The 55553-nt window shown below is 52.5% G+C and carries 56 protein-coding genes, 4 tRNA genes and 3 rRNA genes (1 of these 63 running past the window's edge); 50 read left to right on the top strand and 13 right to left on the bottom strand.

All coding sequences use genetic code 11. The features are described 5' to 3' along the window. A protein-coding gene (locus AMUC_RS01625; protein WP_012419342.1) for an energy transducer TonB crosses the window boundary here: on the top strand, positions 1-734 show its 3' portion. The gene continues 31 nt to the left of window position 1, outside the view; the window shows 734 of its 765 coding nt (coding positions 32-765); the start codon falls outside the window, past its left edge; it ends in the stop codon at positions 732-734. 263 nt (positions 735-997) lie between these two features. Here the strand turns inward: AMUC_RS01625 and AMUC_RS01615 are convergent, their stop codons facing one another. The 4 genes from AMUC_RS01615 to AMUC_RS01600 all read right to left on the bottom strand — a co-directional run bounded on the left by AMUC_RS01615 (position 998) and on the right by AMUC_RS01600 (position 2869). After that, the gene (locus AMUC_RS01615; RefSeq protein ID WP_012419341.1) at positions 998-1441 is read right to left on the bottom strand and encodes a hypothetical protein; all 444 of its coding nucleotides are present in this window, start codon (positions 1439-1441) and stop codon (positions 998-1000) included. Positions 1442-1454: 13 nt separating this feature from the next. Continuing rightward, the gene (locus tag AMUC_RS01610; protein ID WP_012419340.1) at positions 1455-1718 is read right to left on the bottom strand and encodes a hypothetical protein; all 264 of its coding nucleotides are present in this window, start codon (positions 1716-1718) and stop codon (positions 1455-1457) included. A gap of 79 nt (positions 1719-1797) precedes the next feature. Then, entirely contained in the window at positions 1798-2430 is a 633-nt protein-coding gene (locus AMUC_RS01605; RefSeq protein WP_042447543.1) for a hypothetical protein, read from the bottom strand. Between the two features lie 106 nt (positions 2431-2536). Continuing rightward, positions 2537-2869, bottom strand: a complete 333-nt coding sequence (locus AMUC_RS01600; protein WP_256150996.1) for an HU family DNA-binding protein — start codon at positions 2867-2869, stop codon at positions 2537-2539. A 188-nt stretch (positions 2870-3057) separates the two neighbouring features. Between AMUC_RS01600 and rnhC the strand changes: the two genes are divergently transcribed. Beyond that, on the top strand, positions 3058-3942 hold the full coding sequence (gene rnhC / locus AMUC_RS01595; RefSeq protein WP_012419337.1) for a ribonuclease HIII: 885 nt from the start codon (positions 3058-3060) through the stop codon (positions 3940-3942). A 4-nt stretch (positions 3943-3946) separates the two neighbouring features. Here rnhC and AMUC_RS12290 read toward each other — a convergent pair whose 3' ends face one another. After that, positions 3947-4465 carry a septal ring lytic transglycosylase RlpA family protein gene (locus AMUC_RS12290; RefSeq protein WP_012419336.1) on the bottom strand — a complete coding sequence of 173 codons (519 nt, stop codon included), beginning with the start codon at positions 4463-4465 and terminating at the stop codon, positions 3947-3949. A 216-nt stretch (positions 4466-4681) separates the two neighbouring features. Between AMUC_RS12290 and AMUC_RS01585 the strand changes: the two genes are divergently transcribed. From AMUC_RS01585 to rpsP, 9 genes are all read left to right on the top strand, one after another. Next, positions 4682-5404, top strand: a complete 723-nt coding sequence (locus AMUC_RS01585; RefSeq protein WP_012419335.1) for an NUDIX hydrolase — start codon at positions 4682-4684, stop codon at positions 5402-5404. Between the two features lie 128 nt (positions 5405-5532). Then, positions 5533-6129 carry a tRNA (guanosine(46)-N7)-methyltransferase TrmB gene (trmB, locus tag AMUC_RS01580; protein ID WP_012419334.1) on the top strand — a complete coding sequence of 199 codons (597 nt, stop codon included), beginning with the start codon at positions 5533-5535 and terminating at the stop codon, positions 6127-6129. A gap of 5 nt (positions 6130-6134) precedes the next feature. Further along, entirely contained in the window at positions 6135-7268 is a 1134-nt protein-coding gene (gene tgt / locus AMUC_RS01575) for a tRNA guanosine(34) transglycosylase Tgt (RefSeq protein WP_012419333.1), read from the top strand. An 8-nt stretch (positions 7269-7276) separates the two neighbouring features. Further along, the gene (gene yajC, locus AMUC_RS01570; RefSeq protein ID WP_157738216.1) at positions 7277-7597 is read left to right on the top strand and encodes a preprotein translocase subunit YajC; all 321 of its coding nucleotides are present in this window, start codon (positions 7277-7279) and stop codon (positions 7595-7597) included. A gap of 124 nt (positions 7598-7721) precedes the next feature. Then, complete coding sequence (locus AMUC_RS01565) at positions 7722-8573, top strand: EF-hand domain-containing protein (protein WP_012419331.1); 852 nt, start codon at positions 7722-7724, stop codon at positions 8571-8573. A 10-nt stretch (positions 8574-8583) separates the two neighbouring features. Then, entirely contained in the window at positions 8584-9486 is a 903-nt protein-coding gene (locus AMUC_RS01560) for a tyrosine recombinase XerC (protein WP_012419330.1), read from the top strand. Between the two features lie 15 nt (positions 9487-9501). After that, positions 9502-9753 carry a hypothetical protein gene (locus AMUC_RS01555; RefSeq protein ID WP_042447541.1) on the top strand — a complete coding sequence of 84 codons (252 nt, stop codon included), beginning with the start codon at positions 9502-9504 and terminating at the stop codon, positions 9751-9753. Between the two features lie 3 nt (positions 9754-9756). Next, positions 9757-10128 (top strand): LysE family transporter, encoded by a 372-nt coding sequence (locus AMUC_RS01550; protein WP_306426681.1) that lies wholly within the window; start codon positions 9757-9759, stop codon positions 10126-10128. A 165-nt stretch (positions 10129-10293) separates the two neighbouring features. Beyond that, a complete protein-coding gene (gene rpsP / locus AMUC_RS01545; RefSeq protein WP_012419329.1) occupies positions 10294-10536 on the top strand; it encodes a 30S ribosomal protein S16 in 243 nt (80 codons plus the stop codon). A gap of 164 nt (positions 10537-10700) precedes the next feature. Here rpsP and AMUC_RS01540 read toward each other — a convergent pair whose 3' ends face one another. Then, positions 10701-11255 (bottom strand): shikimate kinase, encoded by a 555-nt coding sequence (locus tag AMUC_RS01540; RefSeq protein ID WP_012419328.1) that lies wholly within the window; start codon positions 11253-11255, stop codon positions 10701-10703. 237 nt (positions 11256-11492) lie between these two features. Here AMUC_RS01540 and AMUC_RS01535 point away from each other — a divergent pair, with 237 nt between their 5' ends. The 8 genes from AMUC_RS01535 to AMUC_RS01500 all read left to right on the top strand — a co-directional run bounded on the left by AMUC_RS01535 (position 11493) and on the right by AMUC_RS01500 (position 17346). After that, complete coding sequence (locus AMUC_RS01535; protein WP_012419327.1) at positions 11493-12539, top strand: L-threonylcarbamoyladenylate synthase; 1047 nt, start codon at positions 11493-11495, stop codon at positions 12537-12539. Between the two features lie 55 nt (positions 12540-12594). After that, positions 12595-12939 (top strand): histidine triad nucleotide-binding protein, encoded by a 345-nt coding sequence (locus AMUC_RS01530; protein ID WP_012419326.1) that lies wholly within the window; start codon positions 12595-12597, stop codon positions 12937-12939. 111 nt (positions 12940-13050) lie between these two features. Next, positions 13051-13542: a YceD family protein gene (locus tag AMUC_RS01525; RefSeq protein ID WP_012419325.1), complete on the top strand. Its 492-nt coding sequence runs from the start codon at positions 13051-13053 to the stop codon at positions 13540-13542. 23 nt (positions 13543-13565) lie between these two features. Then, positions 13566-13757, top strand: a complete 192-nt coding sequence (gene rpmF / locus AMUC_RS01520; protein WP_012419324.1) for a 50S ribosomal protein L32 — start codon at positions 13566-13568, stop codon at positions 13755-13757. 148 nt (positions 13758-13905) lie between these two features. Next, a complete protein-coding gene (plsX, locus tag AMUC_RS01515) occupies positions 13906-14955 on the top strand; it encodes a phosphate acyltransferase PlsX (protein WP_012419323.1) in 1050 nt (349 codons plus the stop codon). A gap of 5 nt (positions 14956-14960) precedes the next feature. After that, positions 14961-16721 (top strand): HD family phosphohydrolase, encoded by a 1761-nt coding sequence (locus tag AMUC_RS01510; protein ID WP_012419322.1) that lies wholly within the window; start codon positions 14961-14963, stop codon positions 16719-16721. Beyond that, the gene (gene ybeY / locus AMUC_RS01505; protein ID WP_012419321.1) at positions 16705-17202 is read left to right on the top strand and encodes an rRNA maturation RNase YbeY; all 498 of its coding nucleotides are present in this window, start codon (positions 16705-16707) and stop codon (positions 17200-17202) included. The genes AMUC_RS01510 and ybeY overlap by 17 nt, the downstream gene beginning before the upstream one ends. A gap of 67 nt (positions 17203-17269) precedes the next feature. Further along, positions 17270-17346, top strand: a tRNA-Arg gene (locus tag AMUC_RS01500). Positions 17347-17783: 437 nt separating this feature from the next. Here the strand turns inward: AMUC_RS01500 and AMUC_RS01495 are convergent. Both AMUC_RS01495 and AMUC_RS01490 read right to left on the bottom strand, forming a co-directional pair. After that, complete coding sequence (locus AMUC_RS01495) at positions 17784-18410, bottom strand: helix-turn-helix domain-containing protein (RefSeq protein WP_012419320.1); 627 nt, start codon at positions 18408-18410, stop codon at positions 17784-17786. A gap of 101 nt (positions 18411-18511) precedes the next feature. Continuing rightward, the gene (locus tag AMUC_RS01490) at positions 18512-18958 is read right to left on the bottom strand and encodes a helix-turn-helix domain-containing protein (RefSeq protein ID WP_012419319.1); all 447 of its coding nucleotides are present in this window, start codon (positions 18956-18958) and stop codon (positions 18512-18514) included. Between the two features lie 211 nt (positions 18959-19169). Between AMUC_RS01490 and AMUC_RS01480 the strand changes: the two genes are divergently transcribed. From AMUC_RS01480 to AMUC_RS11725, 14 genes are all read left to right on the top strand, one after another. Then, the gene (locus AMUC_RS01480) at positions 19170-21362 is read left to right on the top strand and encodes a thioredoxin-like domain-containing protein (protein WP_012419318.1); all 2193 of its coding nucleotides are present in this window, start codon (positions 19170-19172) and stop codon (positions 21360-21362) included. 168 nt (positions 21363-21530) lie between these two features. Then, entirely contained in the window at positions 21531-21884 is a 354-nt protein-coding gene (locus AMUC_RS01475) for a hypothetical protein (protein WP_042447530.1), read from the top strand. 42 nt (positions 21885-21926) lie between these two features. Beyond that, positions 21927-23438: ribosomal RNA gene (locus AMUC_RS01470) — 16S ribosomal RNA — on the top strand. A gap of 168 nt (positions 23439-23606) precedes the next feature. Continuing rightward, positions 23607-23682: transfer RNA gene (locus AMUC_RS01465), tRNA-Ala, on the top strand. 24 nt (positions 23683-23706) lie between these two features. Continuing rightward, positions 23707-23783, top strand: a tRNA-Ile gene (locus AMUC_RS01460). 208 nt (positions 23784-23991) lie between these two features. Next, a 23S ribosomal RNA gene (locus AMUC_RS01455) occupies positions 23992-26827 on the top strand. A 238-nt stretch (positions 26828-27065) separates the two neighbouring features. Beyond that, positions 27066-27181: ribosomal RNA gene (gene rrf, locus AMUC_RS01450) — 5S ribosomal RNA — on the top strand. The 16S, 23S and 5S rRNA genes sit together here with 2 tRNA genes alongside, the layout of an rRNA operon. 217 nt (positions 27182-27398) lie before the next feature. Continuing rightward, positions 27399-28106, top strand: a complete 708-nt coding sequence (locus AMUC_RS01445) for a hypothetical protein (protein ID WP_031930123.1) — start codon at positions 27399-27401, stop codon at positions 28104-28106. A 73-nt stretch (positions 28107-28179) separates the two neighbouring features. Beyond that, the gene (gene dapA, locus AMUC_RS01440; RefSeq protein WP_012419316.1) at positions 28180-29061 is read left to right on the top strand and encodes a 4-hydroxy-tetrahydrodipicolinate synthase; all 882 of its coding nucleotides are present in this window, start codon (positions 28180-28182) and stop codon (positions 29059-29061) included. Positions 29062-29073: 12 nt separating this feature from the next. Then, the gene (gene dapB, locus AMUC_RS01435; protein WP_012419315.1) at positions 29074-29814 is read left to right on the top strand and encodes a 4-hydroxy-tetrahydrodipicolinate reductase; all 741 of its coding nucleotides are present in this window, start codon (positions 29074-29076) and stop codon (positions 29812-29814) included. A gap of 57 nt (positions 29815-29871) precedes the next feature. Beyond that, positions 29872-30381 (top strand): 2-amino-4-hydroxy-6-hydroxymethyldihydropteridine diphosphokinase, encoded by a 510-nt coding sequence (gene folK, locus AMUC_RS01430; RefSeq protein ID WP_012419314.1) that lies wholly within the window; start codon positions 29872-29874, stop codon positions 30379-30381. 21 nt (positions 30382-30402) lie between these two features. Continuing rightward, positions 30403-31191 (top strand): 3-methyl-2-oxobutanoate hydroxymethyltransferase, encoded by a 789-nt coding sequence (gene panB / locus AMUC_RS01425; protein ID WP_012419313.1) that lies wholly within the window; start codon positions 30403-30405, stop codon positions 31189-31191. Positions 31192-31259: 68 nt separating this feature from the next. After that, entirely contained in the window at positions 31260-32141 is an 882-nt protein-coding gene (locus AMUC_RS01420; RefSeq protein WP_157738212.1) for a sugar phosphate isomerase/epimerase family protein, read from the top strand. Positions 32142-32188: 47 nt separating this feature from the next. Next, on the top strand, positions 32189-33058 hold the full coding sequence (locus tag AMUC_RS11725) for a M23 family metallopeptidase (RefSeq protein ID WP_012419311.1): 870 nt from the start codon (positions 32189-32191) through the stop codon (positions 33056-33058). Between the two features lie 15 nt (positions 33059-33073). Here the strand turns inward: AMUC_RS11725 and AMUC_RS01410 are convergent, their stop codons facing one another. After that, positions 33074-33919 carry a GYF domain-containing protein gene (locus AMUC_RS01410; RefSeq protein WP_012419310.1) on the bottom strand — a complete coding sequence of 282 codons (846 nt, stop codon included), beginning with the start codon at positions 33917-33919 and terminating at the stop codon, positions 33074-33076. Positions 33920-34463: 544 nt separating this feature from the next. Here AMUC_RS01410 and AMUC_RS01405 point away from each other — a divergent pair. Continuing rightward, entirely contained in the window at positions 34464-35279 is an 816-nt protein-coding gene (locus AMUC_RS01405; RefSeq protein ID WP_012419309.1) for a PA14 domain-containing protein, read from the top strand. Positions 35280-35378: 99 nt separating this feature from the next. Beyond that, on the top strand, positions 35379-35957 hold the full coding sequence (locus tag AMUC_RS01400; protein WP_012419308.1) for a hypothetical protein: 579 nt from the start codon (positions 35379-35381) through the stop codon (positions 35955-35957). Between the two features lie 393 nt (positions 35958-36350). Here the strand turns inward: AMUC_RS01400 and AMUC_RS01395 are convergent. After that, a tRNA-Pro gene (locus AMUC_RS01395) sits at positions 36351-36427 on the bottom strand. 95 nt (positions 36428-36522) lie between these two features. On the opposite strand from AMUC_RS01395, the gene AMUC_RS01390 reads away from it, so the two are divergent. Then, positions 36523-36999 (top strand): GNAT family N-acetyltransferase, encoded by a 477-nt coding sequence (locus AMUC_RS01390; protein ID WP_012419307.1) that lies wholly within the window; start codon positions 36523-36525, stop codon positions 36997-36999. 77 nt (positions 37000-37076) lie between these two features. Here AMUC_RS01390 and AMUC_RS01385 read toward each other — a convergent pair whose 3' ends face one another. Next, the gene (locus AMUC_RS01385) at positions 37077-37658 is read right to left on the bottom strand and encodes a SagB/ThcOx family dehydrogenase (RefSeq protein ID WP_012419306.1); all 582 of its coding nucleotides are present in this window, start codon (positions 37656-37658) and stop codon (positions 37077-37079) included. Between the two features lie 304 nt (positions 37659-37962). Between AMUC_RS01385 and AMUC_RS01375 the strand changes: the two genes are divergently transcribed. From AMUC_RS01375 to AMUC_RS01325, 11 genes are all read left to right on the top strand, one after another. Next, the gene (locus tag AMUC_RS01375) at positions 37963-39651 is read left to right on the top strand and encodes a 30S ribosomal protein S1 (RefSeq protein WP_012419305.1); all 1689 of its coding nucleotides are present in this window, start codon (positions 37963-37965) and stop codon (positions 39649-39651) included. 136 nt (positions 39652-39787) lie between these two features. Beyond that, the gene (locus AMUC_RS01370; protein WP_012419304.1) at positions 39788-40189 is read left to right on the top strand and encodes a metal-dependent transcriptional regulator; all 402 of its coding nucleotides are present in this window, start codon (positions 39788-39790) and stop codon (positions 40187-40189) included. Positions 40190-40534: 345 nt separating this feature from the next. Beyond that, positions 40535-41654 (top strand): peptide chain release factor 2 gene (prfB, locus tag AMUC_RS01365; protein ID WP_197736719.1). Its coding sequence is split into 2 segments (ribosomal slippage): positions 40535-40618 and positions 40620-41654, totalling 1119 coding nucleotides; the frame shifts between segments, so codons are not numbered across the junction. A gap of 12 nt (positions 41655-41666) precedes the next feature. Next, positions 41667-42386: a tRNA (guanosine(37)-N1)-methyltransferase TrmD gene (gene trmD / locus AMUC_RS01360; RefSeq protein ID WP_012419302.1), complete on the top strand. Its 720-nt coding sequence runs from the start codon at positions 41667-41669 to the stop codon at positions 42384-42386. Positions 42387-42507: 121 nt separating this feature from the next. Continuing rightward, positions 42508-42663 carry a small basic protein gene (locus tag AMUC_RS12285; RefSeq protein ID WP_012419301.1) on the top strand — a complete coding sequence of 52 codons (156 nt, stop codon included), beginning with the start codon at positions 42508-42510 and terminating at the stop codon, positions 42661-42663. 203 nt (positions 42664-42866) lie between these two features. After that, on the top strand, positions 42867-44270 hold the full coding sequence (locus AMUC_RS12280; protein WP_012419300.1) for a pseudouridine synthase: 1404 nt from the start codon (positions 42867-42869) through the stop codon (positions 44268-44270). A gap of 18 nt (positions 44271-44288) precedes the next feature. After that, positions 44289-45716 carry a tetratricopeptide repeat protein gene (locus AMUC_RS01350; RefSeq protein WP_042447523.1) on the top strand — a complete coding sequence of 476 codons (1428 nt, stop codon included), beginning with the start codon at positions 44289-44291 and terminating at the stop codon, positions 45714-45716. Positions 45717-45773: 57 nt separating this feature from the next. Then, positions 45774-46073, top strand: coding sequence for a twin-arginine translocase TatA/TatE family subunit (tatA, locus tag AMUC_RS13000; RefSeq protein WP_012419298.1), 300 nt, complete (start codon positions 45774-45776; stop codon positions 46071-46073). A 504-nt stretch (positions 46074-46577) separates the two neighbouring features. Next, positions 46578-47984, top strand: coding sequence for an MBL fold metallo-hydrolase RNA specificity domain-containing protein (locus AMUC_RS01335; RefSeq protein WP_012419296.1), 1407 nt, complete (start codon positions 46578-46580; stop codon positions 47982-47984). Between the two features lie 167 nt (positions 47985-48151). Next, positions 48152-48511 (top strand): arsenate reductase family protein, encoded by a 360-nt coding sequence (locus tag AMUC_RS01330; protein WP_012419295.1) that lies wholly within the window; start codon positions 48152-48154, stop codon positions 48509-48511. An 8-nt stretch (positions 48512-48519) separates the two neighbouring features. Next, on the top strand, positions 48520-49290 hold the full coding sequence (locus AMUC_RS01325) for an ion transporter (RefSeq protein ID WP_012419294.1): 771 nt from the start codon (positions 48520-48522) through the stop codon (positions 49288-49290). Positions 49291-49391: 101 nt separating this feature from the next. Here the strand turns inward: AMUC_RS01325 and glgP are convergent, their stop codons facing one another. Beyond that, positions 49392-51056 carry an alpha-glucan family phosphorylase gene (gene glgP, locus AMUC_RS01320; protein WP_012419293.1) on the bottom strand — a complete coding sequence of 555 codons (1665 nt, stop codon included), beginning with the start codon at positions 51054-51056 and terminating at the stop codon, positions 49392-49394. A gap of 261 nt (positions 51057-51317) precedes the next feature. On the opposite strand from glgP, the gene tdh reads away from it, so the two are divergent. After that, on the top strand, positions 51318-52355 hold the full coding sequence (tdh, locus tag AMUC_RS01310; protein ID WP_012419291.1) for an L-threonine 3-dehydrogenase: 1038 nt from the start codon (positions 51318-51320) through the stop codon (positions 52353-52355). Between the two features lie 111 nt (positions 52356-52466). Here tdh and def read toward each other — a convergent pair whose 3' ends face one another. Further along, positions 52467-53147: a peptide deformylase gene (def, locus tag AMUC_RS01305; RefSeq protein ID WP_012419290.1), complete on the bottom strand. Its 681-nt coding sequence runs from the start codon at positions 53145-53147 to the stop codon at positions 52467-52469. A gap of 176 nt (positions 53148-53323) precedes the next feature. On the opposite strand from def, the gene AMUC_RS01300 reads away from it, so the two are divergent. Together AMUC_RS01300 and AMUC_RS01295 are read left to right on the top strand one after the other, a co-directional pair. Then, the gene (locus tag AMUC_RS01300; protein ID WP_012419289.1) at positions 53324-54580 is read left to right on the top strand and encodes a hypothetical protein; all 1257 of its coding nucleotides are present in this window, start codon (positions 53324-53326) and stop codon (positions 54578-54580) included. Positions 54581-54638: 58 nt separating this feature from the next. Beyond that, positions 54639-55424 carry an SDR family oxidoreductase gene (locus AMUC_RS01295; protein WP_012419288.1) on the top strand — a complete coding sequence of 262 codons (786 nt, stop codon included), beginning with the start codon at positions 54639-54641 and terminating at the stop codon, positions 55422-55424. Positions 55425-55553: the final 129 nt, after the last annotated feature.

Genomic DNA, 55553 nt, shown 5'->3' with positions numbered 1-55553 from the left:
TTTTCGACCTTCATTTGGGATTGACGTTTGACTGGAGGGAAACCGGCCTGTTGCGCTGGCGTATTTTTCTGTGGATGCTTTTTTTTGGCGTTTGCGCTTTTGCCGCCGGCCTTTTTGTCCATGTGGAGGTGCCGGAAATCCGCAGCAGGGGAGATCAGCCGGGTGCCGTGGTGCTGCTGCCTGCAGATAATCCGCGCCTGCATCAGTATGTGCTGCGCAATACTCCTCTGCCTGTGAGAGGCCCCGTTTGGGCTGATCCGGTGACGGCCGGCCCGACCGGGGAAATGGGTGTGACTTTGCCTTCTCCGCGTTCCGCAGATACGCCTCTGGCCCCTCTCCCCCCCGTGTCCGTGCCCACTGTGGCGGATCAGGTCTGGCGTATGTGGCAGCATCCGGATTTTCATATACGCGCCATGATGAATCCTTCCTTGGAGATTTCCGGAACATGCATTCCCTATTTGTCTTTTTGTTCCCCGGGGCTGGATGGACGGATTGTTACAGCCGGCTCCCTGTCCGGTTTTTCCAGAAGTGAAGATCACACGGGGCTGAGGAGTGATTTTTTTGTGGTGGTGGATGTATGGGGCGTTCCTTCTCAAGTTTTGTTACTGGAGTCTTCCGGAAGTAATGGAGCGGATGAGTCCGCAATGAGGTTCGCCCGGTCTTTGCGCTGGGTTCCGTCCCGGGAGCCGCGGAGCGGCACCATGTCCATCGAATGGAAGGAGGAAGAGCCGTGAATATGACCCTCCAAGATTTTTTGATGCGCCTGTTTTTACTGGGCGCCGGCGGTTTTTGCGCTGTGGTGTCTGTTTGCCTGGCTGTGGGATGGATACGATCTTTCCTGGATCGGAGGCGCAAGTTCCAGTGCCGGATATGCGGATTCCGGTTTTATATGGAGAAGGGGAATTCCCGTGCGGAGTGCCCACATTGCGGTGCGGCCAATAAAAAGAGCTGAAAAAACTCCGGGCAGGAAATGGCACCTGGGACGTTTCCGGCGGCTCTAATAAATCCGCAGAGATTCTTCATCAATGGGGAGCGAGTCCATGCCCAGGTCTTCCGCACCGTGTGTTCCCATTTCTTCCCGAACATAGATGACGTCCACCCGGCTGCTCTTGCCTTCGCCGGAACGGTAGCGGATGCGCGGTTCCCTGATGACGACGGTATTGCCCCCCATGGCCGCAGCTTCCTTGGTGAAGTAGTCGATTAGTTCCTTGTCTTCCATAGAGACATGGACAATGCGCCCTTCCGGCCCGTTAAAATGCCCCACGTTGGTGTATTCCCCCATGGGGTATTCGTCAATGACCAGAACTTCGTTCTGGGGGATGGGCGCACGCGGAGGACCGGAAGTGACCGGCGTCCACGCATTGGGGCCGGAGGGAGAAGAGCAGGCTGTAATCAGGCTTGTAATGAGGCAGAAGGCCGGACTGAAAAAAGGAGCTTTCATGGTTGTCCTGCCGTCAATAATCGGCAGGCGGCACAAAAATGCAACGGTAAACTTCGTTGCCGTCATGAAAGATTTGGACCATGACACGCTCCGGAGTTCTTTTAACGCAATAGGAGTCGTGTTCTTCAGGGATGGGGGGCGCATAACGGCGCGTGCTGCGGCGCGCAAAGACATGCTGGCGGAATACTCCCACGACGGCATGATTGCTCATTTTGACAATGGTATAGTAGTCGCTGGTAGGCAGGGTGATGGAAGGAGGAACGTCTTTGGCACTCACGGGCAGAATTATAGATGGCGGCTGAAAACAATGTCGAATCTGAAATGTGGCATGGGATCACGTCCGAAACATCGGCGCATCAGTCCGTGCGTCCCATCATTTCCCGCGTTTCCTGAATAGTATGCGCCTGGGCCTGCCGCGCACTCATGATAGTTGGCTGTCCAAAGCTTTGTCTCTTGGCTTCAATGTCCCGGTTGACAGTGTGGCCGAGGCGCTTGTCCGCATCTTTCCAGGAGCGTCCATGAAAGTCGGATTGCTGCGTGGCGTATTGTTTGGAGGCATCCTGCCAGGAGTGGGTATTTACTCCCCTGGCGCGGGCGATGAAGTCCGGTGTTTCCAGTTTATCATCCGTGAAGGATTTGATGCCGTCCCATTTCTTCGTTTCAAACCGGGTGGAGGCACCGTCAAATTTCTTTTTTTCAAAGGATGCGGTTTCAAAAGCCTTTTTTTCGATTTGAGACGTGTTGCCGCTGTACCGGAGCCCTTCAAAGGAACTCCGTTTTTGGGACACCATCCTGGTGTTTCCTTCCTTGTCCGTCTGCTGGCCGAAGCCGCCGGCGAATTTCGCTTCCAGGGCATCCATCAGCTCTGCGTCCGTTTTTTCCGAATCAGGGCGTTGCCGGGGCTGAAAGTTTGTAGCTACCGTGCGTTCTGTAGCACAGGAGCAAAGTGCTGCTACGGTGATCAGAAGAAGGTGCTGTATCCGGAACATGCTCACGTTCCCTTATATTCCCGAATGCCGCGCAAATTGCAAACAAAAAGGCGCCTCCATTGTTTGATGGAGGCGCCCGGAGTAATCTGTCTGATCCCTGTGGGGATTACTTGGAGGCGGTCAGCTTGGCGACCTGATCCTTCAATTCCTTGCCAACCTTGAATTTGACAACGGAGCGGGCCGGAATCGGCACATCCTGGTCGGGATTTTTGGGGTTGCGGCCTACTTTGGGCTTCACTTCCTTCACCTGGAAGGTTCCGAAATTGCGAATCACCACACGGTCGCCTTCAGCAAGGGTGCTGGAGATAATGTCCACGGCACGCTGTACGATGTCGAACACTTCAATCTGAGTGAAGTTGGTTTCGGCGCTGATTTTGTTAACGAGGTCTCGTTTTGTTAATGTTTTAGCCATATGGAGTGCAGAATGATATGAATGTATGAGTTTTATAGTTCAGCGTGCATGATTTGTCTCCTAAAAAATCACATAATCCGTGGCATGCTTGATTTTTACGTCCTCAACCGCGTGATGCGGGAATTTTGCTTGACCGGAATGGTTGGGATGCTTCCATTGCTTGCCCCGGAGTGTTCCGGCTCCGGGAAGGATATATGCGAACCACGTTTACAACCATGCTGACTGACGCCCAGGCCGGAAGGCTTGAGTCCATTCTTGAGGAAAAGGGGTTTGAAAGAAGAGAGATTCCCTATGCGCGTTTTTCATTTGCCGGGCCTTCCCTGCTGGCGACGGTTTACGAGAAGAAGAACAAGCTTCTTCTGCAGGGAAAGGGAACGGATGATTTTATAGAGTTTACGCTGGAACCGCAGGTGACCGGAGTTTTGGCCCAGCCGGAAGAGATGGAAAAAGGATGCGGTTTTGTTCCCCACTTCGGGATTGACGAGAGCGGAAAGGGAGATTACTTCGGCCCGCTGGTGGTGGCCGGCGTTTATGTGGACGGGGGCATCGGCGCCGCATTGCGCAAGCTGGGCGTTTGTGACAGCAAGCTGGTAGGGTCTTCATCCAGAATCCGTTGCCTGGCGGAGGGGATCCGCAGGGTGCCGGGCATCCGGTTTCATCTGGTAAGCATTGGCCCGGAACGGTATAACCAGCTTTATCCGGAGTTCGGGAATTTGAACCGTTTTCTCGCCTGGGGGCATGCTACGGTGATTGAGGGGCTGGCGGCCAAGGTGCCGGATTGTCCCATGGCATTGAGCGACCAGTTCGCCAATCCGTTTGTTCTGAAGAGGGCGCTTGCCGCCAAAAAGGTGTGTGTCCGGCTGGAACAGCGTGTCCGGGCGGAGAGTGATATTGCTGTGGCTGCGGCATCTATTCTGGCGCGCGAACGTTTTGTGAACTGGATGGATGCGGCGGGAGAGGGCGCCGGCATGAAGTTGCCGCTGGGAGCTTCCGGCCAAGTGGTGAAAGCTGCGCGCCAGCTGGTGGCCCTGCATGGGGAAGAAATGCTGCCCAAGGTGGCCAAGATGCATTTTAAGACCACACGGAATGTGTTGAAGTAGGGAATCAGGCCGGAGTGGCGCAAGGGGGCGCTTCTTTTTTCCATTTCCCGTCTCCTACGGAAAGGACGGTGATTCTGACTTTGTCCAGCCCATGGTGCTTCATGTCCAGCCGTTCTGCGGCTTCTTCACTAAGATCTATGATTCTGTTTTTGATGAAGGGGCCCCGGTCGTTTACGCGGACTTTTACGGTTTTGCCTGTTCGAAGGGATTGAACGAGCACTTCGCACGGGAGGGGAAGGGTGGGATGCGCTGCGTGCAGGTGCCAGGGGCGCACGTTTTCTCCGATCGCCGTTTTTCCGCTGACGAGCCCCCAAAGGGCGCATTCATTGTAATGGGAGGCAATTCCCGTTTGTTCATACGCCAGCGCCTGTTCCACGTTCATGGGATGGTAGCGGTGCCCCCGGATGGTATAGGGGCGGGTCATGTAGCCCGGATAATCCCGGCTTTTGGGAGAGGACGAGCAGGATGCCAGCCATAGCAGCCCGGCCAGCACGGACATTCCCCTGAGGATACCTGTCTGCATGATTTTATTATATGGACGGGGAGATGATGAAATGCAAGACGCGGGCGCGTTTTTCCGCCCGTGAAAAGCAGTCTTCCGGAAGTGGCGTGATGTTTCCCGGGGCCAAGCGGGCCGGCTTTTCATTGCCGTTTCTATTTTGATTTTGGTTGACTTGGCTGGTTCGCTTGCGTAGCGTTGGTGCGATTCTGGGAACTTACTACAATAATAGATAACATAATGAGCAGGCAGGCATTTTATCCGCATCTCTCAGTGGATTGTGTGTTGATCGGGTTCGATGAAGAAGGTTTGAAAGTTCTTCTGGTTGAGAAGACGCAATTTGAACCCGGCCATACCGGCACCATTTCCAAATTGCCCGGCGATTTGATTTATGAGGAGGAAGAACTGGATGCTGCTGCCCGCCGCGTTTTGTTTGACATGACCGGCATGTCTTCCCCCCATTTGGAACAGTTCCATACCTTCGGTGCGCCATCGCGCATCAAGAATCCGGAGGACAGGGCATGGGTGGAGGCTGTTTCCGGCCAGAAGATAGGACGCCTGGTGACGGTGGCCTACATGGCCATGCTCAGGATTTCCACCAAGCTGCGCAAACTGATGGAAAGCCACAAGACCCGCTGGGTTCCTGTAGATGATTTGCCGGAACTGGCGTTTGATCACCGGGATATTATTGACCTGGCGCTGGAGAGAGTGCGTTCTTCCGTGAAGAAGGAGCCTGCGCTGATTTATGACATGCTGCCTGCCAAGTTTACGGCTCTTCAGCTCCGGCGGCTGAATGAGGAGATTCACGGCAAGCCCATGGATGTGCGTAATTTCCACAAAAAGATCGCTTCCCGCCCCTACATTGTGCCGCTGGATGAGAAGGAGGAGGGGGTTCCCCACCGCGCCGCGCGCTATTACCGTTTTGACCGTAAAATTTATAATCGCCTTTATTGCCGGAGCTGACGGTTCCGGGCCGTTCTGGCTTATTTTTTCCGTTTTTCCGGGCCTCTTCCCGCCATGCTTGCGGGGAGAGGGTCTTCTCGTTTGACAGAGTCCGTTTTGTAACGCATCTTATCCGCACGTTGATTCCCATGATAAATCCGGCCTTTATTCCAGACGATTTTTTCAAGGTGCTGGCGCCTTCTGATATTTTTGGCGCGGATGGTCCGTTTGAGGTTGATTTGGGGTGTGGGGATGGAGGATTCCTGCTTCAGATGGCGGCCCATTATCCGGAGCGCCGTTTTCTGGGAATAGAACGGCTTTTGGGCCGCGTACGGGGGGTTTGTTCCCGGGCGGCCGTCCGCGGGTTGGATAACGTGAAGGTGTTTCGCGTGGAAAGCCGTTACTTTCTGGAATGGATGATGCAGCCCGGCTGCATTTCCCGGCTGCATTATTTATGTCCGGATCCTTGGCCCAAGGAGAGGCATCATAAGAACCGGCTGGTGCAGGAGGATTTTCTTCCCGTGCTTCACCGTTCCCTGTCCGATGGCGGGGAGTTCCTGTTCAAGACGGATCATGAAGGATATTTTCTGTGGGTGCTGGACCATGTGGCGCGCAGCGGTCTGTTTAGCCGTGCCAGTTGGGATGAGGACGAATTTTTTTATCCCCGTACGGATTTCCAGCTTCAATGGGAGGCCATGAGAAAGCCGATTTACCGCGCCCGCTTTATCAAATTGCAGAAAGTCTGATTCCGATGCCTTTTATACTTCATCAGAAAGATTCCTCCACGGCTGCGCGCCTGGGGTCGCTTGAGTTGCCGCATGGACGGGTTCCCACCCCCATTTTCATGCCGGTGGGAACGCAGGGTTCCGTGAAAACCATGCATCCGCAGGATTTGGAGATGCTGGGAGCTGAGATTATTCTGGGAAATACCTATCATTTGTCCCTGCGCCCCGGTTCCGCTTTAATTAGGCAAATGGGCGGATTACACAAATTTTCCTCCTGGAACCGCCCTATTTTGACGGATTCCGGCGGGTTCCAGGTCTGGTCTCTTGCCAAGCTCCGTAAAATTACGGAAGAAGGGGTGCGTTTCCAGAACCATTTGGACGGGGCGTACATGATGCTGAGCCCGGAGCGGTCCATGGAGATCCAGGCGGACCTGGGCAGTGATATCGCCATGCTATTTGACGAGTGCCCCCCTTATCCCTGCGACAGGAAGTACGCGGAAGCCTCCCTGGGGTACACGCTTCGTTGGGCCCGCCGCTGCAAGGCGTGGGTGCAGGAACATCGCCCCCGTTCCGGGGAAGGGCGTCAGCACCATTTCGGTATTGTGCAGGGTTCCGTGTATGCGGATTTAAGAAAGAAGTGCGCGGAAGAACTGGCCGCCATGGATTTTGACGGGTACGCCATCGGCGGCGTTTCCGTGGGAGAGCCGGAGGATGAAATGCTCCGCGCCATTGATCATTCCGCTCCCTGGCTGCCGGAGGAGAAGCCCCGGTACGCCATGGGGCTGGGCACCCCCCCCCAATTGCTGGAAATGGTTGCCCGCGGCGTGGATATGTTTGACTGCGTAATGCCTACCCGCCTGGCTCGCCACGGCGTGGCGCTGACTCCGGACGGCCCCATGCATATCAAGAATCAGCGCTGGGCGACGGATTCCCGCCCAATTGACCCGGAGGGACATCCGCATGTCACGCAATTTTCCCGCGCTTACGTGCGGCATTTGTTTAAAGCCGGTGAAATACTCGCTTTAAGATTGCTTTCTTTTCAGAATCTGGAATTCTATCTCCGGCTGATGGCCCAGGCGCGCGAGGCCATAGCCGCCGGCACGTTCGGTCCCTTCAAGGATTCGTTTATCGCGCGGTATAAAGCAAACGACATTTTATGAATATCTTTATGTTAGCACAGGCTCAGGATGCGGCGGGCGCCGCCGGGCAGGAACCCGCAAATATGTTTCAGCAGATTCTCGCCAGCCCCATGTTCATGTTTGTGATTATCATCGTCCTGTTCTGGGTGATGCTGATCCGTCCCCAGAGGAAGGCGCAGAAGGAGCAGCAGGCGCGCATCGCAGCCCTGCAGCGCGGGGACAAGGTGATTACAAACGCAGGGCTGCACGGTTTTGTGGAGAAGGTGAATGAGCGCACCGTTTCTCTCAAGATTGCGGAAGGCGTGGTGATTGAATTGGAAAAGAACGCGATCGTTCAAGTGGAGAAGTAAGTTTTTCCGCTTTCCGTACGTTTCCTGCATCCGCCCGTGTCGCCCGCCGGCAGGGGCGGATGTTTATTTTTGAAACCGTCTTTTTCCGGCGGGGTTAGTAAAAGTGGTTATGAGATTGCTCCACATGTTTATCTTGTCATGTTCCGCAGCGCTGGCGTTCGGTCTGTTCCCGTTTGCGGCAGGGCAATCCGTGGCTTCCGGTGACCGCGGGAAAATGGAAACTGTCCCCAGGCCCGGACTGGAATGCCTTCAGGTGACTTTGCTCATCCGCCAAATGGTTTTGGACCGCTATGACAGCACGAGTACGGGAATTTTGTCCGAACAGGACAAGGCCCGGTTGGTGGAGGATGCCCGCTCTGCGCGGAGGGAGGCCAGAAAAGCCTTCCTGAGGAAGTTTGATAAGGATGGGGACGGAAGGCTTTCCCCGGAAGAGTGCAGGGCTTTCCGGGAACATGTAGAGAAGCGGCGCGGGGTGCGCAGGCCGGATGCCGGGCCGGACAAGAGAGACGGAATTCCGTTTTACCCTCCCGCCGAGAGGAAGGAAATTCCTCCGCTCCCCCCTCCGGCAGAGGGGGTGGAAATGCCCATGGTGGAAATTCGCACGGTGGGACGGAAGCGCTTCATGGTTGCTCCCGGATTGTTTCTGCTGACTCGTAACATGTTGCTGCAGAATTATGATGCCAACGGGAACGGCCGCATTGATCCGGAGGAACATGCCGTTGTCATGAAAGATGCCGCGGCTCTGTACCAGGCCAAAATGAAGGAAATGATGGAGCTTTACGATTTGGACCAGGACGGTGTGCTCAGCCCGGTGGAGAGAGAGCAGGCTCTGGCGGACAGCCATAAAGACAGCCCTTTGTATGCCATGGAAGAACCGGACGATATTGATTTGTTCATCCGGGCCAATATTAGTGAAGTGCTGCTGAAGGAGTCGCCGGTGGATGCCGGGGATGACAAGGATAAAGGTACGGAGTAATTTATTCTTCATGATGAGGATTCCTCTGGAACCGGAACAGGACTTTCTTCAATATCTGGAGGTGGAAAAGCAGGCTTCTCCTCATACGGTGGAGGTGTACGCCCGCGCCTTGCGCCAGTTCAGGGCCTGGGCGGCTGATTCATTCCCAGGGTGGGAGAATTGTACGCCGGACCAGATGAGGGACTGGCTTTTCCAGGAGCTGAAGGATGAAGCCGCCACGTCTTCCATCCGGCTGAGGTTTGCCGCCTTGCGCAGTTTTTACCGTTTCATGATGCGGAGGCACGGGCTGGAGACGAATCCGATGACGGGCGTTTCCCTTCCCAGAAGGAAAAAAACGCTTCCCGTTTTCCTGACACTCAACCAGATGTTGGAATTGTTGGAGCTTCCCTACAAGACGGCCGTTCCCGCCAATGCTCCCGCATGGCTTCCCTACCGTGATGCCGCCATATTGGAACTTTTTTATTCCTGCGGGATGCGCCTGAGTGAATTAGTAGGGCTGGATGTCGGCAGTGTGGACCACCGTTTCCGGGGCGTGAAGGTAATGGGGAAGGGGCGCAAGGAGCGCATCCTGCCTGTGGGAACTCCTGCTCTGGCTGCTCTGGAAACTTATGTTTCCATGGCCTGTCTGCCGAAGAATTCCCCCTTGTTTGTCTCCCGTATAGGAACCCGGTTAAGCGCTCGCTCCGTGCAGATGATGCTGAACAAATATGTGAAGCTGTCTTCCATTCCTTTTACCATTTCTCCCCATAAGATCAGGCATACATTCGCCACGCACATTCTGGAGGCAGGGGCGGATCTCCGTTCCGTCCAGGAACTGCTGGGCCATGCTTCCTTATCCACTACCCAGATTTACACGCATGTGACGCGTGCCAGAATGGCGGAAGTTTACAGACAGGCGCATCCCAGGGCATAAGGGTTTTTTTGTTTCATGAAGGAAGAACTTATGTTCGCAGGTATTCTGCTTCTTTCCCAGGCATCTCCGGGGCCCGACCAGGCTTTTGTTACCCGGAGCACGCTGGCTTACGGCTTTGGCGCGGGAGTGATGGCTGCTTTGGGCATTGGTACCGGAATAGTTGCCCATGCTGCACTGGCTTGTACAGTAGGAGCATCCGTTTTTCACAGTTTCCTGGGGGTGGGGCTGTTTTGCGTCGCTTCCTGCTGGATGCTGTATTTGGCATAGAAAATATGGCCGAGGGGGAGGAATGCTTTCCTTGCCGGGTGCGGGGATATTTCCCCGGCTTCCTGTATTTACCGTGATGCTCTGGTGACTAACCTGATGAATCCCAAGGCCACGTTTTTCTTTGTGGCTCTTTCCGCTCCGCTGTTGGAAAAAAATCATGATCCTTCCGATGCTCTTTTTATCTGTTTTTTAATCGTGGCGACGGGAACGGCGGGCTGGATTTTGTGGGCTCTTGTTTTCCGGTGGCAGCCCATTCGTTCCTTTTACGGACGGTATGCCGGAATACTGGATGGAATATTGTCCCTTGTGCTGGCGGGGTTCGGATTCAGCATGCTGTATTCTTTTGGCCGCATGGCGGTGGAAAATTTTTCCTGATGCAGAAATGGAGGAGAGGCTTTTTTCCTGTAAAAATAACTCTGGTATTGACAATGACTCCATTATATCGCATACATCTGCACCCGCTGTGGAAAGCCGAACGCGCACGCATGTGAGTGGCAAGGCGCGCAAGTTTTCCATTAACACCTTTTATTTATAATTGATATGGCAGTAGCAATCAGACTCAACCGTCAGGGTTCCAAGGACCGTCCTTACTACAAAATCGTCGTTGTCGACAGCCGCGCGCGTCGTGACGGCCGTTACATTGAGCAAGTGGGCTCCTATGACCCCATGAAGGAAGGCGTCAACTATACCATCAATCTGGAAAAGGTTGACAAATGGCTTGCCAACGGAGCACAGCCCTCTGAAACGGTGAATTCAATGATCCGTAAGGCCCGTAAGGCTTAAGCCTTTTCCGGTGCATTATTATTTTCCTGAAGGCGTTCCTTTAATGGGGATCGCCTTTTGTTGTTTCTTGTGCGTGGAGCGGGAAAAAGGGCTTCCCCGGAAGCGCTTGCGTTAGGATGAATCAGAAAGAGAAAATTTCCCGCTCACGGAAAAACGGGTCGGCATTATTGCCGTCGGGACCGGAATACTCTGGCGGATTCCAGAATGCCGAATGCGATTTCATGGATGTGGAGATTGGCCGTATCAATGGTCAAGTGCGCCGTTTCCTGGTAAAAATCATGCCGTTCATTCATGAGATGTTCCAGCACGGCCTTGGGATTGGGTTGTTGGAGCAGGGGGCGGTTGGTGCATCTGGAAATACGCTGGTACAGGATGTTTACGTCTGTATGGAGCCAGACGACGAAGCCCAGTTTTTTCAGTAGCAGCCGGTTTTCCGGTCTGATAATGATGCCTCCTCCTGTGGAAATAATGCGGCTTTGTGCGGCGGCCGTCTGAAGCTGTTGCAGGATTCCGGTTTCCAGGTCTCGAAAATGTGATTCCCCATGAATTTTGAAAATCTGCGGAATGTGCATTCCCGTCTGGCGTTCGATTAACTGGTCCGTATCCGTAAAACCAAGGTTCGTTTCCCGGTGCAGTTCCTTTCCGATGGTAGTTTTGCCGCATCCCATCAGCCCGATCAGGATGATGTTTGGCAAGGATGTTGATGCGGCCCTATTCATGGCTTGATTGTACTCAATCCGGTAGCGTGAGAAAACAACTTTTTAGCGGAATGGCCTTTTCCTGCGCCAGCTTTCACTCGGGGAAGTCCGTAAGGGTGGAGTGAAGTAAAGGCAGTTGGAAAAAGAGAGGGGAAGTATGAGGCCGCAGGACGTGCTCTTATTCATTTGTCTGTTTTCTCCTTTCAGGGGAAGGAGGTCTTGCTTGACGCAGGAGCTTCTTCAGGCAAGGATAAAGCCATGCAAACCGAATTGTTCGAGGTAGATCCCCTGTCAGACAACCGCAAACTGTATGCCCGTGCGGCGGAAGCTCTGGGTGCGGGCGCGCTGGTAGGGATTCCCACGGAGACTGTATACGGCCTGGGGGCGGATGCCTTGAACCCGGAAGCGGTAGCAAGGATTTTTGAAGCCAAGGGAAGGCCTTCTTTTGATCCGCTGATTATTCATGTGCATCATGGGAGTGAGGTGGAAAAATATACCGCCGTTCCGGAGGGGCTGAAAGATCTGGTGCATACGCTTGCCTCCAGATTCTGGCCGGGGCCGCTGACCTTGGTGTTGCCAAAGGCGGATATCATTCCGGATATTGTAACCAGCGGCCTTCCTACGGTGGCCGTTCGCGTAAGCGCTCATCCTGCCATGCGGGGGGTGGCGAAAGCGCTGGGGCGTCCTATAGCTGCGCCCAGCGCCAACCGCTTCGGCCATATCAGCCCTACTTCCGCCTCTGCCGTACAGAAGGAATTGGGGGGCAGTATTGAAATGATTCTGGATGCCGGAGCCTGTTCCGAGGGGCTGGAAAGCACGATTGTGCGCCCTGTGCTTGACGAGAAGGGCAAGCCCTCTCTGGAATTGCTGCGTGAGGGGCCGGTGACCCGGGAACAATTTCGCAACCTGGTCAAGGTGGTGCGCCGCAAGCCTTCCTGCCGTCCTGTTTCGGAAGAATCTCCGGCGGATGCGCCGGGGCAGCTCACCAGCCATTACGCCCCGCGCAAACCTATGCTGTTGCTGGAACCGGGGGAAAATTTTGCCCCGGTGGAGGGGGTGAAGTACGGCCTGCTTTCCTATGAAGGAACGTCCGCTCTTGCCCGGGAAGGGGACTGGGCGGAAGTGGTAGCCATGAGTCCCGGCAGCGGGCGGCTGGCAGAAGCTGCCGTGCGCCTGTTTGCCCTGATGAGACAGATGGATGAAAATGAAGCTATTGACGTCATTGTGGCGGAATCCGTTCCGGAATCCGGCCTGGGCCGCGCTATTATGGATCGCCTGCGACGCGCTTCAGCCGTCAGGGAATAACTTGCCCACGGTTTGCAAAACATGTTAAAGTCATTGCAGATTCCTTTTTGATTTTATGGCCGCTACGTTATTTGAAAAAATCTGTTCAGGGGAAATCCCCGCGGACATCGTATATCAGGATGACCTGTGTGTTTGCTTCCGGGACATTAGTCCACAAGCACCGGAACATTTGCTGCTTGTTCCGCGCAAGCCCATTCCCCGCCTTTCCGAGGCCGGGAAGGAAGATGCCGCCCTTCTGGGACACATGATGCTGGCAGTCGGGCGGATTGCCCGGACTCTTCATCTGGATGAAGGTGGCTTTCGCCTGGTCATCAACAATGGGCATGACGCCGGGGAAGCTGTCCCCCATTTGCACATGCATCTGTTGGCAGGCCGCAAGCTGGAATGGCCTCCCGGTTAGGCCGGAGCGAATTCGGGCATTTGCCTGAAAGAGGGACGGATGTGTCATTTTCCATGAATGGTGCCGCCCTGCCTGCTTGTCAGGCATTAAGTATGCCTGTAAGATATACTCATGAAAAGATTGCTGGTAGAACTGGAGAACTTGCCGGAGGCAGGGAAAAAATACAGCGGCGAACTGGATTCTGAAATTTTCGGCATTGATGATGAAGAGGTTACTTCCATTGGTCCTCTTGCTTTTGATCTGCATGTGCAGAGATTTGAAAATGAATTGTTTGTAAGAGGCAATATTTCCGCCCCCTTTAAATTCCGCTGTGTGCGTTGCCTGGGCTACTTTGACTACGTGGTGGAAGTTTGTGATTTCGCGGCTTCTTTCCAGATTGATTCACAGAATGTTGTGGATGTTTCAGATTCCTTGAGGGAAGAAATAGTTCTGGATTTTCCGGCATACCCGAAGTGTGCTGACGGAGGCATGGAAAACGACTGTATGGCGAAAACTCCGTATTTTGGAGTGGACAAAGAGGGGGGAACGGGTGTAAACAGTTCTGCCCCGATCAGGAATAGCGGCGTGTGGGACGCCCTCAATGAACTGGGAGATCATCATTAATCACCTTTTTACCAACTAAAATTATGGCAGCACCTAAGCGCAGAACGTCCAAGATGAAGCAGCGTACCCGCCTTGCCGCTCAGGCATGGCGCGCGCCGAAGCTCCGCAAGTGCCAGAATTGCGGCAGCAGCACCCCCGGCCATACCGCTTGCCCCAATTGCGGTACGTACACGACCCGTTCCGGCAAGGAAATTGTGGTGAAAGCGGAAGCGTAAGTTCCGCGGGCGCCGCATTTGCCTTGAAAATTATCGCCGTATTGCGGCGCTATCATATAGACTTTCCAGCCGCTTTTGCTTCGCAAAGCGGCTGAACTTGCTTGAAGCGGACTGTTTTTTCTGCTAACACATTTCTTCAACAGATAATATGAAGATTGCACTGGATGTGATGGGCGGCGACAACGCGCCCGATATTAACGTGGACGGGGCGAAGCGGGCCCTGCAGGATTTTCCTCTCATTGAAAAAATTTATCTTGTGGGAAGGGAAGAAACGGTGCGCAGCTCTTGTGACCGCTGGGGGCTTTCCGGCCCGCGCGTGGAGATCGTTCCGGCTGCGGAAGTTGTGGAAATGAATGAATCCGGATTGTTGGCGGTGAGAAAGAAAAAAAATTCATCCATGTCCATTTCCGTGGATCTGGTCAAGTCCGGAGATGCGGATGCCGTGGTCAGCGCGGGCAATACGGGGGCGGCTGTAGCGGCTGCCACCGTCAAACTGAGGTTGCTGGATGGTGTGGAACGTGCGGGCATTGTGACCCAGCTTCCGAATGAATTCGGAGTCTGCAATGTGACTGATACCGGAGCCAACCCGGATGCCAAGCCCCGGCATTTGGTAGGGTATGCCGTTATGGCCAGCATTCTGGCGCGTTCTGTTTACGGCAAACAGATGCCTAAGGTGGGAGTTATGAGCAATGGCTCTGAAGATGAAAAGGGAACAGATTTTACCAAGGGAACTTTTTGTCTGTTGAAGCATTTGGAGGAGCGCGGTGCGCTCCCTTTTAAATTCGTAGGAAATGTGGAAGGCCACGATCTTTTTGAACATGAAATAGATGTGGCTCTGACAGACGGTTTTACCGGAAACGTCCTGTTGAAAACATGCGAGGCTACCGCCAAGGCTTTCAGCAAATGGCTGAAAGAGGAACTTAAGGCAAATCCGTTCCGTATGGTTGGAGCTGCCTGCGCCTCCGGAGCATTCCGTGCCATGAAAGCGCGCCTTTCTGCGGACTCCGTAGGGGGAAGCCCTCTTCTGGGCGTCAGGGGCGTGACCATCATTGCGCATGGCAGTTCTACCCCTGTAGCCATTCGCAATGCCCTGAGAGTTTCCATGGAAATGGTGCAGCAGGGCGTCAACCCCCTCATAGAAGAGGAGATGGCCCGGCTGGGCACTATTCCGGAGGTTGCCGAAGTGTACCCCAAATAATTATCATGTTTCATTTTCTGAAAAAGCATGCCGCCGCAGCGGCAAAAGAAAGTGCCTCCCCGGAAGGGGCTGCCTCCGTGTCCCGTTCAGCCGGTGACCGTTTGGATTCCAGCCTGGCGGTATCCGTCGGGTTGTGCGTGCTGGTTTTCATCGTGCTTCAATGGATGGGCAGTTACAGTCCCCACTGGGGAAAATCCATATGGCATCATGTGTCGGAAGCTTTTCTGCTTTTTTCCGTGACGCTGGCGCTGATGCCTATGTACTGGTTATGCGCCGGTTCCCTGCGCAGGAAAAACAAAACCTTTGTCGTCACGTGGGGGGCGGTTCTGGTCCAGCTCCTGTTTTTTGGTCTCATCCGGCATGTAACGGCTGACATTACTTCCGATATAGGCAATGAACTTTTGTACCTTCCCTATATGATGGCTCCGTTGGTTGTCACGGTGCTGCTGGGACCTCTTTTGGGCATGTTTGCCACTATTTCCATCTGCATGCTTGGCGGATTTTTCATTCTGCCGGAGCAATATGCTCCGGAAAAGCAGGTCCAATTCTGGATTCTGAGCTCTCTCTCCGGCATGCTTACCGTGTTGCTTACCCATAACCTGCGGAATCGTGCTCAGTTGCTGCGAGCGGGCTTCTTTGTGGGGCTGCTTGTCATGGTGCTGTGTTGCATCATGGGTGTCATCAATCTCCAGGCATGGGACTACAACCTTACTGGAGTTCTGGTTTGCCTGGCCGTGGCTTTTGGCGTAAGCATGCTGACCAGCGTGCTGATCAGCGGTGTCCTGCCTATCATAGAAGGAGCTTTTAAAATCATTACGCCCATTTCCTGGCTGGAAATGGCGGATATGAACCGCCCTCTCATGAAAAGGCTGCAAATGGAAGCTCCGGGAACCTTTCACCATTGCCTGATGGTTGCCCAGCTGGCGGAAGCTGCGGCGGAAGCCATTGGGGCCAATCCCATTGAATGCCGGGTGGAGGCCTACTACCATGACATTGGCAAGATGCAAAACCCCCTTTATTTCATTGAAAATATCATGGACGGCCCCAATCCCCATGATGAGCTGACGCCCAGCATGAGCGCCCGTATCATCATCGACCACGTTCAGGACGGGGTGGCATTGGCCAGGGAGAACAACCTTCCGCGTCCTTTGGTGGACGTTATAGAGCAGCATCACGGCACGTCACTGGCTTACTTCTTTTACCGGAAAGCCCTCCAATACCGTGATGAGATTCTGAGCCGCGTGGAAAGCGGCCTGGCGTCTCCGGATGACGTCCCGGAGGTGGTGGAATCCAACTTCCGTTACAAGGGGCCCAACCCGCAGAGCAAGGAAACGGGAATCGTCAGCCTGGCGGACATCGTGGAAAGCGCCACGCGCTCCATGGGTAAAATTTCCTGTGAGGAAATGCAGAAAAGGGTGGATGAACTTTTGAAGCAACGGGTGGTGGACGGCCATTTGGACGATTGCGGCCTTACCTTCGGAGATCTCAAAAAGATTCGCAACAGTTTCATTAAGACGCTGAAAAGCATCCACCACAACCGCATTGCCTATCCTTCTCACAATCCGGAGGCAAAAATTGAGAAAAATGCTTTCTCTGATGTGTCCGTCAGGGAAAAAGAAGAGAAAGCGGTGAAAAAGGAAGGTGAAGGAAAAGCCGTTCCTGAAATCATGGAGTTGCCCGATGCCGGAACCCTTCAAGAGGGAAAATCCACGGAAACGGAGATGAAGAACGGAGCGGATGCGGAGGAAAATGAAACCGAATCTTGAACTCTACAATCATTTGGGGGAGGGGAGGCTCAGTTCATCCGTTACGGATGCCCTGATTGGAGCCTTGGAGAGTTGTCTTCCGTCCGTGTTGGCGTTGCCTGAAGGTCCTGTCCCCGTACTTTCCGGATTGGATGAAGTAGAAATCAGCGTGGTTTCCGATGACGTCATCCGGGATGTGCATGCCCGTTTTTTGAATGATCCGACGGCGACGGATGTCATTACTTTTCCGCATGGAGACGGAATAGGAGAGATCATCGTCAGCTTTGATACCGCTATCCGGCAGGCTTCGGAATTCAGAGAACCTGTTTTCAGAGAACTTTTCCGGTACATGGTGCATGGTCTTCTGCATCTGCACGGATATATAGATACGGAACCGGAGGAACGGGAACGCATGTTTTCTTGTCAGGAGCCTCTGGTGCGGAAGTTTGGAGCGACCCTGGTGGACATACCTTTTACGCATGACCGCTGCTCCGGCGCTTAAAGCGCGCTTTTCAAAGATCCGGGCTTGCCAAGTTGAGATGAACTCTGTTACTCTTTTGCCGCATCATGCGTCCATAGCTCAGTTGGATAGAGCAACTGCCTTCTAAGCAGTGGGTCACTGGTTCGAATCCAGTTGGACGTGCCATTTTTTAACCCCGTATTCTTTTTAAGAATACGGGGTTTTTCATGCGATAAGAGCTTTTTCACCAAAAGCCGGCTTTCTTAAAAATGGAGAGGCAAGGTAAGTATGGTTAACTCTGGTGAACAGGCTGCATAGAAGCACTATTACGCATGGTTCGGACTGTTTTTCCAATCAATAGTGATTGATTTTTGAAACTGGAGGGATGATGTAATGTGGCTGAAGATTTTTTCTCTGTGTTGAGAGATAGGATAGTCTGTGGCCGTCGTGGTAAAAGGAACAAAAAAATGAAAGGGTTCCGTGAAAGATTAAGAAGAATGGCCCGGAAGGCCAGGCTGGCGGAGAACCTGCGATGTTTTAGAAAAATACCGGCATGGGTATGCAAACAGTGCATTTTCAGAAATGCTCCCGTGGAAAAGAAAATTTGAACTTTTGAATAATTCTTATTTTATCCGGCGGTGGCGAATCTCTCCGGTATTGGTAATACGGGAGTATGGAGACGTCTTTGAATATTCATCCTGAGTGAGTACATTAACGCATAACTCCAGGATTTTATGCATGCCGTACATAGGAAGATCTATGTCCGGATGTAGTTTCTGGAATTTGTGAACAATTTCCATTTCCGTTTCCGGAAAATTCACGGGAATGGTATTGGGAAGCTGAACTTTCCACGACTCGCCTTCACTCATCAGCTTATCGATAAAGAGATATTGGGTGACAGGAATGTTACCGCGTGCAGTAAACCAGGTATGTACGGTGCGGACGGAAACGCGGCATTGTTCCGCAAGCCATCGGCGTGTTTTGCCGTGAGCCCGGAGCCATTCCTTGATTCTGAGTTTTTTCGGGTCACATTCTTCCGTATTGGAAGGTGGATTCAGATCTGAATCGGAAACCAGGCCTGGAATGATGCGGGAAAGCGCTTTTTTGGTATTGGCCGATATTTTACGAACGCTCATCTGTGCGTAAAAAGTTTGCGGCCGGATGCCTATCTCCTCCGCCAATTGATAGGACTTGCGGTTTTGGCTTTGTAGCCACTCCTTCACCAAAATGCGTATATCGTCGTCAGACATGAATTTGTGCAGATTTGTAATGAAAGAAAAGATAGGGAAGAGGCGATAACAACACTATTTTCTCTTTCTCTGGAATCGATCCGGAATATCGGATCCTCTTTTCAGCTTCTGCTTTTGATGCTGGAAAGAGCATCCAGTGCTTCACTCGCCCATTCCGGAACGGTCAGGCCATGGCGTTCAGCTTCATTCCTGAACTTTTCATACTTTTGAGGAGTAACGGGAACGTGGATGCTGTTCGGATTTTTTGTTTGAGCCAGGCGTGCCTGTTTGGCGTACTCTTCCTTCATGATTCTGATGATAAGGCGTTGTCTGGCACGGGGAATTGGAACAGTGGAAAGCCATTTATCGACCTGACTTTTGCTGACGCCGCAAAGGTCGGCAAATTCGTCCCGGGTCATTTTCGTAAGAGCGAGAAACTTTCTGATACTGGACTTCATTTCATCCATGAGCGCATTTTTCGCATTCAGAAAAATCTGGCAAGCCATTTCTGGCATATTTTCTATTTTAGAAAATAATATTGTCTTTGTGTATCCAAAAAGGTAAATCATTTTTCCTAAATCCAATGAAACTCAAAAAAGTGTGGATGCTGAGCGTGTTTGTTTTCTTATTCCATATGAAAAACTCCATGATTAATATCTTTTCTTTTTGGGATTATTTTGCATTTTATTCTGGTGGAAAGAACACGATAACGGCTCTTCTATCTTTCCTTTTCTTTTTCTATTGGCTTGACGCAGAAGGTTACGATAGTACCGTGTTACCATGTTAAATTCCTCTCTGTTGGTTTTAGGGTGTTCCATGATCTTTGCGGTGTCTGCCGGAATGCCATTGCACGCAGCTTCTTCTGAGAAAAAGGAAAACAAAACGGTTGCTTCGGAGGATGCCCTTCCATCACTTGCTCTGGATGGTTTGCCGGATGTATGGATACAGGGAACTCCGGTAAAGGAATGGGAAAAGGACAAAGTGTACATTTTTGAATTTTGGGCTACCTGGTGTGGCCCGTGCCTGGCTGCTATGCCCCATATGGAACAATTGCATCAGGCATTTAAGAATAATCCTCATATGCAGGTTATCGGAGTTAACGTCATGGACAGGAAATCTCCGGAATCTCTGAAAGAATTTTTAAAAAACCGTCCATCGCCCCTTACTTATGCCATGGCCGTGGATGTGGATGGGAAAAAAACCAGGGATAAATGGCTGTCTCCAATGGGGGTTAACGGCATCCCCCATGCTTTTGCCGTTAAAAACGGCAAGCTTATTTGGAGAGGGCATCCTGGAAAACTTTCTGAAGAAATGATGCGGGCCATGTTGAAGCCTGATTTTTCTGCAGCATCTCTTCCGGGGGATAATCCCGGCGCAAACGCCCGTGCATGGAAGCTCTACCGCCAGGTTTCTGAGAGAACGGGAGAGCTTGCCCGGAAGGGAGGAAAGGGGGAAGCGCAGGCCTTTTTAAGGCAAATTCAGGATTCGGGACAGTTTCAGCAGGATCAGATCATTCAACTGAAAATGGTTCCATTCAGAGTCTTGGCGGAATTGGAAAAATTCCAGGAAGCACAGGCCGTACTGGATGACCTGTGCAAAGAGTATCCGGACAATTACCGTGTACAGATTGATGTGGCGGGAACGCTTCTAAATGGAAAATCCGTGCCTGCCGGAAAAATGGATGCCGCCCTGGTGGAAAGATGTCTGAACCGTTGTATTGAAATCTCCAGAAGGAATAACAAGGAAGCTTCCTTGCCATGGAAACTGATGGCGGAACTTAGGGAACGGCAGGGAAATATGGAAGAAGCGTTGCAGGATATGGAAAAGGCGCTTTCCTTAACGTCCATCAGCAAAGCCTGGACGAAGTTGCAGCAGCTTTCAGGCAATAAGGAATCCTTTCAGAATCTTGTAAATCAGGCGGTTGCTGAAATAAAACCGGAACCTCCGAGGAAGATGCAGGAAATGGGAGTAGTGCAGGAAGACAAACAGTACACTCCCCTGTTCAGCAAATTAAAATGGTTCAATCATCCCGGTCTAACAGGACTTCCTGTCGGCAAAACCGTATTCATCAGCTTCTGGAGAGGCCACAATAATATACTTGGAGAAACAGCTCCTGGAAGAGCTCTTGATGCCGTTCTTAAAAAACACGGGCTCTTAGACCATCCGGGAGTAAAAGCCGTGGTATTGGGGCTCAATCCGTCGGCGGAAAAACAGATGCGGGACTATTTATCCGGGCCGGAAGGATGGACTCCTTATCCTGTCGGTATTCCATCGGATCGTTCGGTCATTGAATTTTGTGATTTGCTCAAACTTGACTCATTTCCCGCCGCGGTCGTCGTTCGTGACGGAACATTGCTGTGGGCTGGAGAAATTAAGAAGATGCCCGAATGGGTGGCGGAAACTGCCAGATTGGACTCTTTTGACAAAAACAGGTTTGCGGAAGAAGATGCGAAACGGAAGGCCCGCCAGCAGGCCATGTATGCTGTCATAAAAAAATCCTTTGAATTGAGGCGGGAAAAGAAATTTGATGAATACCAGAAGTTGATTGAGGAAAATGCAGGGCAGTTTTCCGATAACGGATGGTTTGCGTCTACTGTGGCGGAAGTGCGGGCGGAAAAGGCTTGGAAGGAGAAAAATTATCGGAAAATGGTTGATATCTTTGACCACGTCTTGGAGCGTTTCCCCCGGGAAGATTCGCTTGCTTCCTATATCCTGAAAATCCTTAACGGCTCGGAGGAAATGCGTAAATACAGCTATAAGGCGGCTCGGCGCGCTCTCCAGATTATGAGGGATTCTAATACGAAGGATGATGGCGGATACAATGCCGCCTGCTATGAAGTGATGATGAATATGGCAATGGAGAAAAAAGATTATGACCAGGCAAGGAAGGATGCTGCAAACGCCCTCCGGGAACTGCCTCTGGTTCATCAATACGCAGTCATGAAGAAAAAGAGTGGAGGAGGCAAAAAGTAGAGAGAAACTTAGGACTTCTGAAACGTTTAGGCCTCTTTCGTGGTGAAAGAGGCTTTTTTATTAGAAAAAAATAAAAATGTAATACGTTGATAATCAGATATTTTTTTTGTTTTTGATCTCAACAAATCGCAAAAAAGAGCACGAAAAAAATTGACAAAAAGGTGTGGTATGATAGATTTCTCGGCACGCCAACACGGCGACGGGATGAAAAGCCCGGCGGCTGAAGGGCTCGGAAGAGCGCTGGAAGCGGCTGGAGCCGGCCACCCGGAGAAAACCCCGGAAGGGGTTGCGATAAGAAGATTTCAAGGGAATGACTACCGAAACCGCCGAGGGTTTTCCGAGGGTGCCGAGAGGTGTCTGAGGGGTAAAAGCCCGAAGGAGCGACCTAGCTCTGAGAGGGGTGGTTTGGTAGAAGCAAGGGGAAAGAAAAAAGGTCGTGACGCGCGCCGTGCGAGGCAGAGCGAAGAGGCCTTCAAGAGACACAACTTGGAGGAAGAGCTGGCTGAAGCATGGCGCAAATGAAATCGCAAGATTCCATTTGGTCCAGCAATTTCAAAAATTAATTTGATGGAGAGTTTGATTCTGGCTCAGAACGAACGCTGGCGGCGTGGATAAGACATGCAAGTCGAACGAGAGAATTGCTAGCTTGCTAATAATTCTCTAGTGGCGCACGGGTGAGTAACACGTGAGTAACCTGCCCCCGAGAGCGGGATAGCCCTGGGAAACTGGGATTAATACCGCATAGTATCGAAAGATTAAAGCAGCAATGCGCTTGGGGATGGGCTCGCGGCCTATTAGTTAGTTGGTGAGGTAACGGCTCACCAAGGCGATGACGGGTAGCCGGTCTGAGAGGATGTCCGGCCACACTGGAACTGAGACACGGTCCAGACACCTACGGGTGGCAGCAGTCGAGAATCATTCACAATGGGGGAAACCCTGATGGTGCGACGCCGCGTGGGGGAATGAAGGTCTTCGGATTGTAAACCCCTGTCATGTGGGAGCAAATTAAAAAGATAGTACCACAAGAGGAAGAGACGGCTAACTCTGTGCCAGCAGCCGCGGTAATACAGAGGTCTCAAGCGTTGTTCGGAATCACTGGGCGTAAAGCGTGCGTAGGCTGTTTCGTAAGTCGTGTGTGAAAGGCGCGGGCTCAACCCGCGGACGGCACATGATACTGCGAGACTAGAGTAATGGAGGGGGAACCGGAATTCTCGGTGTAGCAGTGAAATGCGTAGATATCGAGAGGAACACTCGTGGCGAAGGCGGGTTCCTGGACATTAACTGACGCTGAGGCACGAAGGCCAGGGGAGCGAAAGGGATTAGATACCCCTGTAGTCCTGGCAGTAAACGGTGCACGCTTGGTGTGCGGGGAATCGACCCCCTGCGTGCCGGAGCTAACGCGTTAAGCGTGCCGCCTGGGGAGTACGGTCGCAAGATTAAAACTCAAAGAAATTGACGGGGACCCGCACAAGCGGTGGAGTATGTGGCTTAATTCGATGCAACGCGAAGAACCTTACCTGGGCTTGACATGTAATGAACAACATGTGAAAGCATGCGACTCTTCGGAGGCGTTACACAGGTGCTGCATGGCCGTCGTCAGCTCGTGTCGTGAGATGTTTGGTTAAGTCCAGCAACGAGCGCAACCCCTGTTGCCAGTTACCAGCACGTGAAGGTGGGGACTCTGGCGAGACTGCCCAGATCAACTGGGAGGAAGGTGGGGACGACGTCAGGTCAGTATGGCCCTTATGCCCAGGGCTGCACACGTACTACAATGCCCAGTACAGAGGGGGCCGAAGCCGCGAGGCGGAGGAAATCCTAAAAACTGGGCCCAGTTCGGACTGTAGGCTGCAACCCGCCTACACGAAGCCGGAATCGCTAGTAATGGCGCATCAGCTACGGCGCCGTGAATACGTTCCCGGGTCTTGTACACACCGCCCGTCACATCATGGAAGCCGGTCGCACCCGAAGTATCTGAAGCCAACCGCAAGGAGGCAGGGTCCTAAGGTGAGACTGGTAACTGGGATGAAGTCGTAACAAGGTAGCCGTAGGGGAACCTGCGGCTGGATCACCTCCTTTCTATGGAGCAAGTGCACGGAAGTGCACAGGTCGGATCTCTTCCCGAGGGGAGAGAAAGCGGAACCCGCGAGGGCCCGCAACGAACCAAAGATGTGTAAACAGCCAGACGCCTGGAGCGAAACCTGGCACGACGTGCGTGACGACCTTTTTTCACCGAGAACCGCAACTGGGGGTATAGCTCAGTTGGTAGAGCGCCAGCTTTGCAAGCTGGATGTCCGGGGTTCGAGTCCCCGTGCCTCCACCAGTTTCGGGAAAGAGACCCAAAGCCGGGCCTGTAGCTCAGTTGGTTAGAGCACGCGCTTGATAAGCGCGGGGTCACAGGTTCAAGTCCTGTCAGGCCCACCAGCAAAATCGATTATTGAGGGAAAGCGAAAATTGACATCTGCGTGGCAAAGAAAACGATTGCTGAGAAGCAATCGCTTTCCAACAAAGTGGGTAGTTGAACAACAACTACAAAACACAAGATAAACATGCATACCAAGCAATGAGACAATACAGTAAGTCACGAAAGGGCTTTGTGGTATTGTGGAAGTGGTAACAGCTTTTGCAATATGATGAAGTAAGTAAGGGCGTACGGTGAATGCCTTGGTGCCAACAGGCGAAGAAGGACGCGGCAAGCTGCGAAAAGCCTCGGGAAGCTGCAAGCAAGCGATGATCCGGGGATATCCGAATGGGGTAACCTGATCGAGGCAATACTCGATCGTTCATACCTGAATACATAGGGTATGAAACGCGAAACCCGCTGAAGTGAAACATCTCAGTAAGCGGAGGAAAAGAAAGAGAAATCGATTCCGTAAGTAGTGGCGAGCGAAAGCGGATGGAGCCCAAACCGAAGGTATTCCTTCGGGGTTGTAGGACCACGTCATATTCGACCATACTGGATAGTAGAACAGCCTGGAAAGGCTGGCCGGAGAAGGTGAAAGCCCTGTAGACGAAATCCAGAGTGGGAATTAGTGGTATCCTGAGTAATACATCACACGTGGAACGATGTATGAACCCGCGCGGACCACCGCGCAAGGCTAAATACTAGTTGGCGACCGATAGTGAACAAGTACCGCGAGGGAAAGGTGAAAAGAACCGCTGTGAGCGGAGTGAAATAGAACCTGAAACCGTATGTCTACAAAGTGTCAGAGCAGAGCAATCTGCGATGGCGTGCCTTTTGTTTAATGAGTCTGCGAGTCAGTGTTTGTGGCAAGACTAAGGGCTTCCGGCCCGGAGTCGCAGCGAAAGCAAGTCCGAACAGGGCGCAATAAGTCGCAGGTACTGGACCCGAAGCGGAGGTGACCTACCCTTGGCCAGGTTGAAGCATGGGTAAAACCATGTGGAGGACCGAACAGGTGAACGTTGAAAAGTTCTCTGATGAGCTGAGGGTAGGAGTGAAAGGCTAATCAAACCCCGTGATAGCTGGTTCTCTTCGAAATGCATTTAGGTGCAGCGTCACGTGCTGATGCGCGGGGGTAGAGCACTGACAAGGCTAGGGGGCACACCCGCTTACCAAACCTTATCAAACTCCGAATACCGTGCAATGGAACGTGGCAGTGAGACAGTGGGGGATAAGCTTCATTGTCGAGAGGGAAACAACCCAGATCAGCAGCTAAGGTGCCTAAATAACGCTCAGTGGAAAGGATGTGGGATTACACAGACAGTGAGGATGTTGGCTTAGAAGCAGCCACCATTTAAAAAATGCGTAATAGCTTACTCATCGAGTGATCCTGCGCCGAAAATGATTGGCGATCAAGCGTTATACCGAAGCTCTGGACTTTGCCGCAAGGCAGAGTGGTAGAAGAGCGTTGCATGCGCGTCGAAGGGCGATGGCGACTGACCCTGGAGCACATGCAAGTGAGTATGCAGACATGAGTAACGTTAAGCCGGGTGAAATCCCCGGCCGCCGTAAACCCGAGGTTTCCAGGGCAACGTGTTTCGTCCCTGGGTTAGCCGGGACCTAAGCCGAGGCCGAGAGGCGTAGGCGATGGACATCAGGTTAATAATCCTGAGCTCGCAACCCTTAAACTGGGGGGACGCATGAGAAAAGATGACTAGGTTATTGAATTCCGAGTTGAGTCCACGGACTCAGCGCATCATTGGATCGAGTGCCAAGAAAAGCCCCAGCGTATGCTAAGCGACCCGTACCGCAAACCGACACAGGTGGGTGGGTAGAATATACCAAGGCGTAAGAGTGAAACCTGGTTAAGGAACTCGGCAAATTAGCCCCGTAACTTCGGAAGAAGGGGTGCCTGCAGCGATGCAGGCCGCAGAGAAATGGCCCAACCGACTGTTTATCAAAAACACAGCACTCTGCAAAGACGCAAGTCGAAGTATAGGGTGTGACACGTGACCAATGCCGAAAGATTAAGGCAAGGGGTTAGCCGCAAGGCGAAGCTCTAAACCCAAGTCCCGGTGAATGTCGGCCGTAACTATAACGGTCCTAAGGTAGCGAAATTCCTTGTCGGGTAAGTTCCGACCTGCACGAATCGTGAAACGAGTTGGGCACTGTCTCAACCAGGCGCTCAGTGAAATTGTAGTGGCGGTGAAGATGCCGCCTACCCGCAGAAGGACGGAAAGACCCTATAGACCTTAACTGTAAGCTGTCATTGTTTCTTCGGTTTTAATGCTCAGAGTAAGTGGGAGACGCTGAAGACGCCCTTTAGGGGGCGTCCGAGTCATCAATGAGACACCACCCTTTGAAACTGGAGGATCTAACCCTGAGCCGTGAATCCGGCCAGAGGACCGTGTCAGCCGGTCAGTTTTACTGGGGCGGTATCCTCCCAAAGAGTAACGGAGGAGCGCGAAGGTGGGCTCAGCCCGGTTGGCAACCGGGTGTCGAGTGCATGGGCATAAGCCCGCCTAACTGTGAGACCAACAAGTCGAGCAGATGCGAAAGCAGGCCCAAGTGATCCGGCGGTAGAAAGTGGAATTGCCGTCGCTCAACGGATAAAAGGTACCTTAGGGATAACAGGCTGATCACGCCCAAGAGTTCATATCGACGGCGTGGTTTGGCACCTCGATGTCGGCTCGTCGCATCCTGGGGCTGGAGAAGGTCCCAAGGGTCCGGCTGTTCGCCGGTTAAAGCGGCACGCGAGCTGGGTTCAGAACGTCGCGAGACAGTTCGGTCCTCTATCCTCTGTGGGCGTTGGAAAATTGAGGGGTTCAGACCTTAGTACGAGAGGACCGGGTCTGACGCACCACTGGTGCATCGGTTGTACTGTCAAGTGCATGGCCGAGTAGCTAAGTGCGGACGGGATAAGCGCTGAAAGCATCTAAGCGCCAAGCCCTTCCCAAGATGAGTTTTCCCTACAGGTTCGTGGAAGACCACCACGTTGATAGGTCGCAGGTGTAAGTGCAGCAATGTATTGAGCCGAGCGATACTAATTACCAATTGACTTCATCATATTACATCACTCCCCGTCGTGAATGACAACTTGCTCTTGTCTCATTTACCTGTGCATGTTCATCAACCACCAGCCACGCAGATGTCAGTTTACGCTGAATCCCTTCCCACACAAAGGACGGAAATCTTCTTAGCCGCCACACACATACCCTGAAAAAAATCCCTCACTCAGAAGCCCCCAAAAAAGCAGGGCTCCCGGGCAGGCAGGATGAAGAAAAAATCACCTCTTCCCCCTGAAGCCCGGTGGCCAGAGCGCAGTGGTCCCACCCGGTCCCGTTCCGAACCCGGAAGTGAAACGCTGCCGCGCCAATGGTAGTCGGACGACAGGTCCCGCAAGAGTAGGTCGCCGCCGGGATTTTTTTCCATCAGGCCCCGCCAGTCACTTGACTCGCGGGGCCTGTTCTTTTCTTGCTCGGTCCCGTTCTTCTCCCCCTACATTCTCTTAGTTAGTTTCCTTCTTGTAAGATGTCGTGGCCATATAATTTTTTCTTAACTATTCCTTTTTCTTTCTTAATGACTTAAGTATGTGTGGGGTATTGACGGATTACACTCTTTCGTCAGAATGGCGGCATATGAAATCCCAAGTCATTCAGAAACCTGTGGTCGTCATTCTGGGCAACGCCGGCAATATAGGATATTTGGCAGCCAAGGCATTTGCCTGTCAGGGAACTGTGGTTGCCATGCTTCATGAGGCCGGTGAAGAATCTTGCCATATCGTTGATTGTCTTCCGGGCAGCAGCCACCTGGTCATGTCAGGCCGCCTGAACCATTCTTCCGATTTGGCTTCTTTTGCTGGTCTGGTACATACTCTTTATGGACGTGTTGATTATTTGATTATTTGTGAAGATGCCTCAGTCGAGGTGCAGGGACTGAGTTGTTCTTCCCGTGTCCGTCTGTCCGTTTTGCTGGAACATGCCTTTGTTTCTGGGGCCATGATTGTGAATATGGTTTCCCGTTCTGGAAAAAAGGGAGTATGGGTGGAAGATATCGCGGGCTTGGAAAATTGCCTGAACCGGAGAGATGTCAGAATGAGCCAGATCGTAATTCACCGTCCGGTATTTCGGTATGTTTCCCAGTCTCGATTGGCTTCTTCCGCCTGTGCGGCTGCGTTGTTTTTATGTGGGAACGAAGGTCGCCATATTCACCGGGAATATATCGTGGTCAATGGAAGGAAAGCTGCCTGGCGGCCCGGCAGGCGGCCGGAATCATTCCTGTCCCTGTTTAATTCCTGCCTGGAGTTTTGCTCCATTTGTTCACGAATGGTATTTCAGGATGCCTGACAGGCGTGCCATATTTCTGTATTCTGTCGTGACAAAAAGTGTCTGTTAAGATAGTATATTTCCAAGTAAGGTTATGAAGTTTCAAGGTCTTTATACAGCAATTGTGACTCCGTTTGCCGGCAACCGGGTCGATGAAGAGGCTTTTAGAATGCTTGTGGAAGCGCAGATAGCTGCCGGCGTGGCCGGCATTGTGGCTGTCGGTACCACGGGAGAATCCCCCACCTTGACTGTAAAAGAACACTTGAGGGTAATAGAATTGGCCGTGGAGATCGCGGCTGGCCGTATTCAGGTTATTGCGGGAACGGGCGCTAATTCCACCGCAGAAGCTATCCATATGACCCAGGAAGCGGAAAAGATGGGAGTAGACGGAACGCTCCAGGTGTGCCCCTATTACAATAAACCTTCTCAGGATGGAGTTTATGCCCATTTCAAGGCTATTGCGGACGCTACCCGTCTGCCGATTATGCTGTACAGCATTCCGGGGCGTTGCGGTATTGAAATCAGTGTGGAAACAATCAGCCGTCTGGCGAAGGATTGCCCGCATATTGTTTGTGTGAAAGAGGCCGGCGGCAATGTGGACCGCGTGAACCAGCTGATGCAGGTGGTTCCGGAAAATTTCACTGTTCTGTGTGGCGATGACGGTCTGACGGTGCCTTTTATGGCCTGTGGCGCCAGCGGATTGGTTTCCGTAACATCCAATCTGGTTCCGGGCATCATGAATTCCATTGTCAAAGCTGGCCTGAATCAGGATATGGGGGAAATGCTTTCCCTCCAGAAGAAATTTTATCCGTTGATGAAAGGGCTAATGACTCTGGATTCCAATCCTGTTCCGATCAAGGCGGCTTTGGCGATGAGGGGAGATATACAGCCCGGCATACGTCTTCCGCTGGTTCCATTGGCGGAAGAGAAGGAAGCTCAGCTTTCCGCTCTTCTTCAGCGTTTCAATATTCTTTAACATTTTAGTGATATGATTTCCATTCTTGTTACAGGCATTTCGGGCCGCATGGGCCAAGCTATTCAAGAGGCGGTGACGCAGAATCCGGATACTTGCGTGGGTTCTACTCATGATCAGGGACAGGAGCTTTATCCCGCCCTCGCCAAATGCGACGTAGCCATTGATTTTTCCCATCACGCTTTCACCAGCACTCTGCTGGCGGAAGCTGTTGCCAATAACAAACCTCTGGTGATTGGCACTACGGGGCATACGGAGCTGGAACGCCAGGAGATCGTGGACGCTGCGGCATCCATTCCGATTGTGTTCGCTTCCAATTATTCCGTAGGGGTGAACGCCCTGTTCTGGCTGACGCGCAAGGCTGCACAGATTCTGGGAGGCAGCTGCGATATAGAGGTAATGGAGATGCATCACCGTCACAAAATTGATGCTCCTTCCGGTACTGCCCGGACACTGGCGGAAATCCTGTCCGGCGCCATTGACAGGAATTATGAAGATAGTGTGGTTTTTGGCCGTGAAGGGTTGGTAGGGCCTCGACCCGCCAAAGAAATAGGCATGCATTCCCTGCGGGGAGGGGATGTGGTGGGGGACCATACTGTAATATTTGCTTCCGATGGTGAACGGCTGGAACTTACCCATAAGGCGTCCAGCCGTATGACATTTGCCTCCGGAGCAGTTCGTGCGGCTCTCTGGCTCCAAGGCAGGGAACCGGGTCTGTATACCATGGAAGACGTTCTGGGGTTGTCCCAATTATAACTTTTTCGGCATCGTGGCCGTTCTTCTTTTCCGGAACGGCCACGATGTTTTTTGCTGATGAAGAGAGCAGGCATTGCACTGGGGTCCAATCTTGGGGATAAAAACAGCCTGATGGTTCAGGCCAGGGATCATTTGTTGCAGATGAGCCTGTCTGATGACCCTTTTTTGCAATCCTCCCTGTATGCCACCAGTCCTCAGGGATGTCCGTACGGTGCGGATGATTATTTGAATGCCGTGGTGGAATTTACCTGGCCAGGTACGGTGGAGGAATTGCTTGTGCATTGCCAGGGTATAGAACGGGTTCTGGGGCGCATTCGTTCCGGGATTCGCTGTGAACCCCGCACGGCGGATGTGGATATTATCTATGTGGGGGACATGGTGGTCAATGATCCTCCTCGTCTGATTCTCCCCCATCCCAGAGCCCATTTGAGGAAATTTGTTTTAAAACCTCTTTCCGATATCAGGCCGGAGCTTATCCTGCCGCGCCAGCATAAAACGGTTGCCTGCCTGTTGGCGGAATTGGATACGGATGAGGCTGATCCGCTCCTGGTATCGGAACGCTGGTAAATTGTATGTTTATTGAACGCCATGAATCAATCTTTTGAGAAAGCGGAACGAATCCGCGCCTGCAAGAACAGGCGGCATGTGACTCTGGTTACTGCTTATGACTATCCTACAGGCCGTCTTTTGGATGAGGCCGGCGTAGATATTGTGCTGGTAGGGGATTCCTTGGGGATGGTGGTTTTGGGCTTTCCGGATACCACTCATGTGACGCTGGATCATATGCTTCATCATGTGGAAGCTACTGCGCGCGGAGTGAAGAACGCCATGCTGGTGGGAGATATGCCCATACATTCTTATGATACGGTGGAACAGGCCGTGCAATCCGCAAAGAAATTGTTTTTGGCTGGAGCGGATGCTGTCAAGCTGGAAGGGGGGGCAGCCCAGGCAGGAAATATCCGTGCTATTGTGGAGGCCGGTATTCCCGTAGTGGGTCATATCGGCCTCCTGCCGCAGAAAGTGCTGGAGGAGGGAGGATATAAGATCAAAGGGAAATCCTCCGCGGAGGAGGAAGCCTTGGTAAGGGATGTGGAGGCTGTGGCAGAGGCGGGGGCTTGTGCTGTGGTTGTGGAAGGCGTAACGCCTCATGCGGCCCGACAAGTTACCGTACATTCTTCCATTCCCACGTTGGGTATTGGGTCCGGCTCCCATACATGTGATGGCGATGTTGTGGTGATTCATGATCTGGTGGGCGCATTTCCGTGGTTTATTCCGGCTTTCGTCAAACCTCGTGCGGATGTCGCTGGAAGCATGACTGCCGCTGTCAAGGAGTGGATGGAAGATTGCTACACGGAACCCGGCTCCATCAGCTCATAACAATTGATTTTTTTATGCTGGTATTTTCTACGTGCTGGAATTCCCACCGTCATCAGGACGGGGAAGAAATGATTGATGAGATTCTTTCTTTGGGTTTTGACCATGTGGAACTTTCCCACGGCATCAAGTTATCCCTTCTCCCCGGTATCATGAGGGCGGTAAAAGCCGGAAAGGTGCAGGTGGCCGGGGTGCATAATTTTTTTCCCGCTCCGATTGACGAAGTGGGGGATTCTCCAGACAGCAGGCCTTTTACGGCGGATTTGCTGCAGGTGCGTTCCAAGGCTATTGAATTGACGAAAAAGTCTATTGAACAGGGCGCAGCACTGGGGGCCGGATATATCGTGTTGCATATGGGAACGGTGGAACCCTTGGCGAAACGCACGGATACGGCTCGTTTGCAAAACCTGGCGCGTCAGGGAATGGTGGGAACGGAATCGTTTGCCGGCACCAAGGGCGAATTTGTACGCCGCCGCAACCGCCTGGCTCCCGTTTATCTGGAACGGGCGCGTGAAGCTCTCCGGCAGCTCCTTCCGCAAGCCGGACAATTTGGCGTCAAGCTGGGCATTGAAGGGCGCAGCCATTATGAGCAGGTGCCGAGTGAGGATGAAATGAATTTGTTGATGAAGGAGTTTGGAGACAATCCCTTTATTGGTTACTGGCATGATTTCGGGCATATTCAAAGAAAGCATAATTTGCTTATATTAAATCATGAGCAGTTTCTTCGCCGAATGTCCTCCCATTTGATTGGAGGACATGTGAACGACGTCAAATGGCCCGCGCGGGATCATCAGGTTCCCCTGCTGGGAGGAGTAGTTCCCTTTGAACGCCTTCTTCCTTTTTTCCCGCATGGAGTTCCGCTCGTATGGGAGCTCTCCAGCCGTGTTTCCTCAGAAGATATCCGTGCGGCGCGCAAATTGTGGATGGAAAAATTTCCGCAGACGCTGGCCTGACTATCTTGTGATTGTAAATCCGGTTCCGTGGGTATAGAGTCGGCACGATGATAGATAAGACGACATCCCGCGTCATTATGGGGCTTTTGGGAACAGCCTGTGTCTTGATTACGGCATTTGCCTGGTACAAGACGAAATATGCCGCCGTTCCGGAGGCCGGGATGCACCATAATATTTATGACGAAGACATTCCGCGGTCTGCTCCGGTTCCTGTAGATTACCGGATGGTTTTGTTGACGCCCCAGGAGCTGGCAAAGGCGCCTCTGGCCGATGTGTTTACATCGCCCCTCGGAGATGAGAATGGAGCGTTTACCTATGTTGCCCAGGGTGTGGGGGATATGAATGCCGCCCGTAAGGGAAGGCATGCAGGACAGGATTTAAATGGAATAGGAGGAGAAAACACGGATGAGGGACTGCCCGTGCGGGCCGCCGGCCGCGGATTGCTGATTTATGCAGGAGAACCTTCTCCAGATTGGGGCAATGTTGTCGTGCTGCTGCACCGCTTGCCGGACGGGCGTTTTGTGCAGAGTCTGTATGCCCATTTGAAAACCGTCAGCGATATTCCGCTGGGGACTCTGGTGGGACGCGGAGAGCAAATCGGCTCAGTCGGAACTGCGCACGGCAATTATTTGGCGCATTTGCATTTTGAGATGATTGAATCCATCGCTCATGAGGCGGGAATGCCGGGCTATGGGAAGACAACGTTTAACAGAATCAATCCGGATGAGGTGCTAAAGCAATATGCTCCCGACCCGGAAATGATGATGCCTGATCCTATTATTGCCTTGAAACAGGTTCAGATGGCGGCGGGGTGGGAAAAACTGCTGGAGAATCTGTATAAGGATAACAGCATGGAAGCTTTGGATAAAATCCTCCCAGACAGTCAGCCGCCCACGGAAGAAAAGGAAAAACGCTGATTACGGTTTTTTCGATCAGGAACGGGAGTTTTGATTTTTGGAGACCAGTTCCTCCTGTTTTCTGGTGATTTGCAGGACACAGACCAGCCACAGGATGCTGGCTGCCGTCATCAGTACGCCGGTGAGCAGAAAGGCCGTCACGTAATGTTCCGCCCCGAAAGGGAAAAGGGTGCACAGAGTTAGAGCCGTAGTCACCAGAAGATATAAGCGCAGGGAACGGGAGGGTGTTTGCAACATCCATTCTGCCGGGTTTTTGGATGCCTTATATATTTCCTGAAGAACCAGGGCATTGAGCACCATGCCGACTACCGGCATACAGCTTAGAAGAACGCTAAGGAATGGAGTGAACCGAATTCCCTGAACTTGAAATTCCTGAATATTGGCAGATGCCCGGTACAGCCAGATCAGCTGAATAAGCAGGGATGGAATGAACAGGATGCTGAGGAAGAAGACCAATGGTACTGCAAAAGATGGCATGTGAACCATATTCTGCTGGATGAGTGTCTGAATTTCTTCATAATTGACGACATTGTTGGAAAAAACAATCCAGCTGCTCCAGAGCATGAAGGGCAGCAATACGAAACATGCCAAAATGGATAATTTGGCTAGCCCGTTTAGAGGATAACGCAAGCGGTACTGCTGCTCTTCTGGCTGATCTTTGCCCTCCTGATCCTGTGTTTCCTCCCATACAGGTGACATCGGAGGAAGAACTTGGGCTACGGGCTGCCATCCTTCCATGCCCTGTTTCCAGGTAAGCGTTTTTGAGTCGATCACGCCCTGTCCCAGAAATTCACGGACTTCGTATTCGGAATAGGCTCTCGGCTGGGAATCGCCGGGAAGTTTCAGGAAGTATTCACTCATTACCTGTATTTTAGAGAAAGAAACATGCGCGGGGCAATGGGAATTTGACGGATGACTGATAAAGTATCCCAGCAGGGGCTTTTTTCAGATAGAAGAATCAGCTGCTAGTGGGTTTCTGACTGGCTTTTGCAGGGGAAGTGATTTTACCGGAAAATAAAATAACCGTCCGGAAGAGGTTGTTAGAAAATAATCGAAAGGACAGGATTCGAACCAGCGGTCTCTTCGTCCCGAATGAAGAAAATTTGAAATGTAACTATTGATAATCAATGATTGTGTTTCTTGTGCCCTTTTCAAATCCTTTGTTTTCCACTTGATTGTCGTGCCGTTTTAACCTTTTCCTTCACGTTCCGAATGAGGGTTGGATTACACGTTAAACGTGTTGATAAGGAGCGAGAAATCTTTCAAGGTTTCCATGAACTGAATATTCAGTAGTAAACGATACGAAACATAATATTATGGCTATATCTACAAAACCGTTCCACCCGTTGGATGTGGAAAACAACCGCCGCTACAAGGTAACGAATAAAGAGTCCCCCAAGATTGGATGGCACAAGACGGAAGAAACCGGGGACATGACTGGGAAGGATATATCCGCGTTCCGGAAGATGGAACCTATAATTTCACGATTCAGATTGACGACAACGGCTATCTGGAAATCAATGGTGAAAAGGTAGCGGAATTGACTGGCTCACATTCGTCCACATCCGTTTCTGGAAGCAAGGAACTTAAAAAGGGCTTCCACTATGCGAAACTGCATCATGAGAACCTTGCCGTCCCGGAAGAAATTGCTCCTTACCCCAATGCGGAGGAGTTTGTTCCCAAGATGGGAGATTCCGAACTGGAATTTTGGGAAATCGATGCTCCAAAAAATCTTTGGAATATTGCCAATGCACAACGTCTACTGGGATGCTATAATGTAGTGGATTATCCCACCATGACTACAGATGATGTGTGGAACTATATTGGAGGATGGCTGAACGATAGCCACGTTTCGGGAGATGCCAATTACATTAACAGTTGCGCCTTGCGTCTGAGCATTGCTCTTAGTAGTTATGGTATTGACCTTAATGGAGCTCCGGGAGCCAATAATATTGGAGCAAAGGGTAATTCCCAGGCGTTGGGGGGTAAAAAGCACGTTATCATCAGCGCAGCTCAAATGGCGGTTTATCTCCGTATCCTGCTGGGGGCTCCTGATTATCCGGATGATGGAGAAAATGGGTACAACACTCCCCAGGCTGGAGACATTATCGTATTTGGCGATAGTCTGCATGTGGGAATGTGTTCGGGAAATAACATTGGCGTGGGCAGTTTTATTTCCGGCCCCGTGTGGCTGCTCCAAAGATCGACACTGGATGACTAATAACTGATATTAAATAATATATTCATAGGGTGGACATTTTTTGTGTTTGCCCTATTTTTATTGAATATAAACCAAAAAATCAGTATCTAATATATACATATGAAGTATGTTTCTTTTCTTTGCATTCTGTTTTCAGAATTACTTTCAACCGTAGCCCTTGGAGAGCCAGACCGTTATTCCCATGTTGCTACGCAGGCCGAAGTAGAACAGGATAGTTTTCTCAGGGGTACAGCCCGAAATTTAGAAAAAAGCGATGTGGTCCTGTCTGTTATCATTTACAAAATAGTCTCCACTGACCAGGGAACGACGCACTATGCCCGCGTCGTTCAGTCGCTGCGGGGAGATATTCCTGTAGAAGCTCTGGTCAAGTGGAACGGGCACGCCAATAAGCTTCCCAAGGGAAGCGCTCCTAAAACGGAATTGTATTCCAGTTGTAATCTGAGTTATGTCCTTGCGTCTTCAAAGGAGGTAAAAAAACTGCTGAACACACCGGAAGATTTTACTCCGGCTGACAACATTTATGGACTGGATTCCTACAGCCTAGGCGACCACGTCAGATATTTTCCGATGACGGAGAGCGACCCGGGCCGTGCCATGAAAAAGCTCCTGCATATCGAGCCTGCAAAAATCACCGCCGAATCGGAAGCAGCTCGTTTCAAACCGGAATCCGGCAAGTAACCCGGTTTTATCTCCCTGCTTCGACTTCGTTTGACTCATCCCCGTTCATGAAATATGAACGGGGCTTTTTTGTGGAGGAGGTTCATTCTCCTTTGTTTAGGGGGATGTTATAGAGTACTTCCGCAGCGGCTGTGATGCTGCCTGGCACAGGGGTGAGAATTGGGCATAGATAATTTTTCCTCTGCATCGGTAAATACCCCCGACATCCTCCAGGCTTAATTGAGAAGATTTGCCCGTTTGATTTTGTTCCTGTGAGGAGGGTAAATTCAATCAGTATGATGCTGTTTATTTGCCTTGGCGCAAAATAGGGGAAGTGCAGAGTTATTAATGAGTAAAATTGTTTTATATCAGTAAATAAGTAATCAAAAAGCCGCCCGGAGGCGGCTTGGAAATTGGTCGAGCTGACAGGATTCGAACCTGCGACCTCTTCGTCCCGAACGAAGCGCGCTACCAGCCTGCGCTACAGCTCGTTGTTTGTGGTGCGGCAAAGTCTAAGGTTGAAAGATGGGTTTGTCCAGTTTTTTTTATTCGCCACGGCACTTAGTTGTGATACGGTGCCGGGGTTATGATGGATATGCTGGTGCGGCTGTATGATTTGCCCGATATTGAAGAAGACCTGAGGAGGCTGGAGCGGGAAGGTTTTTTGATTCGCCGTCCGGGTGCTTACGAACGTCATTTGGTAGCTGACTGGGTTGGCCGGAATTTTTCTCCCAAGTGGGTAAGTGAGGCGAAAGTCGCGTTTGGCCGCCAGCCCATTTCCTGTTATATTGCCACACGGGAGAAGAAGATTCTTGGTTTTGCCTGTTACGATGTAACGGCTCGCGGTTTTTTGGGCCCCATGGGAGTGGCGGAAGAGGTGCGCAGAAGCGGATTAGGCACCGTGCTATTGGTTTCCGCCCTGAAAGGTTTGCGGGAGCTGGGGTATGCATACGGTGTCATCGGCGGGGTTGGTCCGGCTGATTTTTATGCCCGGGCTGTGGGCGCGATGCCTATTGAAGGGAGCTCTCCCGGCATCTACATGGATATTTTGCCGGAACCATAATTCCGCCTGTTGTGGAATTTATTTCCATTTCTGATGGTTTCTTTTCCGGACTGTCCGGAGAATGTAGCCGGAAGTAGTTATTTTTTATATCCTACCGGATGACAGAGCATGGGTGTTTGGGGAGAGGTTAGTTTCAGGGCCTTTGCCAGGGCATCCTTGTTCATGCTGGCGCGCGGATAGGTAGCCAGTCCCGTCCCGGAGCAGAACAGGGAGATGTTCTGGGAGACAATGCCAGCGTCCATGGCAGCCCAGGGTTCCGCCGTATCCGTTACAAGAATGAGACATATGGGGGCATCCGCCGGGCGCACGTCCCCATCGTTTACGGGAATCATGGCGTGGGCCTTGTGGTCATAGAGGTAGGAGGCGTTTTTAGTGCATATATAAATTTTAACGTCCTGGCGGTTCATGGCGGACGGGGCTGTACGTTTGCCGGATTCCTGACGGTTGATGCCATTGGCCGCCCAGAGCAGGTCTGATAAATCTTTTTGGGATAGCGCTTTTTCAGAAAAGCTCCGAATGGATTGACGGTCGGACAGGGCTTTCATGATCGGAGCTCCCCGTTCCAGGTCCGGCTGGTCCAGTTTGACGGTATCCGCGGCGTGAAGGAAGGCTGTTCCGGACAGCCCCGCTGCGAGCAGGTAAAGGAGGTTTTTTTTCATGGTTTTGCGGCAGGAGTGGCTGATAGATGCAGGTATTCCTGCATTTTCCCATTAGCCGGAATTTAACATGGGACGGAAGTGCTACAAGGTTTTTGTGCGCTCGTTTTCTGCCGCCGTCCAGAGGGTCTCCACAGGTTCCGTAAAAAATCGGGAGGAGTTTTTCAAGAAAAGCCTTGAGTTCTTGTGTGAAACTGATATTGAAAGCAACCGATTTTTCGCCCGGCGGGGGAAGGCGCCCCGATTGCCCGCCGGTCAATAAGGGGCCATGAGAAAGATCGTTAATACTAACTCATCAACCATTTAAATGAGCACAACTGAACTGGCGGAACTTATTGACAGCAAGTTCCGCGAATTGCGTGAAGGTTCCATTGTTACCGGAACCATCCAAGAAATCCGTCCCCAAGTCGTTTTGGTGGACATCGGCTACAAGTCCGAAGGCGCTATTTCCATTTCCGAGTTTGAAGACGAGGAAATCGAAGTGGGGGACCAAATTGAAGTCCTTTTGGAACGCCTCGAAAACGACGAAGGCATCGTCGTCCTTTCCAAGGAAAAGGCCGCCCATAAGCAGAACTGGGATAAGATCGTGGGCGTGTACCGCGATGGCGGCCTGGTTAAGGGTAAAGTGAAGAGCGTCGTCAAGGGCGGTCTTATGGTCAATGTTGGCGTGGAAGCTTTCCTGCCCGGTTCCCAGGTGGATATTATTCCTCCTCGCGACCTGAACGAGTATGTTGGAAAAGTTTACGAATTTAAGATCGTCAAGGTAAATGACGACCGTAAAAATATCGTCCTTTCCCGCCGTGAGGTGATTGAAGCCGAACGCGCCGACCAGCGCCAGCGCTTCCTTGAAACCGTCAAGGAAGGCGACAAGGTGGAAGGTATCGTGAAGAATATCACGGACTTCGGCGCTTTTGTCGACCTCCGCGGCATGGACGGCCTGCTCCATATCACGGATATGAGCTGGGGCCGCGTGAACCATCCGAGCGAAATGCTCCATATCGGTCAGTCCCTGGAAGTCGTGATTCTGGAAGTGGATCGCGAAAAGGAACGCGTTTCCCTGGGCCTGAAGCAGATGACAGACAACCCCTGGGCGGATATCGAACGCAAATACCCGATCAATTCCCATGTCAAGGGCCGCGTGACCAAGCTCCTGCCTTACGGCGCCTTTGTGGAATTGGAAAAGGGCGTGGAAGGCCTAGTGCACGTTTCCGAATTGTCCTGGGTCAAGAGAATCACCCGTCCGAGCGATGTATTGAAGCTGGACCAGGAAATCGAAGCCGTGGTTCTTTCCATTTCTGTGAAGGAACAGAAGATTTCCCTCGGTGTCCGCCAGTTGGAAGACAATCCCTGGGCGGATATCGAATCCCGTTTCCCGATTGGTACCGTCATCAAGGGCCAGGTTCGCAACCTTACTCCCTACGGCGCTTTTGTGGGACTGGAAGAAGGCATCGACGGCATGATCCACGTGTCCGATATGAGCTGGACCCGCAAGATCAATCATCCCTCCGAAGTTCTCAAGAAGGGCGACGAAGTGGAAGCCATCGTTTTGGAAATCAAGAAGGAGGATCAGCGCGTCTCCCTTGGTATCAAGCAGCTTGAGTCCGATCCGTGGGAATCCATCAATGACCGCTTCAAGGTGGGCGATATGGTGACTGGCCAGGTGGCCAAGATTGCCAGCTTCGGCGCCTTTGTGAATCTGGACGGCGATATTGACGGCCTGATTCATATCTCCCAGTTGAGCGAAGACCATGTGGAACGCGTGAAGGATGTGATCAAGGTGGGTGATGAAATCACTGCCCGCGTGATCAAAGTGGACAGCATCGAACGCCGTATCGGCCTTTCCATCAAGGCCGTCAATTACGACACCGAACAGCTCCGCCGCGAAACCGCTTCCTTTGAAGCCCTCCGCCCGAGCAGCGATATGGTGGGTCTGGAACACGCCTTCAATCTGGCTACCCGTGAAAACGAAGAGTGGAGCCCTTCTGAAGAGAAGTAAGCCCGTTTTCGTATTACGCTGATTAATTTAACCGCCGCGAATGGTCATATTCGCGGCGGTTTTTTTCTCATTCCAAAGAAGTCTGGAAAAAATCTTGAGTTAGTTTCCACTAAAGTATTAGCTTTCATTTTATACCATGTTGGAGCTGACCAAGAGCAATGAGGATTATCTGGAAGCTATCGGGTTGCTGTCTGAAAAGAACGGGACGGCCCAGGTGAGGGATATTGCAGAGATGCTTAAGGTAAAGATGCCTTCCGTTACATCTGCCGTCAAGCAACTGGCGGATATGGGACTGGTGGAGTATACGCAGTATGCTCCCGTCAAGCTGACTCCCCAAGGCCGCAGAATTGCCGGGAAAATTATTGTCAGCCACGGTATTCTGTTTGATTTCCTGCGGGAGGAATTGGCCCTCCCGGAAGAACGCGCCAATGAAGTGGCTTGCCAGATAGAACACATCATGACTTTTGAGGAGATTGAAAAACTCAGGTCCTGCCGGATCCGCCCTTTTGAGGGTGGAGAGGAAAATTCCGCCAAGTAGCATGGCTCCGGGCTCTCTTATGGGAAGCCGGGGATATGGATGGCCGAGCCACATTCCGGAAAGAGGGGGAAGGGCAGAAGACGGTGATGTAAGGTAAGGGAATGAAATAAGGTTTTTGTCTGCTGTTTTTCCCATGGGGCATTGAAATGGGGAAGTGGGCTTGGTTTCGGAAATATTCATTTCCTGTTAGATGTTCTTCCTGCGGAAGAGGAGCGGTTTTGTTCAGCGTGCGGAGTGTTATTATTCTTGGAAATGGCCCGGTGCGAGTCGGAGTAAAAGAGGATGACTGGGAGAAACGGCATTTTGCCCTTTTCCGTCCAGGTAATTCGTGATAGGTTCCCGCGCATGGATCCCCATATCGCTGCAGATCTCTCGGCGCTCGACACGGCTGTCCTGCATAGCCGTCTTTCCGAGCTCGGGAGCTATCTTTGACCTGGACGGCATTCAACAACGAGTAGCCGAATTGGATGAACGCATGAGCGCCCCGGATTTCTGGGATGACCAGAATGCCGCACGGGCGCTGATGGCGGAGGTGAATCCCCTGAAACACAGGATGGAGGCGTTTTCCGCGCTGAAGTCCCGTCTGGAGGATATTGACGCTGCTATTGAGCTGGCTCAGGAGGCGGATGACGATGACCTGGGCCGGGAGGCTGTGGAAGAGTTTGCCAGATGGCAGAAGTCTCTGGCGGATTTTGAATTGCTGACCCTGCTGAACGGACCGCAGGACCAGGCTTCCTGTTATGTAACCATCCACGCCGGAGCCGGCGGCACGGAAGCCTGTGACTGGGCATCCATGTTATTGCGCATGTATATCCGCTGGTGTGAGCGCCGGGGATTTTCCGTGACGTATTTGGAGAGTACGGACGGGGATGACGCCGGCATTCGTTCCGTGACATTGAAGGTGGATGGAGAGTATGCCTACGGATATTTGAAGAATGAACGCGGCATCCACCGGCTGGTGCGCATTTCTCCCTTTGATTCCGCCGGGAAGAGACATACTTCTTTCGCTTCCCTGGACGCGACGCCGGAAGTTTCTGATTCCATCAATATTGAGATCCTGGACAAGGATTTGAAGGTGGATACCTACCGTTCCGGCGGCAAGGGCGGCCAGAACGTGAACAAGGTGGAAACCGCCGTGCGTATCACGCATATTCCTTCCGGTGTGATCGTGGCCTGCCAGAATGAGCGCAGCCAGCTTCGTAACAAGGAAGAGGCTATGAATATGCTGCGTGCCAAGCTATACCAGATTGAGGAAGACAAAAAGCAGGCGGAAGCCGACCGCCAGTACAGTGAGAAGGGAGACATCGGGTGGGGCAACCAGATCCGTTCCTATGTTTTCCAGCCTTATCAAATGGTGAAAGATTTGCGCACAGGCGTAGAGTCCGGCAATATTCAGGACGTGATGGACGGCAACCTGGATCCGTTCATTGAGGCCATGCTGCGCGGCCATAAGCGCGAACGCTGATGTTTTTTTCTTATGGCCGCCAAACTGATGATTGACGTTTTGTCCCTGTTCCCGGATATGGTGGAAGCCCCTCTTGGCGGCAGCATTCTGGGAAAGGCCCGTGACAGGGGATTGTTGGAGATACGCTGCCATAATATCCGTGACTGGACGACGGACAAGCACCGCAAAACGGACGATTACCTTTGCGGAGGGGGGCAGGGCATGCTGCTGAAGCCGGAACCTATCTTTGCCGCCGTAGAGGAACTTCGCCGGCGGGAAACCCGCGTTGTGCTGATGACTCCTCAGGGCCGTACGTTCAACCAGTCATTGGCCGCGGAATTGGCTGCCTCCGGAGGCCATCTCATTATCCTCTGCGGTCATTATGAGGGGGTGGACCATCGTGTAGTAGAAGAGCTGGTGGATATGGAATTGTCCATCGGGGACTATATTCTCACGAACGGGGCCATTGCCTCTGTGGTGGTAATTGACGCCGTAGCGCGCCTGATTCCCGGCGTGCTGGGGGATGAGCGTTCTTCCGTGGAGGAATCTTTTTCCAACGGTTTGCTGGAGGCTCCCGCCTATACTAAGCCGAACGTGTTCCGGGGCCTGGCTGTTCCGGAGATTTTGCTGGGCGGCAATCACCCCGCCATTGAAAAATGGAAGCACGGGAAGTCTCTGGAGCGTACGCGCCTGAACCGTCCGGATTTGTGGAGGAAGTGGCTGGAATCGCATCCGGGGGATGCCACAGAGTGATATATTTGGCTATTGCGCCAAATTTCTCTTGCCAAGTTCGGAACCTTCCGTTATAAAATCCCGCCTGCCACTGAAAGGGTGGTGTAAAGTATTTTTCTGAACCTTTTACAAACACAAGATCATGTCCAAACATTCCAGCCTCAAAGCAACCGGTACCGTAGGCGGCAAGCGTTCCGTCCTGAAGCGTTTTGAACGTGTCAAGCTTCTGAAGGAACGCGGCGAATGGAAGAAGGGCCAAAGCCCTCTCGGCCTGCCGAAGACCAAGCATGAAGCTTAAGCTTGTCTTTATCCTCTCCGGAGAGTTTCCCGGCGGAGTTTGCACGGCAAGTCATTTTCCTAATACAGGAAGCCTCTCGGATGTCTATGAACCGAGAGGCTTTTTTCTTCCGGCAAAAGAAAGCCTCCTCTTTTTGAGGATGTGAATTGCCGTAATATAAACAATACAAAATCATCCGCTGAGATAGCGGACATTATACCAATATGAGTGAAGAACAACATGGCTCCGAAGAAAACGGAGGTATCCGCATTAATAAATTCCTGGCTTCCTGCGGCATTGACTCCCGCCGGGTGGCCGACAGGCTGATTGGGGAAGGACGTGTGGAAGTGAACGGGAAGGTTATCGATACGCCTGGGATGAGGGTGACGGAGAAGGATTTCGTGAAGGTGGACGGCCGCCATATGACCCCTATGGAAGAGGTTGTGGTGCTGTTGAACAAGCCCCGCGGGTATGTGTGCAGCCGCGAAGCGCAGGGAGCCATAGGTACTGTTTACGACCTGCTGCCGCCGCGCCTGCGCCATCTGAATTATGTGGGACGGCTGGATGCCGATTCCGAAGGTCTTCTGATTATGACGAATAAGGGGGAATTGACCCAGGTTCTTTCCCATCCTACCGGCGGCATAGAAAAGGAGTACTGGGTGACGGTAGATCAGAATTTTGATAATTCCGTACTGATGCAGTTTTTGCGCGGAGTACGCATTCCGGAGGGAAATGCCAAGGCCAAATATGTTTGCCGCGCTTCCGCGCGCCGTGCCTGCATTGTTTTGGAACAGGGGTTGAAGCGTCAGGTGCGTCAAATGTTCCAGTGCCTGGGCCTTCGTGTCCGCAAGTTGGTGCGCGTGCGCATCGGCTCCCTGTGGGGAGGGGACTTGGAACCCGGGGGCTGGAAATTCCTGGATGATGCGGACGTGGCTCTGTCACTGAAAAATCCTCCCCGCCAGCGTAAATACCTGGGTGCTTCCCAGCTTGTCGCCGGGGGGGGCGCCAAGGGTGAGCAGGGCGGAAGAGGCGTTGATTCCGATGAGGATTATGTGTTTAATCCGGAAGATTTTGAAGCTGGCGATTCTTATGAACCTACTCCGGAAATGAAGACTCGTTTTGTGGAGACGGAGGATGAACGTGAAGTCAAGGAAGATGGATATTTCCGGGGAGATTCCGGCTTCCGTTCCCGTGACCGCCGCGGAGATTTTCATCGTCGTGGAGATGGCTTCCGCGGCCGCCGCGGGGATGGGGCCCTGCGCCGCGAGGCCGGTTTCAAAGAAGAGCGACGTAAAGGAGGGTTCCAACGCCGTGAAGGCGGCTTTGGAAGAGACCGCCGCGAAGGAGGTTTTCAGCATCAGGAGGGAGGTTTCAGGGAAAACCGTCGTGAAGGAGGATTCCAACGCCGTGAAGGCGGTTTTGGGAGAGACCGCCGCGAAGGAGGTTTCCAGCATCAGGAGAGAGGTTTCAGGGAAAACCGTCGTGAAGGAGGGTTCCAACGCCGTGAAGGCGGTTTTGGGAGAGACCGCCGCGGAGGAGGTTTTCAGAGGCGTGAAGGCGGGTTTCGTAAGCCGGGCTTTGGAGGCAGGTCCTCCAGCAGTTTTTCCCGCGGAAACAGGGGCCATTAATGAATGACTTGTTCCGGTATGAAGAAACATTGCAGATGGTGGCTTTTTGCCGGATTGTGGGGACTGTCCCTCGTTCAGCATCCACTTCTTGCTTCTCAGAATATTTCCTCTCCGGAGCCTGCCGGGGAGGGAAATTTTGAGGCTTACTTGTCCGGTCTCCGCGAAAGAGCTCTGAATGGGGATCCAGCTGCCGCCCGGGAGCTGTCTGTGCATTATGACGTGGAGGGTAATGCTGCGGAAACGTCCAAATGGATGTCCGAGTATGTTTCCTTGGCAGAGAAAAGGGCCAATAACGGAGATGTGGATTCCATGCTGGATTTGGGCAAGCTGTTTTATACAGGCAGCCGCCTGTACCCAAAGAACCTGGAAAGGGCCCGGTACTGGTTTACCCGGGCTGCTGACAGCGGTAATGCCGCGGCACAGTACCAGGTGGCTGTAATGGCTTCCCAGGGAGCAGGAGGACCGAAGGATGAAGCAACGGCAGCCCTTTATTATAAAAAATCTCTCCAGACGTGGAAGAAAGAGGCGGATGACGGTGATTCCAAGGCGGCGTTATGGGCTGCCCTTGTTTATGAACGAAAGCTGGTTCCGGACAGTTCTCCGGAAAAGTCAGTCCCATATCTTCTTCAGGCAGCGGAAAGCGGCAACCTGACAGCACAAGGCCTTCTGGCATTTAAGTACCGGGATGGGCTGGGAGTGCCGCAGGATGCGGCCAAGGCCGTAGAATGGTTTGAGAAAGCGGCCTCCCGTAAAGATTTGGGAGCCGTGATGGAACTGGGCATAATGTTCCGGGACGGCAAGTATTTGCCCCCTGACCGGGAAAAGGCCTTCCATTGGTTTGAAAAAGGGGCGGAATGGAAGGATCCGTACAGCATGGCTGCCCTGGCGGATATGCTGCTGGAGGGAACTCCTTCCGCAGAACAGGCGGCCCGGGCCCTGGCTCTGTATCGTGAGGCTGCCGCCGCCGGTTATTTCCCTGCGGCACTAAAGGCCGCGGAGCTGCTCCAGAACGGGAAGGGCGGGGAACTGGATGCGGATGAGGCCTACAGGCTGCTGCGGCGTGTGGCGGATGCTACAGGGGATCCCAAGGCCATGTACATGCTGGCCCAGGTATATTATACACGGGGTGATGAGGCTCAGGGAGATTCCCTGATGAAAGCATCCGCCCAGGCTGCCTATTTGCCGGCCATGAACCGCATGGCGCGTCTCCATCTTCTGCCGGACAGTTCACTGCCCTGGAATCCGGTTTTATCCTATTATTATTGGAACCAGGCTGGAGAAATGGGGGATGAAAAGGCGGCTTCCGCCGCTTTTTGGCTGTTGTGGGGCGGCTCAGGCATCTTTTTGCTGGCAATATTTATTATTGTCTGGCGTTTTCAGCGTTTTGCCGCCAGAAGGCTTGCGGAACAGCAGAAACAGGAACGGGAGGCCTCTGATGACGCATGAAGCGTATTATGAGGTATCCGGCATGAAAAAAATCTGTTAAAAATACTGTAGTACTCCATGATGAACATGTTAGCTATTTTTGGACTGGGAACACCGGAGATTATCGCCATTCTGGTGATTGTTTTCCTTTTGTTCGGCGCAAAGAAACTTCCGGAATTTGCCCGCGGATTGGGCAAGAGCCTGGGAGAATTCAAGAAGGCCAAATCTGAATTTGAAGAAGAACTGCTGAAGACCGAGAAGGAGACCATGAGTGATGCTTCCGCCTCCAAAACGGAGGTCCGGCCTTCTCCCGAGCTTTCCCAGCCCATTGACGTGGAGGTGGAGAAGACAGCGGACTCCAAACCGGAGGACAAGTAATTTTTTGTAATTGAACGGCATTATGAACAGGGCGGGAATTTCCTGTCCTGTTCATTTTAGCTGAAAGGCTTCATTAAGATTAGGCGGGACTCTTTTTGCCGGCCGCTTTTTTCAGGAGGCGGGTTGCAATCAGAACGGAATGTTTTCAGAATAACCTGCAGGTTTTATTTTTGGCAGTGATACCGGAGGGCTCTCCTGGATGCGGGTATTCCGGCGTGCATCCGTGATGGAGCATGTGCCTTGCGAAGGGGAAGTTTTTGACGGATGCATTTTTACGGAAACCGCAACCCGGGCGGGAAAGAAGTGCAATTTCATGTTCACAGGAATACTGTACAGAAGGAGGAATGGCGCAGTTTATTGGCTTTTCTCTTTTTATGGCCTGGAAAAAAGAAAAGGCGTGGATTTTGCGGCTGATGTTTCCCGTCTTTCAAAGGGTATATTGAATGAAAGGCTTCAGGTATTGATTTCTTGCGTTGCCCGCTGGCTTGTTGTACACATGTATTAATGAAAATTCATTTTTGCGGCGCAGCGGGAACGACGACGGGCTCCCAGCATTTGCTGGAGGTGAACGGGTGCCGGATTCTTCTGGATTGCGGCATGTATCAGGGGCGGCGTGAGGAGGCATGGCATATCAATAAGGATTTCCCCTATTTTTCCCCGGCGGGGGTGGATGCGGTAGTTCTGTCCCACGCTCATATTGATCATTCCGGCAATATTCCCAATTTAGTGAAACAGGGGTTTCAGGGAAATATTTACAGTACATTTGCAACCAGAGATCTTTGCCAGCTCATGCTGGCGGACGCCGCCCGCATTCAGGAGCACGACTGCGCATTCATCAATAAGATGAACAAGCGCCGCGGTATTCATCAGCCGGATGTTTATCCTACTTATTCCGAACAGGATGCGGAGCGGTGCATGCGCCAGTTCGTGAATATCGGGTATGACCGGCCCATTCCCGTTGTTCCGGGGGTGACACTCACGTTTTATGATGCGGGCCATATTCTGGGCGCTGCGCAAGTGTGCCTGGATATTGAGGACAGGGAAGACGGGCGGAAGAAGCGTTTCCTGTTTTCCGGGGATGTGGGGCGGGGAGATAACGAATTACTGCGCGATCCCGTCCCTGTTCCGGATGTGGATATTTTGCTGATGGAGAGCACTTACGGCGGCCGTTTCCATGAGGCCCCCTCCCGTGATGACGAGACGTTCTGCCGGGCTATCAAGGAGGCTCTGGAATTAGGAGGCCGCGTTTATATTCCGGCTTTTGCGGTGGAACGCACCCAGCAGCTGCTTTATCTGCTGAACAGGGCCTACCATGAAGGCACTCTGCCCTTGCTGCCCGTATATGTGGACAGTCCCATGGCAGTGGGTGCGACGGAGATTTTCCGCATTCATCCGGAGTGTTTCAATAAGGAGGTTTATGATTTCCTGTTCCGGGAGAAGGATCCGTTTTGTTTTGAACAGCTGCGTTTGATCCGTTCCGTGGGCGAGTCCCAGGCTTTGAATAAAATGAACGGGCAGGCTATTATTATTTCCGCCTCAGGAATGTGTGAAGCAGGGCGCATTCTTCACCACTTGGCGAATAACATCGGCGATCCGAAAAATACGGTTCTTTTTGTAGGCTATTGTGCGGAACATACACTTGGCCGCAAGATTATGGATGGGTGGAAAGAGGTTCCCATCCTGGGTAAACAATATCCTGTCCGGGCCAGAATACGGGAGATGGATTCCTTTTCCGGCCATGCGGACCATGGAGAACTGCTGGAGTATTTTGACAGGACCGGGGGGCCCAAGAGGAATATCATTCTGGTGCATGGGGAGGAGAAGGCTACCCAGGCTCTGGCGGGGGCACTTCGGGAGCGTCAGGCCAATCCCGTTTCCATCGCGCAGTTGGGAAGCGCCATGGTGCTTTAATGTTCCGGAATATAGAATTTCTGCGGTATCCGCACGCATTCCGGGCTTTCGTTCTCAGGTTTTGTGTTCAACGGCGGGTACATCGGCAGCCTTCCAATCAAGTCATGACGTCGGGATGGCTGCGCTGGCCGCTTGACCCGGTGTGTTTACGGGGCTAGCGTGCGGATATGTCTTCATTATTTATTGAATATCCCAAATGCACGACCTGCCAGAAAGCAAAGAAGTGGCTTGATGAGCAGGGAATTTCTTATGAGGATCGCCATATTGTGGAACAGAATCCCACGGCAGAGGAACTGCGGAGCTGGATTGAAGGGAGCGGATTGCCGGCCAAGAAGTTTTTTAATACCAGTGGATTGCTTTACAAGAGCATGAAGTTGAAAGATCAGCTTGCCGACATGAGCCTGGATGAGCAGATAGCCCTGCTGGCTTCCAACGGCATGCTGGTTAAACGCCCCATTTTTATTACCAATGGAAAGATATGCGTCGGCTTCAAGGCTGACGAGTGGAAGGCCGCCCATCGTTCCTAATTCCCGCCATGCCCCAAATTACCCGCACCAAGCTGGGCGCTGCCAATTTCGGTCCCTGGGAGAACATTGTCAGGGTACTGATTCTGGTATGGTTCATGCTGTACACGTTGAATGCCATTCCGGATATTCATCCTCTGGTAGGCCGTATCGCGGCCAAGGTGAATTACTGGATCAGCTATTTCTTCATGTTTGAGTATATCCTGCGGGTGCTGTGCGCCAAACCGCGGAAGGCTTATATTTTCAGCGGCATGGGTATTCTGGATTTTATTGTCTGCGTGCCGTTCCTGGGCATGTTTTTCGGGACGGACTGGCAGATTCTTTATTCCCTGAGGATTGTCCGCATACTGGCTATTTTCAAGTTGGCCCGGTTTAATGAAACCGCCGCCAGTTTTAAAAAGGCTTTCTACCTGATCCGGGATGAGTTTTTTCTGTTTTTCTCCGTGATCCTGTTCATGCTGTACGTCACTTCCCTGGGAATTTATATTGCAGAGCACGATGCCCAGCCCGAGAAATTCGGTTCCTTTTTTGACGCGCTCTGGTTTGCCGTGGAAACGTTGAGTACGGTCGGGTACGGAGACCTGGTGCCTATTACGCCCATGGGGCGTATTTTTACCGGGGTGATTATGTTTATTGCCGTGTCCATCATTGCTATTTCCACAGGGCTGATCACGTCTGCTTTTTCCCGCGTATGGCAGCAGGAGAATGTTTTTGCGCACCGTCATAAGCGGGACGCAGACAAGGTGGCGGCGGAGGCCGGGGAGGAGGAAGTACCCAAGTAGGTTTGGCCCGCTTCCCGTGGATTTTTGACACCGGTTTCAAAAAGAACGGCCGCCTTTCCCAAAGAAAGGCGGCCGTTGCGTAAGAGGGACAAGGCTGTATCTTAGCTGTTGTACATTTCCGTGTAGTACTGATCCGCCATGCGGTCGGAGTCGAATTCGGGATAGATGTCTGTCATCGCATTGAAAACGATGTCCATCCACTTGTCGTTGTGATCGTAGTAGAGGGGAAGAATCTTGTCGTCCAGAATGTTGTAGAAGTTATCGCGGTCGGAGCGGTCGCGGGCTTCCGGGGAGAGATGGGCGGGCGCTTCCGGAATGACGAAGCAGTTTTCTCCGTCCTTGGCGAATTCACAGATCCAGCCGTCATTGGTGGAGACGGAGATGGAGCCGTTCATGGCGGCGGACATGCCGGAGGTGCCGGATGCTTCCCGGGTTACCACGGGGTTGTTGAGCCATACGTCGGAGCCGTTTTTCAGGTAGCGGCTCAGGCCCAGTTCATAACCGGTGAGCACGGCGGAACGGGGATATTTGGCCGTCAAGTCATTCAGGCGGTTGAAGATTTCAATAGCGCCATGATCCATCGGGTAGGGTTTGCCGGCCCAGATGAACTGCACCGGATAGTTGGTGCGCTGGAGCATGCGTTCGAACATCGTGGGATTGCCGGTGACCAGGTCCGGACGCTTGTAGGCCGCAAAACGGCGAGCCCATACGATGGTGAGGCAGTTCGGGTCAAAGACGCGGCCCGTTTGTTCACCCACCATGCGGAAGAGGGCTTTTTTCAGAGCCCGCTTGCGGCGGATGAACGCTTCCTTGTTGCGGGCCTGGAAAGCTTCCGCCAGTTCCGGATCCTGCCAGTATTTCTGGTTCTGGGCATTCGTGATATGGATGATGGGGCATATGCCTTCATAGTCCTTCCACATCTGGCGGGATACTTCTCCATGGAGTTTGGAAACGCCGTTGGCGATGTGGGAGAGGCGCAGGGCGGCCAGCGTGTAGTTGAACGTATTGTCCGTCATGCCTACGGCGGCGCGCACCTGTTCCATGGAGAGCCCGTCGAAGAAGGAGAACGTATTCATGGTGTTTACGTCCATCTTTTCGTTGCCGGCTTCTTCCGGGGTATGGGTAGTGAAAACGAAACGCTTGCGCACTTCTTCCACGCTGCCCGTCTTGGCAAGCACGTGGAAGGCCGCAGCCAGGCCGTGGGCTTCGTTTAGATGGTAGATTTCCGGTTCAATGCCCAGTTCGTCAAAAAGGCGGGCGCCTCCTTTGCCCAGCAGTACGTACTGGGCGATGCGGGTGAAGCCGTTGGCGTCGTACAGGCGGCGGGAGATATTGCGGCTTTCCTCGTCATTTTCCTCCAGGTCCGTGGAAAGGAAGAACATGGGCGCAGTGCCGAATGTTTCCGGATTCAGGAAGTAGGCTTTTACCCAGACGGGCGCTCCGCAGACATGAATGAGGAATTTGATGTTGTGATCTTCCAGGAACGGGTAGTTTTTACGCATGTATTGCGTGGCCATGGATCCGTCCTCCGCACGGATCTGGTTGTAGTAGCCGTAGCTCCACAGAATGCCGACGCCTACGAGGTTCTGGCGCAGATCATGCGCACTGCGCATATGGGAGCCGGACAGATAGCCCAGGCCGCCGGAATAGATTTTAAATGAATTATCAATGGCGTATTCCATGGAGAAGTACGCAACGCTTTTCCCATATTTGGGGTCTATTTCATACGGGTGCTCGAAAATGGTGGGTAAAAATGATTTCGCCATGGTTCTGTAAATAGAGTAAAGTGTTCAAAAGGAGAACTCGCACGCCTTGGTATCATGATTCCTTCCTGTTGGAAAGGGCAAATTGCGTGTGTGTCTGAATTGTCGATTGAACAGGAATGTCTTTCCGGCGTTTGTCGCCCGCCGCTGCTCCGGGCGTTTCCATGGGAAGGGAAGGGGGGGGCGGAAGCCTCCGTTCCCTAGGCTTTTTCGGCGCTCCGAAATGAATTTTGAGCTTGCCGACGCAGGGGAAAAAGAGCATGAATGGGGGGCATGAAAGCTCTTGTAAAAACGCAGGCTGGCCCCGGTTTGGAATTGATGGATGTTCCTATGCCGGAAGTCGGCCCGAATGACGTCCTGATCAAAATTCATAAAACAGCCATTTGCGGCACGGATCTTCATATTTGGAATTGGGATAAATGGGCCCAGCAGACCATTCCGGTAGGGATGCATGTGGGCCATGAGTTCTGCGGCGTGATTGAGTCCGTAGGTTCTTCCGTGACGGAATACAAGCCCGGGGAGATTGTTTCCGGTGAGGGGCATATTGTCTGCGGCCATTGCCGCAGCTGCCGTTCAGGGCAGAAGCACTTGTGCCCCAACACAAAGGGTGTGGGAGTCAACAGGCCCGGCTGCTTTGCGGAGTACCTTTCCATTCCGCAGGATAACGTGGTGCGCATCCACAAGAGCATTCCGATGGAAATCGCCTCCATTTTTGACCCGCTGGGCAACGCCGTCCATACGGCTTTGTCCTGGGATCTGGTGGGCGAGGACGTACTGATTACGGGAGCCGGGGTTATCGGCTGCATGGCTGCCGCCGTCTGCAAGAAGGCCGGAGCCAAGACGGTGGTTATTACGGACATCAATGATTTCCGCCTGGGTCTTGCCAAAACGCTGGGGGCGGACCGAACCGTGAACGTGACCCGTGAAAAGCTGGAAGACGTGATGAAGGAACTGGAAATGACGGAGGGATTTGACGTGTGCCTGGAAATGAGCGGCGCTCCGTCCTGCCTGAAGGACATCATCGACAATTCCCGCAACGGAGCCAACATTTCCCTGCTGGGGATTCAGCCCGATGGTTCCAGCATCGAGTGGAATAAGTTCATTTGGAAAGGGTTGAAGATGAAAGGCATTTATGGCCGTGAAATTTTTGAAACTTGGCATAAAATGGATTCCATGATCCGCAGTGGCTTGAATGTGGCGCCCATCATCACGCACCGTCTGCCCTACACGGAATTCCGGGAAGGGTTTGAAGCCATGAATTCGGGAAAATCCGGCAAGGTTGTTCTGGACTGGATTGTTTGATTCTCTCTTTTTCTTTCCATGTGATTATGGATGCCCCGGTTTCCTGGAGGGAGACCGGGGCGTTTTTTAGGGAAGGGCAGTAAAAGGGGGGATAGGTTTGTTGCCTGAACGTCAGGCTGTTTTTCCGGGAGGCTGCGGCATCCGGGCTTTCCGTGCCTGGGCGCGGCGTTTTTCCTTCATGCGGCGAGCGTAGCTGTCGTCATCTTCTTCAAAAGCGTCCGGATGGGTCAATCTGAGCCTCCGTATCACCTTGTCATGGTCACCGGAGGAAACCAGATCCGTAAACAGGCCGCCGTGAAGGTGGTCTACCTCGTGCTGCAGGCAGCGCGCCAGCAGTCCGTTGCATTTCACGGTCACAGTCCGTCCGTCCATCATGGTTAAAACAGCCCTTACGCAGGAGCGGCGCATCACGTTCGCATATACTTTGGTGATGCTCAGGCACCCTTCCCGGTACGGCACTTTTTTGCCGAAGGGATGCAGGATGGGATTGATAAAATTCAAGGGCATGATTCGGGACAACGTAGTTGGGCATCCGTCCACTTCCAGCCAGGTAGTGGTTGCGTCTGTGGAAGGGATGTTGATGGTGACCAGCTGGATGGGCCTGCCCACCTGCGGCGCGGCCAGGCCTATGCCTCCCTGGGCCAGGGTTTCCTGCATATCGTCCAGGAAGGAAAGGATATCCCTGTTGATATGAACCACGGGCCCGCATTCCTCTCTCAAAAGAGGATGTCCGTATTGAAGAATATCAAGAATCACGGCAGACAGGATGATATGGATAAAAGAGTGTGACATCCCGATTCAGAAGAGTGTTCATTATATTAAATGAATATTTTTTCCGTCGAAGGAACGGAAATGTTTTTCCCGGATGAAATGAAAAGGCCTTGAACTTTGATGACGCTTTTTTACGGTAGTTCCGGTACCGCGATGCGGGCCGGAGTTTCATTCTCCCTCCTCAACGCTACGTTCTCATGAAGCTTGGCTCCTGTTTTTCTCTGTTCCCGAATTTGCCGTTGATGGGAGGCGCGCTCCTGCTGGCGCTGTGTTTGTGTTCCTGCGGAGATAAGGAAAAGGAGGCCGGGGCTGCGGAAGCAGGGAAGTCAGAAAGGCTTTCCCCGGTGGAATCTTATGAAGAGCTGCTTTCCCTGCGCCTGAAGGAAGTGGAACAGATGACGGATCTGGTCGTTTCCATCCAGGACCGTACCGCAGGAGAGGCCCTGATGAATGAACTTGGGCGCCTGACGGAGAAGTTTAAATTTTACGATATGAATTGCGGGCGCCTGATGGCTCTGAATCCGCGCGTGCATGAAGAATCGCGTAAGATGCATCCCGCCTTTCATTCCATTCTCCGGGAGCGCGTGGACAAGGCCCGCGACCGGATGATGTCGGGAATACTGAAGCTCCATGAATTCAGGTATTATGATTCCGATGTCATCAGGAATGATCTGGAAAAGTGCGGTCTCAGCCTGACGGACGAACGGGTGGCCCTGTATTTGAACAACAAGATAAAGCCGTTTCTGAAGGCTTATCTGGAACAGTATTCCACCATGGTGGACATGCTGGAGGGGATTGACAATAAAGTTGCGGCGGAAGCCTATGCCGTATCTGTAGCCCTTCAGGGACGAATGGTCAGGGATCAGATGAACAACATTGCCAGAATGGAGAAGAAGTATGGAGACTGGATTCCCGGTTTTGAACGGCATTTCCATGATGGGCTGGAAAAGATGAGAAAGAAGGCGGAGGATGAGCGCAAACGCGCTTTCCGGGCGCTCCTGAAGCTCACGACGGCCAGGATGTATGATTCCCCTTCCATGCAAAAGGCAGTGGAGGGGCTCAAAATAGAGCAACCCAGGCTAATCGATTTTCAGGAGTTCTGGGCCGATCCTGTCGCGGCCATGGAAGAGTTCTGCATGTGCCTGGAGAGAATTGACTTTCTCCTGCGCAGCATCAAGGATGCCGGAACGGCTGACCAGTGCGCCATGGAGCTGGTGGAAGTGGTGGCCAAGTTGAAAAGGTTGCGCTATGTTGTTGATGATTTCCAAAAATCCGGACGTATGAATCTGGTGAAAACCAGGGATATGGAGCGTATCAGCCGCCGTGCGGAGGAAGCGGAAATGGCCGTTTCCGGTTCCATGGCCCGTCTTATTGTGGAAACGGACGTGGTAACCCGTTCTCCTCTCCTTTCCAGAGCCATGGGGCTTTACCGCGATGTAATGTATGCACGTTAAGTACCGTATGCCGGAAGGCGATGATTGACTTTCTTGAGTGGAATATGACAATCAGCCTATGAAGGATGTTGATTTTTCCGGCAGTACCGTGGTGGTGACGGGAGGAGCCTGCGGCATTGGCCGCGCCATTGCGGAAGCTTTCGCTGCGGCGGGAGCCCGGGTGGCGGTTTTGGATGTGAAGCATGAGGAAACGGCCTCCCTGCTGGAGGAATTGCCGGGAGAGGGGCATCTTTGCGTGACGGGCAACGCGGGTGTGGAAGAGGACGTGCGGTCTTTTGCGGAAAAGGTGTTGGAATGTTTTGGCCGTGTGGATGTGCTGGTAAATAATGCGTGCATCACGCGTCGCGGCATTCTTTCCGGCTGTTCCTTCGAGGAATTCAATGAAGTTTTGCGCGTGGGAGTTTCCGCGCCCTATCTGCTGAGCCTTTTATTTCGCGACCATTTTTCCCGCGGCGCTTCCATTGTGAATATTGCTTCCACCCGCGCTTCCATGTCCCAGAAGGATACGGAAAGCTATAGTGCGGCCAAGGGCGCCCTCACTTCTTTAACTCACGCTCTCGCCATGAGCCTTTCCCCTTTCGGCGTTCGTGTGAACAGTATCAGTCCAGGCTGGATTGACACGGGGGTGTTCGGCGTCCTGTCTCCGGAAGATGCTTTTCAGCATCCTTCCGGGCGCGTCGGTTTGCCGGAAGATATCGTGAAGGCCGTTTTCTTTCTATGCGGCTCCAGCTTTGTCAATGCGGAGAATCTGGTCATTGACGGCGGCATGTCCCGTATGATGGTGTACCACGGAGATGAGGGGTGGTCATTCCATCCGGAACAGTCGGACAGCGTTCCCTCCTGACGGGCTTGCGCTTCCGGCATGCTTTCCATTGCAGCTGTTTCAAACAGGTCCCGTGCCGTCCGGACGCTTGTTCCGCCTGGAACTGGAATAACAGCGGCAGGAGCGTCCGTTTGCCTCCATAAAAAGGGC

The organism is Akkermansia muciniphila ATCC BAA-835, assembly GCF_000020225.1.
In the GTDB taxonomy this organism is placed as follows: Bacteria; Verrucomicrobiota; Verrucomicrobiia; order Verrucomicrobiales; family Akkermansiaceae; genus Akkermansia; species Akkermansia muciniphila.
This window is presented reverse-complemented; position numbering and strand designations above follow the sequence as displayed.

Coding starts and splice junctions, on each gene's coding strand:
- AMUC_RS01615 (WP_012419341.1), bottom strand. CDS start 1,441: ATGAAAGCTCCTTTTTTCAGTCCGGCCTTCTGCCTCATTACAAGCCTG.
- AMUC_RS01605 (WP_042447543.1), bottom strand. CDS start 2,430: ATGTTCCGGATACAGCACCTTCTTCTGATCACCGTAGCAGCACTTTGC.
- rnhC (WP_012419337.1), top strand. CDS start 3,058: ATGCTGACTGACGCCCAGGCCGGAAGGCTTGAGTCCATTCTTGAGGAA.
- AMUC_RS12290 (WP_012419336.1), bottom strand. CDS start 4,465: ATGCAGACAGGTATCCTCAGGGGAATGTCCGTGCTGGCCGGGCTGCTA.
- AMUC_RS01585 (WP_012419335.1), top strand. CDS start 4,682: ATGAGCAGGCAGGCATTTTATCCGCATCTCTCAGTGGATTGTGTGTTG.
- trmB (WP_012419334.1), top strand. CDS start 5,533: ATGATAAATCCGGCCTTTATTCCAGACGATTTTTTCAAGGTGCTGGCG.
- tgt (WP_012419333.1), top strand. CDS start 6,135: ATGCCTTTTATACTTCATCAGAAAGATTCCTCCACGGCTGCGCGCCTG.
- yajC (WP_157738216.1), top strand. CDS start 7,277: ATGTTAGCACAGGCTCAGGATGCGGCGGGCGCCGCCGGGCAGGAACCC.
- AMUC_RS01565 (WP_012419331.1), top strand. CDS start 7,722: ATGTTTATCTTGTCATGTTCCGCAGCGCTGGCGTTCGGTCTGTTCCCG.
- AMUC_RS01560 (WP_012419330.1), top strand. CDS start 8,584: ATGATGAGGATTCCTCTGGAACCGGAACAGGACTTTCTTCAATATCTG.
- AMUC_RS01555 (WP_042447541.1), top strand. CDS start 9,502: ATGAAGGAAGAACTTATGTTCGCAGGTATTCTGCTTCTTTCCCAGGCA.
- rpsP (WP_012419329.1), top strand. CDS start 10,294: ATGGCAGTAGCAATCAGACTCAACCGTCAGGGTTCCAAGGACCGTCCT.
- AMUC_RS01540 (WP_012419328.1), bottom strand. CDS start 11,255: ATGAATAGGGCCGCATCAACATCCTTGCCAAACATCATCCTGATCGGG.
- AMUC_RS01535 (WP_012419327.1), top strand. CDS start 11,493: ATGCAAACCGAATTGTTCGAGGTAGATCCCCTGTCAGACAACCGCAAA.
- AMUC_RS01530 (WP_012419326.1), top strand. CDS start 12,595: ATGGCCGCTACGTTATTTGAAAAAATCTGTTCAGGGGAAATCCCCGCG.
- AMUC_RS01525 (WP_012419325.1), top strand. CDS start 13,051: ATGAAAAGATTGCTGGTAGAACTGGAGAACTTGCCGGAGGCAGGGAAA.
- rpmF (WP_012419324.1), top strand. CDS start 13,566: ATGGCAGCACCTAAGCGCAGAACGTCCAAGATGAAGCAGCGTACCCGC.
- plsX (WP_012419323.1), top strand. CDS start 13,906: ATGAAGATTGCACTGGATGTGATGGGCGGCGACAACGCGCCCGATATT.
- AMUC_RS01510 (WP_012419322.1), top strand. CDS start 14,961: ATGTTTCATTTTCTGAAAAAGCATGCCGCCGCAGCGGCAAAAGAAAGT.
- ybeY (WP_012419321.1), top strand. CDS start 16,705: ATGAAACCGAATCTTGAACTCTACAATCATTTGGGGGAGGGGAGGCTC.
- AMUC_RS01495 (WP_012419320.1), bottom strand. CDS start 18,410: ATGTCTGACGACGATATACGCATTTTGGTGAAGGAGTGGCTACAAAGC.
- AMUC_RS01490 (WP_012419319.1), bottom strand. CDS start 18,958: ATGATTTACCTTTTTGGATACACAAAGACAATATTATTTTCTAAAATA.
- AMUC_RS01480 (WP_012419318.1), top strand. CDS start 19,170: ATGTTAAATTCCTCTCTGTTGGTTTTAGGGTGTTCCATGATCTTTGCG.
- AMUC_RS01475 (WP_042447530.1), top strand. CDS start 21,531: ATGATAGATTTCTCGGCACGCCAACACGGCGACGGGATGAAAAGCCCG.
- AMUC_RS01445 (WP_031930123.1), top strand. CDS start 27,399: ATGAAATCCCAAGTCATTCAGAAACCTGTGGTCGTCATTCTGGGCAAC.
- dapA (WP_012419316.1), top strand. CDS start 28,180: ATGAAGTTTCAAGGTCTTTATACAGCAATTGTGACTCCGTTTGCCGGC.
- dapB (WP_012419315.1), top strand. CDS start 29,074: ATGATTTCCATTCTTGTTACAGGCATTTCGGGCCGCATGGGCCAAGCT.
- folK (WP_012419314.1), top strand. CDS start 29,872: ATGAAGAGAGCAGGCATTGCACTGGGGTCCAATCTTGGGGATAAAAAC.
- panB (WP_012419313.1), top strand. CDS start 30,403: ATGAATCAATCTTTTGAGAAAGCGGAACGAATCCGCGCCTGCAAGAAC.
- AMUC_RS01420 (WP_157738212.1), top strand. CDS start 31,260: ATGATTGATGAGATTCTTTCTTTGGGTTTTGACCATGTGGAACTTTCC.
- AMUC_RS11725 (WP_012419311.1), top strand. CDS start 32,189: ATGATAGATAAGACGACATCCCGCGTCATTATGGGGCTTTTGGGAACA.
- AMUC_RS01410 (WP_012419310.1), bottom strand. CDS start 33,919: ATGAGTGAATACTTCCTGAAACTTCCCGGCGATTCCCAGCCGAGAGCC.
- AMUC_RS01405 (WP_012419309.1), top strand. CDS start 34,464: ATGGCACAAGACGGAAGAAACCGGGGACATGACTGGGAAGGATATATC.
- AMUC_RS01400 (WP_012419308.1), top strand. CDS start 35,379: ATGAAGTATGTTTCTTTTCTTTGCATTCTGTTTTCAGAATTACTTTCA.
- AMUC_RS01390 (WP_012419307.1), top strand. CDS start 36,523: ATGATGGATATGCTGGTGCGGCTGTATGATTTGCCCGATATTGAAGAA.
- AMUC_RS01385 (WP_012419306.1), bottom strand. CDS start 37,658: ATGAAAAAAAACCTCCTTTACCTGCTCGCAGCGGGGCTGTCCGGAACA.
- AMUC_RS01375 (WP_012419305.1), top strand. CDS start 37,963: ATGAGCACAACTGAACTGGCGGAACTTATTGACAGCAAGTTCCGCGAA.
- AMUC_RS01370 (WP_012419304.1), top strand. CDS start 39,788: ATGTTGGAGCTGACCAAGAGCAATGAGGATTATCTGGAAGCTATCGGG.
- trmD (WP_012419302.1), top strand. CDS start 41,667: ATGGCCGCCAAACTGATGATTGACGTTTTGTCCCTGTTCCCGGATATG.
- AMUC_RS12285 (WP_012419301.1), top strand. CDS start 42,508: ATGTCCAAACATTCCAGCCTCAAAGCAACCGGTACCGTAGGCGGCAAG.
- AMUC_RS12280 (WP_012419300.1), top strand. CDS start 42,867: ATGAGTGAAGAACAACATGGCTCCGAAGAAAACGGAGGTATCCGCATT.
- AMUC_RS01350 (WP_042447523.1), top strand. CDS start 44,289: ATGAAGAAACATTGCAGATGGTGGCTTTTTGCCGGATTGTGGGGACTG.
- tatA (WP_012419298.1), top strand. CDS start 45,774: ATGATGAACATGTTAGCTATTTTTGGACTGGGAACACCGGAGATTATC.
- AMUC_RS01335 (WP_012419296.1), top strand. CDS start 46,578: ATGAAAATTCATTTTTGCGGCGCAGCGGGAACGACGACGGGCTCCCAG.
- AMUC_RS01330 (WP_012419295.1), top strand. CDS start 48,152: ATGTCTTCATTATTTATTGAATATCCCAAATGCACGACCTGCCAGAAA.
- AMUC_RS01325 (WP_012419294.1), top strand. CDS start 48,520: ATGCCCCAAATTACCCGCACCAAGCTGGGCGCTGCCAATTTCGGTCCC.
- glgP (WP_012419293.1), bottom strand. CDS start 51,056: ATGGCGAAATCATTTTTACCCACCATTTTCGAGCACCCGTATGAAATA.
- tdh (WP_012419291.1), top strand. CDS start 51,318: ATGGGGGGCATGAAAGCTCTTGTAAAAACGCAGGCTGGCCCCGGTTTG.
- def (WP_012419290.1), bottom strand. CDS start 53,147: ATGTCACACTCTTTTATCCATATCATCCTGTCTGCCGTGATTCTTGAT.
- AMUC_RS01300 (WP_012419289.1), top strand. CDS start 53,324: ATGAAGCTTGGCTCCTGTTTTTCTCTGTTCCCGAATTTGCCGTTGATG.
- AMUC_RS01295 (WP_012419288.1), top strand. CDS start 54,639: ATGAAGGATGTTGATTTTTCCGGCAGTACCGTGGTGGTGACGGGAGGA.